41 protein-coding genes and 1 pseudogene (1 of these 42 running past the window's edge) are annotated in these 41,179 nt (G+C 60.5%); 24 read left to right on the forward strand and 18 right to left on the reverse strand.

The genetic code is table 11. The annotated features are described in order from the left end of the window. The 4 genes from xylA to E3O56_RS20645 all read left to right on the forward strand — a co-directional run. On the forward strand, positions 1 to 748 hold the 3' portion of the coding sequence (gene xylA / locus E3O56_RS20630) for a xylose isomerase (RefSeq protein WP_032876547.1). Its footprint begins 569 nt before the window's first position; the window shows 748 of its 1,317 coding nt (coding positions 570–1,317); its start codon lies beyond the left edge, outside the window; it ends in the stop codon at positions 746 to 748. An 88-nt stretch (positions 749 to 836) separates the two neighbouring features. Continuing rightward, a complete protein-coding gene (gene xylF, locus E3O56_RS20635) occupies positions 837 to 1,838 on the forward strand; it encodes a D-xylose ABC transporter substrate-binding protein (RefSeq protein WP_248128920.1) in 1,002 nt (333 codons plus the stop codon). After that, positions 1,835 to 3,391: a D-xylose ABC transporter ATP-binding protein gene (xylG, locus tag E3O56_RS20640; protein ID WP_248128921.1), complete on the forward strand. Its 1,557-nt coding sequence runs from the start codon at positions 1,835 to 1,837 to the stop codon at positions 3,389 to 3,391. The genes xylF and xylG overlap by 4 nt, the downstream gene beginning before the upstream one ends. Then, complete coding sequence (locus E3O56_RS20645) at positions 3,392 to 4,528, forward strand: sugar ABC transporter permease (RefSeq protein ID WP_032876554.1); 1,137 nt, start codon at positions 3,392 to 3,394, stop codon at positions 4,526 to 4,528. Between the two features lie 75 nt (positions 4,529 to 4,603). On the opposite strand, the gene E3O56_RS20650 is transcribed toward E3O56_RS20645, so the two are convergent. Then, positions 4,604 to 7,096: a hypothetical protein gene (locus tag E3O56_RS20650; protein ID WP_248128922.1), complete on the reverse strand. Its 2,493-nt coding sequence runs from the start codon at positions 7,094 to 7,096 to the stop codon at positions 4,604 to 4,606. Between the two features lie 437 nt (positions 7,097 to 7,533). Here E3O56_RS20650 and E3O56_RS20655 point away from each other — a divergent pair, with 437 nt between their 5' ends. The 3 genes from E3O56_RS20655 to E3O56_RS20665 are packed head-to-tail and all read left to right on the forward strand — an operon-like array spanning position 7,534 to position 10,254. Beyond that, entirely contained in the window at positions 7,534 to 8,481 is a 948-nt protein-coding gene (locus E3O56_RS20655) for an ornithine cyclodeaminase family protein (RefSeq protein ID WP_248128923.1), read from the forward strand. A 13-nt stretch (positions 8,482 to 8,494) separates the two neighbouring features. Next, complete coding sequence (locus tag E3O56_RS20660; protein WP_248128924.1) at positions 8,495 to 9,628, forward strand: FAD-binding oxidoreductase; 1,134 nt, start codon at positions 8,495 to 8,497, stop codon at positions 9,626 to 9,628. Beyond that, entirely contained in the window at positions 9,628 to 10,254 is a 627-nt protein-coding gene (locus E3O56_RS20665; RefSeq protein WP_103735313.1) for a PAS domain-containing protein, read from the forward strand. The genes E3O56_RS20660 and E3O56_RS20665 overlap by 1 nt, the downstream gene beginning before the upstream one ends. 73 nt (positions 10,255 to 10,327) lie before the next feature. Here the strand turns inward: E3O56_RS20665 and E3O56_RS20670 are convergent, their stop codons facing one another. Together E3O56_RS20670 and E3O56_RS20675 are read right to left on the reverse strand one after the other, a co-directional pair. Beyond that, positions 10,328 to 11,104, reverse strand: coding sequence for an ABC transporter substrate-binding protein (locus tag E3O56_RS20670; protein ID WP_032876562.1), 777 nt, complete (start codon positions 11,102 to 11,104; stop codon positions 10,328 to 10,330). 245 nt (positions 11,105 to 11,349) lie between these two features. Continuing rightward, entirely contained in the window at positions 11,350 to 12,849 is a 1,500-nt protein-coding gene (locus E3O56_RS20675; protein ID WP_032876565.1) for a CoA-acylating methylmalonate-semialdehyde dehydrogenase, read from the reverse strand. Positions 12,850 to 12,958: 109 nt separating this feature from the next. Between E3O56_RS20675 and E3O56_RS20680 the strand changes: the two genes are divergently transcribed. From E3O56_RS20680 to E3O56_RS20695, 4 genes are all read left to right on the forward strand, one after another. Then, on the forward strand, positions 12,959 to 13,900 hold the full coding sequence (locus E3O56_RS20680; RefSeq protein ID WP_032876567.1) for a LysR family transcriptional regulator: 942 nt from the start codon (positions 12,959 to 12,961) through the stop codon (positions 13,898 to 13,900). A 189-nt stretch (positions 13,901 to 14,089) separates the two neighbouring features. Continuing rightward, positions 14,090 to 14,548 (forward strand): (2Fe-2S)-binding protein, encoded by a 459-nt coding sequence (locus E3O56_RS20685; RefSeq protein WP_032876571.1) that lies wholly within the window; start codon positions 14,090 to 14,092, stop codon positions 14,546 to 14,548. Then, entirely contained in the window at positions 14,548 to 16,782 is a 2,235-nt protein-coding gene (locus E3O56_RS20690) for a xanthine dehydrogenase family protein molybdopterin-binding subunit (RefSeq protein WP_248128925.1), read from the forward strand. Before E3O56_RS20685 ends, E3O56_RS20690 begins: the two co-directional genes overlap by 1 nt. 16 nt (positions 16,783 to 16,798) lie before the next feature. Beyond that, positions 16,799 to 18,139, forward strand: a complete 1,341-nt coding sequence (locus tag E3O56_RS20695; RefSeq protein WP_248128926.1) for a cytochrome c — start codon at positions 16,799 to 16,801, stop codon at positions 18,137 to 18,139. Positions 18,140 to 18,257: 118 nt separating this feature from the next. On the opposite strand, the gene E3O56_RS20700 is transcribed toward E3O56_RS20695, so the two are convergent. Then, entirely contained in the window at positions 18,258 to 18,407 is a 150-nt protein-coding gene (locus E3O56_RS20700) for a hypothetical protein (RefSeq protein ID WP_005787387.1), read from the reverse strand. A 177-nt stretch (positions 18,408 to 18,584) separates the two neighbouring features. Between E3O56_RS20700 and E3O56_RS20705 the strand changes: the two genes are divergently transcribed. The 6 genes from E3O56_RS20705 to E3O56_RS20730 all read left to right on the forward strand — a co-directional run bounded on the left by E3O56_RS20705 (position 18,585) and on the right by E3O56_RS20730 (position 21,113). Beyond that, the gene (locus E3O56_RS20705; protein ID WP_005787385.1) at positions 18,585 to 18,839 is read left to right on the forward strand and encodes a hypothetical protein; all 255 of its coding nucleotides are present in this window, start codon (positions 18,585 to 18,587) and stop codon (positions 18,837 to 18,839) included. 24 nt (positions 18,840 to 18,863) lie between these two features. Next, a complete protein-coding gene (locus tag E3O56_RS20710) occupies positions 18,864 to 19,142 on the forward strand; it encodes a hypothetical protein (RefSeq protein WP_078821013.1) in 279 nt (92 codons plus the stop codon). 233 nt (positions 19,143 to 19,375) lie between these two features. Then, positions 19,376 to 20,140 (forward strand): OBAP family protein, encoded by a 765-nt coding sequence (locus E3O56_RS20715; protein WP_032876582.1) that lies wholly within the window; start codon positions 19,376 to 19,378, stop codon positions 20,138 to 20,140. Between the two features lie 98 nt (positions 20,141 to 20,238). After that, entirely contained in the window at positions 20,239 to 20,520 is a 282-nt protein-coding gene (locus tag E3O56_RS20720; RefSeq protein WP_248128927.1) for a hypothetical protein, read from the forward strand. A gap of 99 nt (positions 20,521 to 20,619) precedes the next feature. Further along, a complete protein-coding gene (locus E3O56_RS20725) occupies positions 20,620 to 20,877 on the forward strand; it encodes a DUF6555 family protein (protein WP_005787382.1) in 258 nt (85 codons plus the stop codon). Beyond that, positions 20,874 to 21,113: a hypothetical protein gene (locus E3O56_RS20730; protein WP_005787380.1), complete on the forward strand. Its 240-nt coding sequence runs from the start codon at positions 20,874 to 20,876 to the stop codon at positions 21,111 to 21,113. The genes E3O56_RS20725 and E3O56_RS20730 overlap by 4 nt, the downstream gene beginning before the upstream one ends. 678 nt (positions 21,114 to 21,791) lie before the next feature. Here the strand turns inward: E3O56_RS20730 and E3O56_RS20735 are convergent. Next, positions 21,792 to 22,649: an SDR family oxidoreductase gene (locus E3O56_RS20735; RefSeq protein ID WP_032876588.1), complete on the reverse strand. Its 858-nt coding sequence runs from the start codon at positions 22,647 to 22,649 to the stop codon at positions 21,792 to 21,794. 305 nt (positions 22,650 to 22,954) lie between these two features. Here E3O56_RS20735 and E3O56_RS20740 point away from each other — a divergent pair, with 305 nt between their 5' ends. Further along, positions 22,955 to 23,407, forward strand: coding sequence for a GNAT family N-acetyltransferase (locus E3O56_RS20740; protein WP_248090100.1), 453 nt, complete (start codon positions 22,955 to 22,957; stop codon positions 23,405 to 23,407). Between the two features lie 6 nt (positions 23,408 to 23,413). Here the strand turns inward: E3O56_RS20740 and E3O56_RS20745 are convergent, their stop codons facing one another. Then, a complete protein-coding gene (locus tag E3O56_RS20745; protein WP_248128928.1) occupies positions 23,414 to 23,908 on the reverse strand; it encodes a DUF2938 domain-containing protein in 495 nt (164 codons plus the stop codon). Positions 23,909 to 23,989: 81 nt separating this feature from the next. On the opposite strand from E3O56_RS20745, the gene E3O56_RS20750 reads away from it, so the two are divergent. From E3O56_RS20750 to E3O56_RS20760, 3 genes are all read left to right on the forward strand, one after another. Then, on the forward strand, positions 23,990 to 24,439 hold the full coding sequence (locus E3O56_RS20750) for a helix-turn-helix domain-containing protein (protein WP_248128929.1): 450 nt from the start codon (positions 23,990 to 23,992) through the stop codon (positions 24,437 to 24,439). Next, positions 24,436 to 24,885: an N-acetyltransferase gene (locus E3O56_RS20755; RefSeq protein ID WP_103735320.1), complete on the forward strand. Its 450-nt coding sequence runs from the start codon at positions 24,436 to 24,438 to the stop codon at positions 24,883 to 24,885. Before E3O56_RS20750 ends, E3O56_RS20755 begins: the two co-directional genes overlap by 4 nt. Before the next feature lie 177 nt (positions 24,886 to 25,062). Continuing rightward, positions 25,063 to 25,212 carry a hypothetical protein gene (locus E3O56_RS20760; RefSeq protein ID WP_177464527.1) on the forward strand — a complete coding sequence of 50 codons (150 nt, stop codon included), beginning with the start codon at positions 25,063 to 25,065 and terminating at the stop codon, positions 25,210 to 25,212. Between the two features lie 15 nt (positions 25,213 to 25,227). On the opposite strand, the gene E3O56_RS20765 is transcribed toward E3O56_RS20760, so the two are convergent. The 7 genes and pseudogenes from E3O56_RS20765 to E3O56_RS20795 all read right to left on the reverse strand — a co-directional run bounded on the left by E3O56_RS20765 (position 25,228) and on the right by E3O56_RS20795 (position 32,256). Then, positions 25,228 to 26,736, reverse strand: a complete 1,509-nt coding sequence (locus tag E3O56_RS20765) for a sensor domain-containing diguanylate cyclase (RefSeq protein ID WP_148854125.1) — start codon at positions 26,734 to 26,736, stop codon at positions 25,228 to 25,230. 347 nt (positions 26,737 to 27,083) lie between these two features. Next, positions 27,084 to 27,292 (reverse strand): annotated as a pseudogene (locus E3O56_RS20770) (SDR family NAD(P)-dependent oxidoreductase); the annotation flags it as partial. A gap of 29 nt (positions 27,293 to 27,321) precedes the next feature. After that, positions 27,322 to 28,149 (reverse strand): DMT family transporter, encoded by an 828-nt coding sequence (locus tag E3O56_RS20775; protein ID WP_032876610.1) that lies wholly within the window; start codon positions 28,147 to 28,149, stop codon positions 27,322 to 27,324. Positions 28,150 to 28,224: 75 nt separating this feature from the next. Further along, entirely contained in the window at positions 28,225 to 29,130 is a 906-nt protein-coding gene (gene gcvA, locus E3O56_RS20780) for a transcriptional regulator GcvA (RefSeq protein ID WP_032876613.1), read from the reverse strand. Positions 29,131 to 29,191: 61 nt separating this feature from the next. After that, positions 29,192 to 31,147: an FUSC family protein gene (locus E3O56_RS20785; RefSeq protein ID WP_248128933.1), complete on the reverse strand. Its 1,956-nt coding sequence runs from the start codon at positions 31,145 to 31,147 to the stop codon at positions 29,192 to 29,194. Further along, on the reverse strand, positions 31,147 to 32,055 hold the full coding sequence (locus E3O56_RS20790) for an HlyD family secretion protein (RefSeq protein WP_032876619.1): 909 nt from the start codon (positions 32,053 to 32,055) through the stop codon (positions 31,147 to 31,149). Before E3O56_RS20790 ends, E3O56_RS20785 begins: the two co-directional genes overlap by 1 nt. A gap of 12 nt (positions 32,056 to 32,067) precedes the next feature. Continuing rightward, positions 32,068 to 32,256, reverse strand: a complete 189-nt coding sequence (locus E3O56_RS20795) for a DUF1656 domain-containing protein (protein ID WP_032876622.1) — start codon at positions 32,254 to 32,256, stop codon at positions 32,068 to 32,070. 147 nt (positions 32,257 to 32,403) lie between these two features. Here E3O56_RS20795 and E3O56_RS20800 point away from each other — a divergent pair, with 147 nt between their 5' ends. Next, entirely contained in the window at positions 32,404 to 33,192 is a 789-nt protein-coding gene (locus E3O56_RS20800) for a helix-turn-helix transcriptional regulator (RefSeq protein WP_248128930.1), read from the forward strand. Here E3O56_RS20800 and E3O56_RS20805 read toward each other — a convergent pair. Further along, positions 33,189 to 33,551, reverse strand: coding sequence for a response regulator (locus tag E3O56_RS20805; RefSeq protein ID WP_248128931.1), 363 nt, complete (start codon positions 33,549 to 33,551; stop codon positions 33,189 to 33,191). The two genes, E3O56_RS20800 and E3O56_RS20805, sit on opposite strands and share 4 nt — an antisense overlap. Beyond that, the gene (locus E3O56_RS20810) at positions 33,548 to 35,731 is read right to left on the reverse strand and encodes a PAS domain S-box protein (RefSeq protein WP_248128932.1); all 2,184 of its coding nucleotides are present in this window, start codon (positions 35,729 to 35,731) and stop codon (positions 33,548 to 33,550) included. Before E3O56_RS20810 ends, E3O56_RS20805 begins: the two co-directional genes overlap by 4 nt. Positions 35,732 to 35,960: 229 nt before the next feature. Between E3O56_RS20810 and E3O56_RS20815 the strand changes: the two genes are divergently transcribed. Continuing rightward, entirely contained in the window at positions 35,961 to 36,983 is a 1,023-nt protein-coding gene (locus tag E3O56_RS20815; protein ID WP_103735327.1) for an alpha/beta hydrolase, read from the forward strand. Here E3O56_RS20815 and E3O56_RS20820 read toward each other — a convergent pair. Beyond that, positions 36,967 to 38,067, reverse strand: coding sequence for a polyamine ABC transporter substrate-binding protein (locus E3O56_RS20820; protein ID WP_103735328.1), 1,101 nt, complete (start codon positions 38,065 to 38,067; stop codon positions 36,967 to 36,969). The two genes, E3O56_RS20815 and E3O56_RS20820, sit on opposite strands and share 17 nt — an antisense overlap. A gap of 63 nt (positions 38,068 to 38,130) precedes the next feature. After that, the gene (locus tag E3O56_RS20825; RefSeq protein WP_103735329.1) at positions 38,131 to 38,946 is read right to left on the reverse strand and encodes a carbon-nitrogen hydrolase family protein; all 816 of its coding nucleotides are present in this window, start codon (positions 38,944 to 38,946) and stop codon (positions 38,131 to 38,133) included. A gap of 103 nt (positions 38,947 to 39,049) precedes the next feature. On the opposite strand from E3O56_RS20825, the gene E3O56_RS20830 reads away from it, so the two are divergent. Continuing rightward, positions 39,050 to 39,850 (forward strand): LuxR family transcriptional regulator, encoded by an 801-nt coding sequence (locus E3O56_RS20830; RefSeq protein ID WP_032876637.1) that lies wholly within the window; start codon positions 39,050 to 39,052, stop codon positions 39,848 to 39,850. Here the strand turns inward: E3O56_RS20830 and E3O56_RS20835 are convergent. Continuing rightward, positions 39,841 to 40,950 (reverse strand): P1 family peptidase, encoded by a 1,110-nt coding sequence (locus E3O56_RS20835; RefSeq protein ID WP_032876639.1) that lies wholly within the window; start codon positions 40,948 to 40,950, stop codon positions 39,841 to 39,843. The two genes, E3O56_RS20830 and E3O56_RS20835, sit on opposite strands and share 10 nt — an antisense overlap. Positions 40,951 to 41,179: the final 229 nt, after the last annotated feature.

A 41,179-nucleotide genomic window follows, 5' to 3' on the forward strand; every position in this document is an offset into this window, starting at 1 on the left:
TGAAGGTTATGAAACCCTGCTCAACACCGACCTCAAGCGTGAGCGTGAGCAGCTCGGCCGGTTTATGCGCATGGTGGTGGAGCACAAGCACAAGATCGGCTTTACGGGTGACCTGTTGATCGAGCCAAAACCCCAGGAGCCTACCAAGCACCAGTACGACTACGACAGTGCCACGGTGTTCGGCTTCCTGCATGAATACGGCCTGGAGAACGAAATCAAGGTGAACATCGAGGCCAACCACGCGACGTTGGCCGGGCACAGTTTTCATCATGAAATTGCCACGGCCGTGTCACTGGGGATATTCGGCAGCATCGACGCCAACCGCGGCGACCCGCAGAACGGCTGGGACACCGACCAGTTCCCCAACAGCGTCGAAGAAATGACCCTGGCCACCTATGAAATCCTCAAGGCCGGAGGCTTCAAGAACGGTGGCTACAATTTCGATTCCAAGGTGCGCCGCCAGAGCCTGGACGAGGTGGACCTGTTCCACGGGCATGTGGCAGCCATGGATGTGCTGGCGCTGGCCCTGGAACGTGCGGCGGCGATGGTGCAGAACGACACGTTGCAGCAATTCAAGGACCAGCGTTACGCCGGGTGGGAGCAGCCATTGGGCCAGGCGGTGCTGGCAGGTCAGTTCAGCCTGGAATCATTGGCTGAACATGCGTTTGCCCACGAACTGAATCCGCAGGCCGTGAGTGGTCGACAGGAGATGCTTGAGGGGGTTGTGAATCGGTTTATCTACACCTGAGTGTCCTGTGGCGAGGGAGCAAGCTTTCTCGCCACAATGAGAGTCTTCACCTAGTGTCTTTCCAACAACAATAAAAGGACGCACCACCATGAAGTCATTCAAACGCACCCTGCTCGCCACTGCCCTGGCCCTGCTCGCCTTGCCGGTGATGGCCGATCCGGCCCATCCGAAAATCGGTTTTTCCATCGATGACTTGCGCCTGGAGCGCTGGTCCCGCGACCGCGATTACTTCGTCGCCGCCGCGGAAAAACTTGATGCCAAGGTCTTCGTGCAGTCCGCTGATGCCAACGAGCAAAAGCAAATCTCGCAAATCGAAAACCTGATCTCCCGTGGCGTCGATGTGATCGTGATCGTGCCGTTCAACGCCACGGTGCTGACCAACGCCGTAGCCGAAGCCAAGAAGGCCGGGATCAAAGTGGTGTCTTACGACCGCCTGATCCTCAACGCAGACATCGACGCGTACATCTCGTTTGATAACGAAAAAGTCGGTGAGATGCAGGCCAACGGCGTGCTGCAAGCGGCGCCCAAGGGCAATTACTTCCTGCTCGGCGGCGCACCGACGGACAACAACGCCAAGGTGCTGCGCGAAGGCCAGATGAAGGTGCTGCAACCGGCTATCGACAAGGGCGACATCAAGATTGTCGGCCAGCAGTGGGTCAAGGAGTGGAACCCTACCGAAGCCTTGAGCATTGTCGAAAACGCCCTGACCCGTAATGACAACAAGATCGATGCCATCGTTGCCTCCAACGACGCCACCGCCGGCGGCGCGATCCAGGCCCTGGCCGCACAGAAGCTGGCGGGCAAGGTGCCGATCTCCGGCCAGGACGCTGACCTCGCGGCGATCAAGCGCGTGATCGACGGCACCCAGACCATGACCGTCTACAAGCCGCTCAAGCTGATCGCCACCGAAGCCGCCAAACTCTCGGTGCAACTGGCGCGCAGCGAAAAGCCGACCTACAGCTCGCAGTACGACAACGGCAGCAAGAAAGTCGACACCATCCTGCTCACCCCAACGCCGCTGACCAAAGCCAATATCGACGTACTGGAGAAGGAGGGGTTCTACACCAAAGAGCAGATCGGCGGGCAATGACCGCCATGGCCGCCGACTATCTGCTGCAAATGAACGGCATCGTCAAAAGCTTTGGCGGTATCAACGCCCTCAATGGCATCGATATCAAGGTACGCCCGGGAGAATGCGTCGGGCTGTGCGGTGAGAACGGTGCCGGTAAATCCACCTTGATGAAGGTGCTGTCGGCGGTCTACCCCTACGGCACCTGGGAGGGCGAAATCCTCTGGGACGGGCAACCGCTCAAGGCCCAGTCCATTCGCGAAACCGAGGCCGCCGGCATCGTCATCATTCACCAGGAGCTGACCCTGGTGCCCGACCTGTCGGTAGCCGAAAACATCTTCATGGGCCACGAGCTGACCCTGCCCGGCGGGCGCATGAACTACCCGGCGATGCTGCAACGGGCCGAAGCCTTGATGCGCGACCTCAAGGTGCCGGACATGAACGTGGCGCTGCCAGTGTCGCAGTACGGCGGCGGCTACCAGCAACTGGTGGAAATCGCCAAGGCCCTCAACAAGCAAGCGCGCCTGTTGATCCTTGACGAGCCGTCCTCAGCCCTGACCCGCTCGGAAATCGAAGTGCTGCTGGACATCATCCAGGGCCTCAAGGCCAAGGGCGTGGCCTGCGTGTATATCTCGCACAAGCTCGATGAAGTGGCGGCGGTGTGCGACACCATCGCAGTGATCCGCGACGGCAAGCACATCGCGACCACCGCCATGGCGGACATGGACATTGCACAGATCATCACCCAAATGGTCGGCCGCGAAATGAGCAACCTCTACCCCACCGAGCCACATGCAGTGGGCGAGGTGATTTTTGAAGCGCGCAACGTCACCTGCTACGACGTCGACAACCCCAAGCGCAAGCGCGTCGACGATATTTCGTTTGTGCTCAAGCGCGGCGAAATCCTCGGCATTGCAGGGCTCGTGGGCGCCGGGCGCACCGAACTGGTGTCGGCGCTGTTCGGCGCCTACCCCGGACGCTACAGCGCGCAGGTGTGGCTGGACGGCCAAATCGTCGATACGCGCACACCGCTCAAATCGATCCGCGCAGGGTTGTGCATGGTGCCCGAAGACCGCAAGCGCCAAGGCATCATTCCCGACCTGGGCGTCGGCCATAACATCACCCTGGCTGTGCTCGACACCTATGCGCACCTGAGCCGCATCGACGCTGAGGCCGAACTGGGCAGCATCGACCAGCAAATCGCACGTATGCACCTCAAGACCGCCAGCCCGTTGCTGCCGATCACCAGCCTGTCCGGCGGCAATCAGCAAAAGGCCGTGCTCGCGAAAATGCTGATGGCCAAGCCCAAGGTGCTGATCCTCGACGAACCCACACGTGGGGTGGATGTGGGCGCCAAGTATGAGATCTACAAACTGATGGGCGCGCTGGCGGCCGAAGGTGTGTCGATCATCATGGTTTCCTCGGAGCTGGCCGAAGTGCTCGGCGTATCCAACCGCGTGCTGGTAATCGGCGACGGCCAACTGCGCGGTGACTTCATCAACGAGGGGCTTACCCAGGAACAGGTGCTCGCCGCTGCGCTCAGCCAACACCCTAATAATCGGAAGACCGCGTAGATGAATCAGGTCAAACAGCTTTTCACCCGCTACAAAATGCTCGCCCTGGTGATCGCCGTGGCGTTCATCTGGCTGTTTTTCAGTTGGCAGACCGAGGGCGGCTTCGTCACGCCGCGCAACTTGTCCAACCTGCTGCGGCAGATGTCGATCACCGGCATATTGGCGTGCGGTATGGTGCTGGTGATTATCAGCGGCGAGATCGATTTGTCGGTAGGTTCGTTGCTCGGACTGTTGGGCGGGCTGGCGGCGATTCTGGACGTGGTCTATCACGTACCGCTGCTGGCCAACCTCAGCCTGGTGGCGCTGTGCGGGTTGATGATCGGCCTGGCCAACGGTTACATGACCGCCTATCTGCGCATCCCCTCGTTTATCGTCGGCCTGGGCGGGATGCTGGCGTTTCGCGGGATTTTGCTGGGGATTACCGGCGGCACCACCATTGCACCGGTGTCGCCGTCGCTGGTGTATGTGGGCCAGGGGTATTTGCCCCACACCGTCGGTATCGGGCTCGGGGTGTTGCTGTTTGCCCTGACGGTATTCCTCACCTGGAAACAACGGCGCAACCGCGCGCTGCATGGTTTGGCCGCGCACTCGCCGGTGCGTGATGGATTGCGCGTGGTGCTGATCGGTGCGGTGCTCGCCGGGTTTGTCACCACGCTGAACCGCTACGACGGCATTCCGGTACCGGTGCTGTTGTTACTGGTGCTGCTCGGCGTTTTCAGCTACGTCACTCGCCAGACCGTGTTCGGCCGCCGCGTCTATGCGGTGGGCAGCAATATGGAAGCCACGCGCCTGTCGGGCATCAATGTGCAAGCGGTGAAACTGTGGATCTTCGGCATCATGGGCGTGATGTGCGCCCTCGCCGGTCTGGTCAACACCGCCCGCCTCGCCGCCGGGTCACCGTCGGCGGGCAACATGGGCGAACTCGACGCCATCGCCGCATGTTTTATTGGCGGCACCTCGATGCGCGGTGGCTCGGGCACGGTGTATGGCGCGTTGCTCGGAGCATTGGTGATTACCAGCCTGGATAACGGCATGTCGATGCTCGACGTGGACAGTTACTGGCAGATGATCGTCAAGGGCAGCATTTTGGTAGTGGCGGTGTGGGTGGATGTGAGTACGCGGGCAGGACGGCGCTGATTCGCCAGTCCCTCAAAACGGCGGCGTGGCGCACATAGTCATGCCGCCATCCAGCCGACTGAGGGGCTCAGGCAATCAGTAAATGATCTTCCCATCAAATAGATTGTAAACATGCTTCGGTATTTTGGAGGGCGAAGCGAGGTACACAAACAACTTTTGGCCCTGCTCTTTGAAAGCCAGCACCTGCAAAACCTTTCCAGCACCTATGGCAACATGGTCCTTCAAAAAGTCCGTCGACATATTCATTTTCGGCACTGACTCATCAAATACATACACCACCTGCTGGGTGGCATGGGTTCGCTGCTTCGCCGCGCCTTTGGCCCATCCTTCCCATTCGGCAGAATTACGCACCGTCGCCGAAGCAGATTGTACCCCCGGGTCCTGGAACACTTTCCCAACACCATCTTTAAGCCTTTTCGCGCCTTCATCCGTAACAAAAGCCGAGCGATAAGCTTTGCCTTCATAAGGATTCAATTGATTGAACTCGCCGAGAAACGCTTCAAGCTCAGGCGTGGTCTTACCCGCTCTCAGTGGTCCGTTGACAAAGTCGGAATCCGCGTGAGTGTAGGTTTCAATCCATTCGAACTCACCCGCATTACTCTCGCCCATAAGTGTAACCAGCGTCTTTGTAAACTGCTCTACCTCGTGTTCTTTGACGGGGAGCGCCATGTCGGCATGTTGTTGAGCAACGGCGTCCAACGTTTCCCGTGCCTGTCTGTATTTACGGGAAAAATATTCTTTCAGCCCCCCACCCGGGACGCCCATTCTTGTCCACACTCCCGCCTCATCCGGCTTGGCGGCAATGCCGCTATATGCCAATTTTGAGGGGTCTTGCGCGTCGGGTACTCGCAACTTGTAATGTTCACCATCTGCCACATCGGGTTTGTCAGCAACAAAATACTTCTTGCCCCTGAACTCCACCTCGCGCATTCCAGCAAAGGTTGGCGCTGGGGTGGACGGCGTAGTGGCCGGCGCATTGGATATTCGCGTCAGTTCAACTTCGTTAGGCTGCGATGCAGGGTGCCATTGGTAACGATCATTGGCGCTGGCGTTAAACGGTATGAGCGGCGGCTCCTGCGCCTCTGGCCCGACTGGCGACAGCTCGTGCGCCAGCTGCAAAGCTGAAATGGCCGCTGCGGCATTGCCTGCCACGCGATCATTAGCCGTCATGCCATAAATGGAGTCGTGCACTCCGAAAACGATCTGGCCCAGATTGCCAACGACGGGCGCATAACCAAAGGTACTGCCCCATACTTCTTTTATTGCCTTCCATCGTTGCTGCGAGGCGCCAAATACCTGTGTCTGGTCATTCCACACCGCATTATTGGCATTTAACCCTTGGTACGCTGCGGCAATACCGGAGCTGAGGCTACCGTGCTTCAAAAAATAATCACTGCCTCGCGACTTCGTATAATTGAATGTTTCCCACACCGGCACAGCCTTGTCTTTGACTATGTTTTGACGCCCCGGATAGGTAGCAAGATTGCCCGCAATGTAATGATCAAGTACCTCGCCAGCTTTGGGCCAATGCGCGTCTTTACCGCCTTGTCTGTCGCTGGCATTGAATCGACTGACGATGCTATGGCGATTTTCTTTGGCCCACTCGGAAAACCCTCTATCGCCCGATATTTCACTGGCCTTGCCGCTCTTCAAATCAATCATCAACCCCTTATTGGGTCGATGCTCGACATTCCCATCAAAGGGCAAGTCAGGAATAAAGGCATAGCCTGCCAATGGGTAACCATAGAGATTGGGAATAATGACTTGGCCGTTCCAATATAACGTTCGATGGATCGCCTCTTGTGTTTCAACGCTTAACTTTTCGAAGCCAGTCTTATCGTTTAACAGGCTTTGCAAGGTGCCGCGCAGCACATAGACATCCGCTTTGCCCGAGCGCTCGGCCAGTGGCCCTGACTCATCGCTCATTGGCTTGGCTACCTCAGCTTCCCAATGGCCCTGGAGTCGCGCTCCCAACGCCTCCAGATCACTGATCCTGCTGCGGTCTTGTGGCTCGATGTGGGTTGTTCGGAAATTGACCAGGCCACCTTCCGATGTCCGGTCGTGCTTTAGCGCGCCAGCTGCTATTTCCCAAGCAAAGTAGGTGCGTGTGTCCGTGTTGGTTTTCACCTCCGGCGTCCATTTCCCTACGTAAGTGTTGAATGTCACGCTGATTTTTTCATGGGGGTCGTACCCAGCGGCCAACAATCCGGCGCTAAAGTAACCTGCAGGTTCCAGGAACTGACGAGTCTGTTGGAACCGGATATTGCGCTCACCTTCGTTCCCCCGTTCTATGCTATCGATCAGCGCGGTAACCCGGAGGGCATACGCATCGATACACTGCAGCTGTTCTTCCAGGGTATTGCGCAAAGAGCTCGTGAAAGGTCCATGGATGATCGTAGTGTAAAGCGCCTCTTGGGACAGAGGTCGGGCCAGAATGCTCGATGTTTCGCTGAGAGGGTCAGCTGTATTGTTGCTGGGGAAATCCAGTGCGCCCGTGATCTCTGAATACGAGGGATCACCGGGCAAATAGCAATCGGGGCTCAGTGAAGAAAAATCATCCAAGAACATTGATGAGGTACCTTTTCCAGACAATTGCGATTACCCCACCTGACTGCATCATAGGGGGCAGGCTGCGCTGGTGGAGTTTGCGTACACAGATCGCGCGCCCCTCGTAACTACATCAGCCGTCAGATGAGTCGCACCTCCAAGCGAATAGGTTCCTCCAATAAGCGTGGCACGTGTTACATGCCGTTTTCGCTATTGCTCACTGTCGATATTGCACATTGGTTAGTGGCGCCTTTGGGCGCGCCATGGTTAAAACTGTGGGAGGGGGCTTGCTCCCGATGAGGGAGTGTCAGAAGCACATCTGTGACTGACCCGCCGCCATCGGGGGCAAGTCGAATCGTCGCACCGCCCCTCCCACATTGATCTGATTTTTTCCATGGGTTATTGCGAACGCAAACTAAAAGTCCATAATGGACAAATAAGTTTATTCAGAGGCGTCCATGTCCAATCCCCCCCTCATCATCGACCAGGCCCAGGCCCGTACCTTGCTGGCTCAAATCGACGTGCCCGCTATCCTGCGCAAGCTGTTTCGCGAGCTCGCCGCCGGGCAGGCGGTGCAGCCGGCGCAGCAGTGGGTGGAGTTTCCCCAAGGCGCGGGAGATTTCATCAATTACCTGGGAGTGCTGGCAGAAGATGGCGTGTATGGCGTCAAGACCTCGCCCTACATCGTGCGTGAACAGGGCCCGCTGGTGACGGCGTGGACCCTGCTGATGTCGATGCACAGCGGCCAGCCGCTGCTGTTGTGCGATGCCGCTGAATTGACCACCGCACGCACGGCCGCCACCACCGCATTGGCAGTCGACGCGCTGGCGCCGCTGTCGGCGCAGCGCCTGGCGATTATCGGCAGCGGCAAGGTCGCCCAGGCACACCTGCGCTATGTGCAAAACCTGCGTGACTGGCAGCACATCCGCCTGTATTCCCCAAGCCTTGGCAGTGCCAGCGCCGAAACGCACGCGCAACTCAACGCGCTGGACCCGCGCCTGAGCCTCGCCGCCAGCTGCGATGCCGCGCTGCAAGATGCCGATGTGATTCTGCTCTGCACCTCATCGGCAGGCCCAGTGATCGACCCGATGCGCCTGAGCAAGCCCGCGTTGATCACCTCCATCAGCACCAACGCACCGCGTGCCCACGAAGTGCCTCCCGTGTGCCTGGAACAGATGCAGGTGTACTGCGATTATCGCCAGACCACCCCGGATGCGGCGGGCGACATGCTGATTGCCAGCGAACAGCACGGCTGGGATAAACGTGCGGTGCTCGGCGACCTGCCCGAACTGCTCAGCGATATGGCGCAGCGCCCGGACCCTCAGCGCCATGTGTTTTTCCGCTCTATCGGCCTGGGCCTGGAAGATATTGCATTGGCCAATGCCCTGTACCAACGCCAGCGCTAATCAGGAGATTCACATGCACCACGCAGACTTCATCATCATCGGCGGCGGCATTGCCGGCGCGTCCACCGGCTTCTGGTTGTCGCAGCACGCCAAGGTGCTGGTGCTGGAGCGCGAAAACCATCCGGCTTATCACTCCACGGGGCGCTCGGCGGCGCTCTACACCGCTGCATACGGCACCCCGCAAGTGCGCGCGCTGACCCTGGCCAGCCGGGCGTTTTTCGACCAGCCGCCAGCAGGTTTCTGCGAACACCCACTGCTCACTCCGCGGGGCGAAATGACCGTCGATTTCACCGGCGACCCGGCCGAACTCGATAGTCAATACCTGAGCGCCAAAGCCACCGTGGCACAGGTACAACGCTTGAGCGCCGACGAGGCCTGTAAACGCTTGCCGATCCTGCGCCGGGAAAAAGTCCACGGCGCAATCTATGACCCAACGGCGTGCGACATCGATACCGACGCCCTGCACCAGGGCTACCTGCGCGGCATCCGTCGCAACAATGGCCAAGTGCGCACCGACAGCCATGTGCTGGGCTTGAGCCGCGACATCGACGGCCTGTGGCACGTGCGTACCCAGGATGGGACCTTCACCGCGCCGGTCATCATCAATGCTGCCGGCGCCTGGGCCGACCATATCGGCGGCCTGGCAGGCGCGGCCTCCATCGGTTTGCAACCCAAACGTCGCTCCGCATTTATCTTCGCCGGCCCGGACGGCGTCGATGCCCATGACTGGCCGATGCTGGTGGCCCTTGACGAAGCCTTCTACATGAAGCCCGACGCGGGCATGTTCCTCGGCTCGCCGGCCAACGCCGACCCGGTCCAGGCCCAGGACGTGCAACCCGAAGAGCTGGATATCGCCATGGGCATCTACCAGATCGAGGAAGCCACCACCCTGACCATCCGTCGCCCGACGCGCACCTGGGCCGGCCTGCGCAGTTTTGTGGCCGATGGGGATTTGCTCAGCGGTTTTGACCCACAGGTACCGGGGCTGTTCTGGGTGGCGGCACAGGGCGGTTACGGCATCCAGACCTCACCGGCCATGGGCCAGGCCAGCGCTGCACTGGTGCGCGGCGAGCCGCTGCCCGAGCACCTCGCACAGTTCGGGCTGGACGCTGGTATGCTCTCCCCCGTCCGCCTGGAGCCCCTTTGATGAACACCGCTGAACACGACAACGTCATGCAGAACTTTCGTGCGATTGCCGATGCGATCGCCACGCTGTTCTTTCCCCATGCGGAGGTGGTCCTGCATGACCTGCGCACGCAAACCGTCGACTACATCGCCAACAATCTGTCCAAACGCAGCCTGGGTGACGACTCGTCGCTGGAGGACATGCTCGACGGCGACGTCAGCGAAGTGAATATCGGCCCTTATGAGAAGCTTAACTGGGACGGTCAGAAAATCCGCAGCCTGAGCACCGTGCTGCACGACCACAACGGACGCCGGCTGGCCGTGCTGTGCATCAACCTGAATATCTCACTGCTGGAAAACGCCAAGGCCGCGCTGGATCTGTTCCTGTCGCCGAGCAAGCTGATCGCCCAGCCGGACGCGCTGTTTCGCGATGATTGGCAGGAGCGCATCAACACCTTTCTGCATGGCTGGCTGCGTGAGCGTCAGTTGAGCCTGAACCTGCTGACCCGCGACCACAAACGTGAACTGGTGTTGGCGTTACACGCCGAAGGCGCGTTCAAGGGCAAGAGCGCGTCCAACTATATCGCCAACGTACTGGGCATGGGGCGGGCGACGGTCTACAAGCATTTGAAGGAACTCAAGGGTTGAGCCCTTTCTGAAGACAGCGCCGCCCCCCTGTGGGAGCTCGACAGCTCCCACATTGACCGCGTATTTCCCTGGATCAGTCGCCGTAGATATCAGCCTTGAAGTACTGCTGTGAAATCTTCTGGTATTCACCACTGGCACGAATGCCGTCGATGGCCGCATTCAATTCGCTGACCAACTCGCCATTGCCCTTGCGCACCGCAATCCCCGCGCCCTCGCCCACGTATTTCGGATCCTTGAGTTCCGGTCCCACAAACGCGTAACCCTGGCCGCGTGGCATCGAGAGGAAGTCACTCAAGGGGATGGTGTCAGCAAAAATCGCGTCCAGGCGCCCTGCGGCCAGGTCCATGTAGATCTCTTCGTTATTGCTGTAGCGCTTGACGTTGATGCCCTTGGGTTCGAACACCTCGGTGGCATAACGGTCGGTGGTGGTGGCGCGCTGTACGCCGACGTTCTTGCCCTTGAGGCTGGCGTACTGGTCATCCACCACTGCGCCGTCCTTCATCACCAGGCGTGAGGAGGTGAAGTAGTATTTGTGGGTGAAATCCACCGACTTCTTGCGGTCCTCGTTGATGGTCATGGACGACAGCGCCAGGTCGATTTTCTTGACCTTGAGGGACGGGATCAAACCATCGAACTCACCTTCAACCCACACGCACTTGACCTTCATTTGCGCGCACAGGGCGTTGCCGATGTCGTAGTCGAAGCCGACGATCTTGCCGTCGCCGGTCTTGGACGCAAACGGTGGGTAAGCGGCCTCGATGCCGATGCGCAGGGTTTTCTCGGCGGCCAGCAGGTGGCTGGCAGCGAACAGACTCAGGGCCAGGGCGGGAATAAGGTGGCGTTTCTTCATGATCGGGTTCTCGCGGGTTGTTGTTGGTTTGGCAAGAGTGAAGAAAAACGGACAGCAGCTGTTTTGTACTTATAATTCCATACTGGACTTTTATGCTCATCGCGTCAATTCAGAACAAACGCGTACGAAATGTGGGAGGGGGCTTGCTCCCGATAGAGGTGTTTCAGTCACATAGAGACTGACTGACACTCTGCTATCGGGAGCAAGCCCCCTCCCACACTTGGACTTACAGTGCTCGTGAGACCTTACTTCGACACCGGCATCGCAAACTCCGCACCCTGTTCAATACTCTCCGACCAACGCTGCATGATCGACTTCTGCTTGGTGTAGAAACGCACCCCCTCAGTGCCGTAGGCATGCATGTCGCCAAACAGGCTCTTCTTCCAGCCGCCAAAACCATGCCAGGCCATCGGTACAGGGATCGGCACGTTGATGCCAACCATGCCCACTTCAATGCGCCGGGCGAATTCGCGGGCGATGTTGCCGTCGCGGGTGAAGCAGCTGACGCCGTTGCCAAACTCGTGGTCGTTGACCAGCTTCACCGCTTCGGCGAAATCGTTGACGCGCACGCAGGCCAGCACCGGGCCGAAGATTTCTTCGCGGTAGATGCTCATGTCTTGGGTCACGTGGTCGAACAGCGTGGCGCCAAGCCAGAAGCCGTTTTCCAGGCCGGGTTCGGTTGGCACGTAGTCACGACCGTCGAGCAACAATTGCGCGCCGGCCTGTACGCCCTGCTCGATATAGCCGCTGATGCGCTCCAGGGCGGCCCGCGAAACGATCGGGCCCATCTCGGCTTTCAAGTCGCGGCCGTCGGTAATGCGCAGCGTCTTGGCGCGCTCGCTCAAGGCAGCGATGACCTTATCCCCCACATCCCCCACCAGCACCGCCACCGAAATGGCCATGCAGCGCTCGCCGGCGCTACCGTAGGCAGCGCCCATCAGTGCATCGACGGTGCGCTCGATATCGGCGTCGGGCATCACCACCATGTGGTTTTTCGCCCCGCCCAGGCCTTGTACGCGCTTGCCGTTGCGGGCGCCGCTCTCATAGATGTACTGGGCAATCGGCGTAGAACCGACAAAGCTCACGGCCTTGACGTCCGGGTGTTCGATCAGCGCATCCACCGATTCCTTGTCGCCCTGCACCACGTTGAACACGCCTTTGGGCAAGCCCGCTTCACGCAGCAGCTCGGCCATGAACAACGAAGCGCTCGGGTCGGTGGGGCTTGGCTTGAGGATGAAGGTGTTGCCCGCCGCGATGGCGATCGGGTACATCCACATCGGCACCATCACCGGGAAGTTGAATGGCGTCACGCCGGCCACCACGCCCAGCGGCTGGCGCATGGTCCAGTTGTCCATGCCACGGGAGACCTGGTCGGAATGCTCGCCCTTGAGCAGGTTGGGAATGCCGCAGGCAAATTCGAGAATGTCGATGCCACGGTCGACTTCGCCCTGGGCGTCAGTGAAGACCTTGCCGTGCTCGGCGACAATGATGCGCGCCAAGTCATCCTTGCGCTCACGCAGCAGGTGCAGGTATTCAAACAACACGCGGGCGCGGCGGATCGGCGGGGTGTCGGCCCAGCCGGCGAATGCAGCCTGGGCGGCAGCGACGGCTTCGCCTACGGTCTGGCGGCTGGCCAGGGCCACGCGCGCGGTGACGTCACCGGTGGCCGGGTTATAGACGTCCTGATAGCGATCATCGCGGCTCACGCGCTGGTCGTTGATGTAGTGCTCAATGGTCGTGGTCATGGCAATGGATCCCAGGTAGGTAGCGTTGGGACACACGATAGGCTTTCGATTTGTTCCAAACCAGAGCAGAATCCAGAACTTATTGTCCTTTTATGCGAACAATACACTCATGGAAAAGGCTGAGATCGAAGGGCTGTGGACCCATATCCACTGGCTGTCGGTGCTGGAAGAACAAGGCACCTACACCGCCGCCGCGGCACGGTTGGGGGTGAGCAAATCGGCGGTCAGCCAGCGCATCTCCGATCTGGAGAAAGCCACCGGTACGCGCCTGGTGACCCGCACCACCCGCAGCGTGCGATTGACCGAAGCCGGGCTGTCTTTGACCCGCGAAGTGCGCAGCGCCTATGCGCAGATTGCCCGCAGCTTCTCGTCGGTGCGCGACTCCGTCGGCGAAATTCGCGGCCTGGTGCGCCTGACCGCCCCCGTGGCGTTTGCCCGGCAACAACTGGTGCCGCACCTTTCCGGTTTTTTGCAGCAGTACCCGCAAGTGCGCATCCAGCTAGACGTGTCCGACGCCTTGAGCTCACTGGCGGCCGAAGGCTACGACCTGGCGGTGCGCCACGGTTTCCAGGTGCCGGAGACGCATGTGGCGTGGAAGCTGTGCGATACCACCTCAGTGCTGGTGGCTACCCAGGACTACCTGCAACGCCACGGTGAACCGCGAACCCCGGCAGACCTGGGCGCCCACAACTGCCTTTACTACCCACGGGGCAGCGACCAACCGGCCTGGACCTTCGAGCGCGGCAGCAAAAATATCGAGCGCACCACCGTGCCCATCGCCGGCAGCTTTTCGACCAACAACAGCGAGGCCTTGCGCGACGCGGCGCTCAATCACTTGGGCGTTGCCTTGCTGCCGGACTTCAGCGCCCATGCCGCCCTGGCCAGCGGCAAGCTGGTGCAGGTGTTGAAGGGCTGGACGCTCAAGGGCGCGTTTGCCGATGAAATTTATCTGATTCGGCCCTACTCGCCCCATGTGCCCAGGTCCGTGACGGTGCTGGTGGGGTATTTGAAGGAAAAACTGTCAGGCGGGTTTCAATTCACTGGCAGCTGATGAAGGCTCGCTCCTACAGAGGACAGTGACCCAATCCTGTTGAATTCTTGCCTGATCCTCTGAACTTGAAGTCGATTGCATAGATAGCTGTTGCGCGGTGGTCTAGAGTTCGACGATGGGCGACGTACAGTCGCACCGTTCCTATAAGAATTTTGCAGCACCAACCGATGATCAGCAGGTGAGCCAGCCATGGAATTACGTATTAACCAAAAGGCCTATCAAGTCGAGGCCGAGGCAGACACGCCGTTGTTGTGGGTGATCCGCGACAACCTGGGCCTGACCGGCACCAAGTACGGCTGCGGCCTGGCCCAGTGCGGCGCCTGTTCGGTGCTGGTGGACGGCAATGTGGTGCGCTCGTGCGTGACGCCCGTAGCCGGGGTAGTCGGTCGCGAGATCACCACCATCGAAGCCATCGAGGCCGACGAGGTGGGCAAACGCGTGGTCTCTGCCTGGGTCGAGCACCAGGTGGCGCAGTGCGGCTACTGCCAGTCCGGGCAAGTGATGGCGGCCACCGCGCTGCTCAAGCACACCCCCGCTCCGTCGAAAGCGCAGATCGATGCGGCAATGGTCAACCTGTGCCGCTGCGGCACTTACAACGCCATCCATGCTGCCATGGATGGCTTGGCCGCCGGGAAGGAGACCGCCTGATGAATATGTCCGAGATCCTGCCCGGCGTTAAATTGGACGAGCCGATCAACCTGTCGCGTCGGCGCTTTCTCGCCAGTACCGCCGTAGGTGCGCTGGTCATCGGCTTTGGCTTGCCCCTGGGCTCGTCGCGGGTGCTGGCCGCCACCGGCGCTGCTGAACGCGGCACCCAAGTGCCGGCGTTCCTGGAAATTCGCCCGGACGGTAGCGTGCGCCTGCTCAGCCCCTTCATGGAAGGCGGCCAGGGCACCCATACCGCCATGGCACAGATCATCGGCGAGGAACTGGATGCCGACCCCGCTACCTTCATCGTCGAAGCCGCCCCACCGGGTGAAGCCTACGTGGTAATGGAAAACGGCCTGCGCATCACCGGCGGCAGCATGTCGGTGCGCATGAGCTACCCGACCATGCGCCGCCTCGGCGCCCTCGCCCGCGCCATGCTGATGCAGGCCGGCGCCGAGCAACTGCGCGTGCCGCTCAGCGAGCTGACCACCCAGCCTGGCCGCGTGGTACACGCCGCTTCCGGCCGCTCCGTGGGCTACGGTGAACTGGCCGGTCGTGCCCTCGATATGCAGGTGCCCGACCCCGCTACCATCACCCTGCGCGACCCTAGCCAGTTCCGTTGGATCGGCAAGCCGGTCAAACGCCTGGATGCCTATGACAAATCCACCGGCAAGGCGCTTTACACCATCGACCTTAAACTCGACAACATGCTCCACGCCGCCGTCCAGCACGCGCCGCGCCTGGGCATGAGCGTGGGCAGCCTGCGCAACCAGGCCCAGGTCGAGGCCATGCCGGGGGTGCATTCGGTTCATACCTTGCCAGGCGCCGTGGCGGTGGTGGCCGAACGCTGGTGGCACGCCAAGCGTGCGGTGGAGGCCATCCAGGTTGAATGGCAGGAAGCCTCTGCCGACTCGACCGTACGGGCGATGCCGGCGGATTTTTCCAGCGACAAATACCTCGACTTCCTCGCCGCCCAGCAGGGCCCGGCCCGCGATGACGAAAACCAGGGCGATGTCGCCGGCGCCCTGGCTGGCGCCAAGACTCGGGTCGAAGCCACCTACCATAACCAATACCTCAACCACGCCCAACTGGAACCGCCTTCAGCCTTGGCGCGCTTCAACCCCGACGGCACGCTTGAGGTGTGGCTGCCCAACCAGGCGCCGGACATGTTCCGCGCCGACATTGCCAAGCGCACCGGCCTCGCCACCGAGCAAATCACCCTGCACTCCCCGCTGCTGGGGGGCTTTTTTGGTCGGCATTTCCTGTATGACTCGGCTAATCCGTACCCGCAGGCTATCGCGCTGGCCAAGGCCGTCGGCCGCCCGATCAAGCTGATCTGGAGCCGTGAAGAAGAGTTCCTGCGCGATGTGTTGCGCCCGCTCGCCGTGGTGAAGTTTCGTGCCGCCCTGGACGACAAGGGCCTGCCGGTGGCCATCGAAGCGGTGAGTGCCACCGAAGGCCCTACCGAAGCCCTCAGTGGCAAACAGGGCGAGCAGATCGACCCCACTGCCCTGGAAGGCCTGTCGGGCAAGAGTTATGCGATCCCCAACAAGCGCATCGCGCAGATCTACGTCAAGGGCGCGCCCATGCTCGGCTACTGGCGTTCAGTGGGTAATTCCCTTAACGATTTTTTCTACGAATCATTCCTGGATGAGCTGGCGGACAAGGGCGGCCACGACCCGTATGAGTTGCGCCTGCACCTGCTGCGCGACAACCCGCGGCTGACCACCTTGCTGCAAGCGGTGGGCGAGCTGTCCGGTGGCTGGAAGCGTGGCCCCTACACCGCCGAAGACGGCACGCGCCGTGCACGCGGGGTGGCCATGGCTTCGCCCTTTGGCTCTCACGCGGCGGTAGTCGCCGAAGTGTCGATCGAGAACGGCCAGGTCAAGGTTCACCATATCTGGGAGGCCATCGACCCGGGCAGCATCGTCAACCCGGCGATCATTCAAGCCCAGGTCAGCGGCGCGGTAGCCCTGGGGCTCTCGCAAACGTTGCTGGAGGAAGCGGTGTACGTGGACGGTATGCCACGGGCGCGTAACTACGACCTGTATCCGATCCTGCCGCCCTCGCGTATGGCGCAGGTCCACGTGAAGATCGTCGAGAGCGGCGAAAAGATGGGAGGCATCGGTGAACCGCCATTGCCCGCCGTGGCACCAGCGGTAATCAATGCGGTGGCACAGTTGACCGGCCAGCGCATCCGCAGCTTGCCGTTGAGCCGCCACACCTTCAGTTAACCCACAGGGAACGCCCATGAACAACCGCCGATTCGCAAGAACCGCAGGCTGGCTGGCGCTGCCCTGCCTGGTCGCCGCAGGCCTGCTGGCCTGGTACGTCACCCGCGAGCCCGCCTCGCCGTTTGAACAACAACAGGCCACCAGTTTCGACCCTGCATTGGTCAGTCGCGGCGAATACGTCGCGCGGGTGAGTGACTGTGTGGCTTGCCACAGCCTGGCCGGCAAGCAGCCCTTCGCCGGTGGCCTGGAAATGGCCACGCCCCTGGGGGCGATCCACGCCACCAACATCACCCCCGACCGCGAGCATGGCATCGGCGCCTATAGCCTGGCCGACTTTGATCGCGCCGTACGCCAGGGTGTCGCACCGGGCGGCCGTCGGCTGTACCCGGCCATGCCCTACCCGTCTTACGTCAAGCTCAGCGACGACGATGTGAAGGCGCTGTATGCGTTTTTCATGAAGGGCGTGCAACCGGCCAACCAGCCGAATATCCCCAGCGATATTCCCTGGCCGCTCAACCTGCGCTGGCCCATCGCCCTGTGGAATGGCGTGTTTGCGCCCACCGCCACTTACGCCGCCAAGCCCGACCAGGACGCGCTGTGGAACCGTGGCGCCTACATTGTCCAGGGCCCCGGCCACTGCGGCAGTTGCCACACACCGCGTGGCCTGGCCTTCAACGAGAAAGCCCTGGACGAATCCGGCGCGCCGTTCCTCGCTGGAGCGCTGCTTGACGGCTGGTACGCACCCAGCCTGCGCCAGGATCCCAACACCGGGCTGGGCCGCTGGAGCGAAGCGCAGATCGTGCAGTTCCTCAAGACGGGGCGCAATGCCCATGCCGTGGTCTACGGCTCGATGACCGAAGCCTTCAACAACTCCACGCAGTTCATGCAGGACGAGGACCTGGCCGCTATCGCCCGCTATCTCAAATCACTGCCCGGTGACCCGCAGCGTGATGGCAGCCCCTGGCAGTATCAGGCGGTGACAGCAAACCAGGATGTGCCCGGCGCCCACACTTATGCGACCCGCTGCGCCTCCTGCCACGGCCTCGACGGCAAAGGCCAGCCCGAATGGATGCCGCCCCTGGCCGGCGCCACGTCGGCACTGGCCAAGGAAAGCGCCTCGGCGATCAACATCACCCTCAACGGCTCGCAGCGCGTGGTGGCGGCCGGGATGCCGGACGCCTACCGGATGCCGGCGTTTCGTGAGCAGCTGTCCGATCAGGAAATCGCCGACGTGCTGAGCTACGTGCGCAGCACCTGGGGCAACAGCGGTGGCGCGGTCGAGGCGAAGGCGGTGAGCAAGTTGCGCGGGCATACTGACCCGGCGAGCAGCAGCCCGATCATCCTGCATATGCGCTGAGTGATGTATGAACCGTGGGAGGGGACTTGCTCCCGATTGCGGTGGTTCAGTCACAGTTGCATAGACTGACACACCTATATCGGCAGCAGGCCCCCTCTCACATTTGGCCCGGGGACCTCTATTTGCTTTCGTCCGCCTTGCCTTCCTGCATCTGCACCGAAGACTTGCTGCCGCTGGTGTTGTCTTTGGTGGTGTTATCGGAACTGTCAAAACAACCGTGCAGCATGAACACACTGCACAAGCCCAGGCACATATATAACTTCTTCATGAGATTCCCCTAGCGATGTTTGGGTGATCCTATGCTGTATCAGGCTGGCGCAACCGCCCATATGTTCAACGCGCAGCCTCAGCGACTGACGAGTGGCTTGCCATCAACTCGCTAGCCTTTACGCACGACCAATTTGAGCTACCCTTGATCCGTTAAGGCCTGCTATCCGGTGACCCCGTGGACACATTGACCAAAGCGCAAATCCAGCGCGCGCTTGCGAGGCGGCTGTGCAACTGCCGTGTCTCCTGCACGATCAATCCGGATAACAGCCTGTCGGTGACGGTGCTCGCGCCCGATGCCAACCAGTTCACCATCGCCAACATCAACCGTGCCCAGTATCACGGCGAGCCAGGGATCAATCGGCTCGTTCGGGAAATCCTGGAAGACATGGTGGTTTCGCGACAATCGTCCCGCCTCTCCTCCGTGGAGTAAACGCAAAAAACAACGAGGCTTGCCATGCACGCTGGTGCTGCTACCCCCTTGCAACGCGTCAAAATCGACTACCTTCAAGACACGCTGCTCGGCGTGAACCCCCTGTCTTGCGAGTGCATGGCGAAGGTCATGGAAGCGGGTGCGGGCGTGTCGCTGCAAATCCTGCCGCCGTGGCCGGAACAACTATTGAAGGCCCATACGGTTCAGATCAAAACCGAAGGCCGCACCTATCACGGCGTTGTCGTTGATGCCGGCAAGAACAACGCCAATGAACTGCTGGTGACCATCAAACTCCAGGGCTAGGGACTCGCTACAGATGGTCCCGGCCGGAATGCCGCCCTTGCCGTCAGGCCCCAGCAAACCGGTGGTGGCGACTGCTATTTGCACCGAACTGCACGCTTGTGAAAAAGGACCCGGTACGCTGAACGCTTGTTCCACAAATCTTCGCAAACCATGCGCCCCCCCTATCCGGTTGAACACCCTCCTCGGCAGGCTTTCTAGATGTTCTCGACAACTGCCCATGGAGGGAATCCCCGATGAACATTCACCGCCTGCAACCTGCACTGCCATCGCTGTGCCTGGCAATTTGCGTCGCCTCGTTGACAGCGTGCGCGGGCAACGACTCAGCCTCAAACGTGGTGGCGCCGGGTGATGCCAAATCGCCAGGCACGCGAGCACTCGATACCGGTGCCGCCCTGCTGCAGTCACGTCCGCCCATCGACGCGCTCAATGCCTACCTGGACGGCTTTCACTTCTACAACGGCCACCCCGACGTGCAGATGGAAGCGCACCACTACTGCGCCATCCTCAATGAGGAGGTGATCCAGTGCGTGATTTACGACGGCAACCGCAAGGACGCCAAGTTGATGGGCGTGGAATACATCATCAGCGAGCAGTTGTTCAACAGCCTGCCGGCACCGGAGAAAGCCTTGTGGCACAGCCATGTGCATGAGGTGAAGTCCGGCCAGCTGGTCGCGCCCGGCATTCCCGCGGTGGCCGAGCACGCGCTGATGGAAAAGCTGGTGCACACCTACGGCAAGACCTGGCATACCTGGCATACCGACCTGCACAAGCGCCTGCCATTGGGTGTGCCTCAACTGATGATGGGGTTTACCGCTGACGGCCAGGCCGATCCGAGGATGGTCGCCGAGCGCGATCAACGCCTGGGTATCGACAGCACCGAGAAGAAGCGCTCTCGCGCCGATATAGCCCCACCGGCCATTGCACCCGGGGCGGATGCCTGGCGCCACGGCACGATCATCCAGATCGACGACCCTACCGCAACGCCCCACCGGCACTGACGGCGACGCCGGGTCATCTGGATTGAACAATCATTGACCCGCGCTTGCCACACAAGAACACGGCTGCATCCGCCGCCCTTTGCATGAGGTATTGCAACATGTCTTACGATTATCAAGGCTCCGCCAGCATCATCACGGCTTCGCGTCACCTCGGAACCCAAGCAGATGAACGCCTCAACGAACACGTTGACGTAAATCTGACAGGTAGCGGTAAACCTACCCTGATTCGCCTGGTCTTTGACACTCCACTGCAGTGGCCCGGCCATCCCAATTTCGTCATGGTGAACTTGCCAGACGGTACCTCCGTCGGCGGTGTAATCGCCCAGATAGAGCGGCCCGCTGACAAAGCCGGGTGGGTAGAATTTACCGTGGATGACTGACTGCCGCAGCGCTGACAGCCCCCCATCGAATTGCCCGACAAGTTCTTTGAATTTTTTTTGACGTCAATTATCTGTAGTTCATGAGCATAGGGAGGCCTCATGAAAACCAACGAGCTATTTACCATCAAGTATCAACTTCACGGCGAGCCGAGGTCCTTTATCGTGCGTACGGCACGCATGAACAATGCTGAAGCATGGCACTGGGCCAGTTGCGATGCCGGCGTGGCGGTCATCCCCAGGTTCGGTCAAAACAACCTCAAGCGCGTGTCCAAGCCGATGGCGGAAAAATACGGCATTACCGATGTGCGCTGGTGCGGGGCGGAAGAAATTCAGTGGGCGGAGGGTGTCACACAATGAACAGTCAGGTGCTGGATTACACAATCAGTCAAAGGTGGGATGAGGAGATTGCGCAGAACACCCAGATGTTTTTCGAAGCGGATCGACTGGATGCGCAGGCGTATAACATCATCGAACACTACAGCGGCGATGCAACGACCTGGGCGCGCTTCACGGAGGCGAAGAAGCTTGCGGATGCGCAGCGGACTGCGGCTTATCGAGAGTGGATGCGTATACGGCGGGCTATGAGAACGTAGGAGCGAGCTTGCTCGCGAAAAATGTCAACGATAATGCGTAAACCTGAAGGGACGCGGCGCTTGTGAGCCTTTCGCGAGCAAGCTTGCTCCTACAAAAAAGACACGCCCCGTCCGGGGCGTGTCAGTCAACAAAGCGTGGACTGGTTTGTCGCTATCGGGGCATGGGTGTCTACACACCTTTGGTGTGACGCCGGACCTGTGGGAGGGGGCTTGCCCCCGATGGCGGCCTAAGAGCCGACCAGGATGCTGGACTTTGACCGAGTACATATCCGTTATTTGAGTCACGGCTGCTATTGGTTCCGCTTTTACAGCGGGTCACTTTCGAAAAGCGCGAAAGTAACCAAAGCGCTCTTGCCCCACCACTCGGCACCTCGCTTAGGCTCGGTGTGCCCGTAATCCGCCATGGATTTGGGGGGCCGCCGCCACGCGCCATCCATGGCGCGGGGCGGCTAAACCGGCATCCCTGCCGGTTTACCCCCCAAATCCCTGGCGAATTCCGGCCAGCGTGGTTTAACGGGGCGCCTAAGATCAAGATCAAAAGCAGATCAAGATCAAGAGCGGCTCGCTTCGCATCGTGGTTACTGGTGGCTGCTACGAAGTTGTGTAGATACCCATGGCTATCGGGGGCAAGCCCCCTCCCACATTTTAGAGCTGCTTGAATCAGGGTTATGTGCCTGTTCAAAGAATCGGCTTGCCCCCCGTCACGCCATAGCGCTCGCCAGAGATGTAACTGCCTTCATCCGACGCCAGCAACACATAGATGGGCGCCACTTCCACCGGCTGGCCTGGGCGGCCCAGTGGCGTGTTGCCACCGAAATGCTTCACCGACTCCTCAGGCATGGTCGACACGATCAACGGCGTCCAGATCGGCCCCGGCGCTACGCTGTTCACCCGAATGCCACGCTCGCCCAGCATCTGCGCCAGGCCGGCGGTGAAGTTGGCAATGGCACCCTTGGTGGCCGCATAGGGCAACAGGGTCGGGTTGGGCATATCGGAATTGACCGACGAGGTGTTGATGATCGAACTGCCTTGCGCCATATGCGGCAACGCCGCCTTGCAGATGCGAAACATCGCCGTGATATTGACGTTGAAGGTTTTCACCCAATCCTCGTCGGGAATGTCCTCCAGAGACTTATAGGTCATCTGGAATGCAGCGTTATTGACCAGCACATCGATACGGCCGAATTTCTCGACGGTGTCATTGACGATCGCCGTGCACTGCGCCGCGTCGCCCAGGTCGCCGGGCAGCAACAGGCACTGGCGCCCTGCCGCTTCGACCCAGCGAGCGGTCTCCTTGGCGTCCTCATGCTCGTCCAGATACGACACCGCGACGTCCGCGCCTTCGCGAGCAAAGGCAATCGCCACCGCACGCCCGATACCGCTGTCGGCGCCGGTGATCAACGCAATCTTGTTGGCCAGGCGCCCCGAGCCTTTGTAGCTTTGCTCACCGCAATCCGGCACCGGGTCCATCTTGCGCTGGTCGCCCGGAACGGGCTGCTGCTGGGGATTGAAGGGTGGTGTTGGGTAGTGGTTCATCGGATTCCCTCCTGTGTATGGATACTGTTGCGAGGGCGTGCCGAGCGCGATAGTTCAGAGCAATTTTCATAAAATCGGATAACCGTTGCCGACAGATTTCCCTTTTTGTTGTAGGAGCGAGCTTGTTCGCGAAAATCATCAACGCTGACGTGTACTTTCTGAATGAACACGGCGCCTGAGAGTTTTTCACGAGCAAGCTCGCGCCTACCGTTGCGTAATAAAAATGTGCTATCCCTATGCGCTAGGGACTCATACATGAACGTGAAGCCGGCACTCGCCACGTGGAAGAAAAAACCAGAACGCCCATGACTGAACACCGCTCCCCCACCGCCGCAGAGTGGCTGATCCGCCAGGCCCAACCCGACGACGTACACGCCCTGGTTGAACTGGACGCCTACGCGGCTGCCCATGCCCACCGCCGCGTGTTTATCCACGATGCCGTGGTTAACCAGCAATGCCTGGTGGCAGTCAGCGACCACACGTGCGCCGGGTACCTGGTGCTCACCCACGACTTTTTCGATCACGGCTTTATTGCCCTTGTGGTGGTATCACCGACCTGCCAGCGCCAGGGTGTGGCCCTGCGCCTGCTGGCGGCGGCCGAGGCGGCCTGCAAGACGCCGAAGTTGTTCGCCTCCACCAACGCCTCCAATCGCGCGTCCCAGGCATTGATGACAAAGGCCGGATTCATACCCAGCGGGCAGATCGAGAACCTCGACGAAGACGACCCCGAGTGTGTGTACGTCAAATTCCTGCGCTGATCTGCATCAGGCCCAGGCCCAGGCGATCACCCACGCCGCCAGGTAAAGGCCCACACCAAACACGCCGTGGTTGATCAGGCTGCGCAGTCGGTTCTTGCCTGGCGTCGGCGTCCTGGACGATGCAAACCCGGCCCCCATGGCCGGCTGTATCACAAACAGCGGAACGGCCACTGTCACAACACCCCACGCCAGTGCAGGTACAAAGGTCGGCGCCAGCAACCAGGCATCGCCTTCAATCCACACCAGCACCCACGCGAACACCACTCCGGTGACGTAATGCGCGATCCAACCCAGGGCTACTTCACCTCGAACGGGAAGCGCTTGCCCAATGCTTGAATGCGCAAATCGCCCCCGGCACGCATGGCCGACCCAACGCCCAACGAACGCAAAATTCAGGGTCGGAACGCCAAGCACCTTCATCAGCAGCATCCACATATCCATCACCACGGTAGCCCCTGCCCCCAACAACACCACCTGTGCACCCCCTTCCAGCGCTGTCATACCTACCTCTTAGTCATGGACCCATTCGACCTGCGCAGGCATCATAGAAGTTGAAGTCAACTTCAAGTCAATGGTCTGCCAATGGATATCACCGAGGTCGTCAAACGCACGGGCATTCCTGCCCATACGCTGCGTTTTTATGAAAAGAAGGGGTTGATTACATCGACCAGCCCGCCCGGTGCTCGCCGTCATTTCGCAGCAGCGGTCGTTGAGCAGTTGGCGGTCATCGCCCTCGGGCAGGCGGGTGGCCTGTCGCTGGACGAGATACACGCCATGCTGTCACCCAATGGCCAGGCCAATGTGGATAGAGCGGTACTGCTGGCCAAGGCCGACGAGATTGATGCCACGGTCAAACACCTGCAGGCGATGAGCCGGGGCTTGCGCCATGCGGCCGCCTGCCCTACCCCCAACCACGCACAATGCCCGACTTTTCGCCGCCTACTCACCATCGCAGCAGCAGGAACCTTCAAGCGCGGCAGCGCCGGTCTCGCCAGGGTTCGGCCTGCTCACTCAAACACTGAGGCACTATGATTCGCCACTTTCAACCTGCCGACCTGGAACCCGTCCTGGATATTTGGCTGCACGCGTCCATCCTGGCCCACCACTTTATCGACCCCGCCTTCTGGCATGACCAACTGGGCGCCATGCGCGAGGTCTACCTGCCCAGCGCCGTGACCCGTGTGTTTGAAGCCGACGGGAAAGTGCTGGGCTTCAGTTGCGTATATGAAGACACCCTGGCGGCGCTGTTTGTCGCGCCTGAGCATCAGGGCAGTGGTATCGGTACACAATTGCTCAAGGACGCGCAGGCAGCCAGAACCTCACTTCAACTGAGCGTGTATTCGCAGAATGTTCCCAGCCTTCACTTCTACAAGAAGCACGGTTTTACCGTATTCAGAGAGCAACGGGACGAACACACAGGTCACCTTGAAACAGTGATGGGCTGGGCGCCTGATGGATTATTTGACCCACTGCCCTGATTACTCCAACCCGGCGCATCGGCGAGGAGTTGAAATGCCCTTGCGGCGGCCACCGGCATGCGTGTTCGGCGCTTGCCTATTGGCGATCAGCTAACGGTGTGACGCCTTGTTCAGGAACCTTTTCTTGAATACACAATCTGTGCATCTCCCTTGCGACCTAATTTGAGAACTACGCGCATGATTCTGAGAAAAGCCTGCCTGTGCCTTTTACTGCTAAGCGCCGGCTTCATCGCTGGCTATGCGGCCAAGCCCACTGCGCAGTTGGAAGTGACGGCGGGCCAACTCATGGAGTGTGGTGAAGTGATGATTCCGACGCTGGGGATGTGAGGTTAGAGCAGACAATCAATGCCCCGTGGCGTGCAGGGAAAATCCATTGCGTCCCGCAGCCTTCGCCGAGTAAAGCGCCTGATCAGCCGCCTCGATCAATCCGAGCGGCGGTTCCAGACGCGAACCCGTGCCCGTGGCAATGCCGATACTCACACTGACGTAACCGAACGGGCTGCCTGGGTGCGTGATGTTTTCGTGCTGCAGCGAGTCAAGGATCCGTTGCGCGACCACCGCCGCGCCTTGGCTGTCGGTGCCGGGCATGATGATCGCCATTTCCTCACCGCCATAACGCGCCACCAGGTCTGACGGTCGTCGCGCGCATCGTTCCAATAGCCTGCTGACCCTCTGCAAGCAAGTGTCGCCGACCACGTGACCGAAGGCATCGTTGTAGCGTTTGAAATGGTCGATATCGATCATCAACAACGCCAGCGACGTACCTTCACGCTGCGCCCGGCGTGCTTCCAGGGCCAGTGTTTCATCGAAACAACGGCGGTTCGCCAAACCGGTCAACGCGTCCTTCATCGCCAGGAACGCCAATTGACGATTGGAATCGAGCAACTGTTGCTGGGCGACGCGCAGCGCCTCTTCCGCCGCGGTTCGCCGGCGAATATCCAGAATCAGGAACCAGCCGATCAGCCCGGTCAGCCCCAACAAGCCCGCCACCACGACTGCCGACAGTGCCGCCTCGATGCGCCACGCCGCGAGGGCTTCATGCTTGCCCAGCGCGACGGTGGTAATCAGCGGCAGCGTTTCGCTTTTGCGAAAGGCATACAACCGCTCCACACCATCCAGGCTGGAGGTATGCGCGGTGGTGCCGAAAGGCTGATCGAAATACTTGGCGTAAATAGGCGACTTGGAAAAATTGCGCCCCATGTCCTGTTCACGGAAGGGATAGCGCACCAGCAACGTGCCGTCGGTGTAGGACAAGCCGATGGCACCCTCCTGGCCAACGTCAAGCTTGCCGAACACGCGCAGAAAGTTTTCCACCCCCAGCGTCACCGCGACCACCCCGGCAAAATTGCCCGATGCATCATTGAATCGGCGGCTGACGGTAACCACCCATTCCTGATTGGCACGGCTCTGAACCGGTGGGCCAATGAACGGCTCGGGGCTCGGATCGTCACGATGATGAATGAAATAGGCGCGATCGCTGCTATTGGCCCCCTCTGGAATCCGCCGGTTGGAGGACATCAACCAGCCGCCCTGACGGTCATACACCGTGATGCCACTGAGCTGCGGCATCAGCGGCTGCTGGCGGTTGATCAACGCATGGATACGCTCGATTTGCGCCGGGCCACTGCCTTCGGTTTCGAGGCGCTCGACCAGGCCCAGCAACAACAGCGCGCTTTGCCGGACGATACCTTCGGTATAGGTATTGAGTGCCTGGGTCAGGTTCAAACCATGCACATCCACTTCCGCCAGCGCGCGCTCACGCGAAGACAGAACCTTCCAGATCGTCAACGAGGTCAGGGAGCAACCAATCACCAACAGCAAAAGCATCACAAGGCGGGTATCGCGCTTCACGTCGGCACCTTAAGGAAGTCCGGTTTCCAGTCCAGCCATCATTCGAACGTCGGCACTTACAGAGGCCACCGGTTTATGGGCGCAAGCATACAAGCACTCTGCTTGCACTGCAGCAATAGCACCCACAGAAATTTCCTACACCAACAGCCTCGCCTCGGCTTGAACCGGACCATACGGCTCACGCCCCACCCTGCTGAAAACTCAACAGCGCCTGCTCAAGATCATCTATCGCGCCTTCAACCTCTGCCACACTCGCCTCAAGTGAAACAACCGATGCTTCAGGGCCAGTGCAAGCAACCTCCAGGGCCCGGCACCGTTCTACCAGTGCTCACCTTTAACCACACGGGCATCGGGCCGATGGCGTTGACCGCGAAGATGCGCTGCATGCGCTCCAGGCTCAGGTCCTCCAGACGCGACTGAGTCGTCAGCACGCCGGTATTATTGACCAGTACGTCGAGGCGCCCGAACCTGCGGTCGATGGCCGGGCGGTCGCGGCACCCACTCCGCGACTGCCACCGGTGATCAGGATCAGCGGTGCCTGCGAGACGTCAACCATTGAAAATACCTCCTTGGATGATGGCTGTATCAGCCGATGATGAGGGTGCCGCCGGCGATCACCACGCACGCCAGGACCCTGCGCGCGGTAAGGGTTTCGCCAAGAAAAAAGTAGCCAATCAACATCGCGAACAACACGCTGGTTTCGCGCAATGCCGATACCGCGCCCAACGGCGCTTCGTTCATCGCGTAGATCACAATTGCATAGGCCAGCAAAGACACCAGCCCGCCGACCACTGCGGCCAAGGTACCGGGGCGCAGGCTTAATAAACTGCGGGCATCGCGCAGGCCGATGTACACCGCTGGCATCATCACGCCCCACAACGCGCACATCCATACGGTATAGGCCAGCGGCGCGCCGGAGAGCCTGGCGCCGATACCGTCGACAACGCTGTAGGCCGCGATGAAACAGCCCGTTCCCAGCGCATAAGGCAGGCTGGGAACCGACAACCGACGCCCGCTGAAAGCCAGGGAAATAATCGCCCCTGACACCAGTGCAATCCCCAGCAACTCGACGGGCGCAATGCGTTCCCCGGCAAATACCGCAGCCCCCAGGGTGATCAGCGCCGGCGACGAGCCCCGGGAAATCGGATAGATCTGCCCCAGGTCGCCCACCCGGTAGCTGCGCACCAGGAACAGGTTGTAACCAACATGCAGCAACGCCGAAAGCACCCCATAGCCCCAGCTCTCAATCGCCGGCGTCACCATGAACGTAGCGGCGATGAGACTGGTGAAGGCAATGGCCATGCACATGACAGTCATTGACCACAGCCGGTCGGCACCACCACGCAATAGCGCGTTCCAGCTGGCATGAAGCAGGGCGGCGAACAGCACCAGGAAGATGATATGAGTAGGCATGCGCCATCTTAGGCAAGCCAAGGCCCCGCCTTACAGCGAAGTCTGCTCATCACAGCATGAACAGATACTCATACCTCATTGATCCGCCCGTTGTACTTTCAGCGCCTCGCTCATCAGCCATTGACGAAAGCTGAAGATATGCGGCTGGGTTTCGATGCCCTTGGGGCACACAAAATAGTAGGCAAGCGGTGACGGGAACGGCACATCGAACAGGCGCACCAGGCGACCGTCACTTATTTCCTGCTCCACATGCCCGCTGCGCACCAACGCGATGCCATGGCCGAGCAGGGCCGCCTCGACGGTCATGTTGGTATCGCCAAACCTGACGCTTTCCCTGAGCGGCGTAAAAGCCAGCCCCACCGCTTGAAACCAGACCTCCCATTTCGGTGCCAGCTCGGCGCCATCGCGGGCCAGCAGCGGGAAGTCCAATAAATGGGCGGGGCTGCCCGGGGTGCCAAGGCGCCGCAACAGTTCGGGGCTGGCCACGGGAAACACCTGCTCGCCGAACAAAAACTCCGAATACAGGCCCGGGTAATTCCCCTTGCCCAGCCGGACCGCGACATCCGCTTGGGCGTCGGAAAAGTGGATGACGTCGTCCGTGGTGTCCAGCGCAACCAGCAGCTCGGGGTGCTGGCGAGCGAGGTTCGGCAAGCGTGGCAGCAGCCATTTCAAGGCAAAGGAATAAGTGGTGCTGACCTTGAGCCGTACCCTGCCCTTTTGCTCGCGCAGGTCGGCCAGGGTCGCCTCCAGGCTCATGAAGAATTCGCGCACGATGGGCGCCAGGGTAGCCCCCGCCGGGGTCAGGCGTAACGACTGGCCACGCTCGAACAACGCCAGGCCCCAAAGCGCTTCCAGGTGTTTGAGCTGGTGGCTGACCGCGCTCTGAGTAACATGCAACTCCTGCGCGGCCGCGGTAAAGGTCGGGTGGCGAGTGGCGGCTTCGAAGGCGCGCAAGGTCGCGGTGGGCGGCAGATCTCTCATAGATAGGGTGTCCGGCGAGTTAGCAGTAAGCGCTGAGCATGAGCATTGACTCATGTTAGCCCTAAAGCACCAGGTTCGCGTATTGCTCCAGCAGCCGCGCCAAGTGCTGATATCCGCTCGCCAGATGAGGCGCACCAAGCCTGCTCAACGACCGGGATGTGCGCCGCGCCTGTGCGGCGCCGATCGCGGGATGATGGGCATATCGTGCAACCCGCCGCGCACCGCTTTGCACGCATCGGGCCACGGGAGATGCCGGATCAACACCGCTGGCTTTGCGCTGTAGCCGATTCAATTGCTTGCTCAGTTGCAGCGACAAGTAGCCCGCCGGGTCAGCGTGCGGGTGATCAGCGCCAAGCAAACTCTTCAACGTAACTAACCGGTGTTGTTGCTCCGCTTGCCATTGAGCATGATCGATTGTATTTGCCTGGCGTAGCAGCAGGCGTGTGTGCCGGTGCAGCGCACGTGTCAATGCGCGTACCTGCCTGGCTGGATCTTTGGGCAGGATCTGAAACGCCAAGAGGCACACAATCATCGCTACGATCCAGGCCAGCGCCTGGTTGGCGAAACCGACGAAATCGTAGGTGGCGGTCATACCGGTGCTCACCAGGGTGTTGAAGCCGATCAGGTAGGCAACCCCTTGCAGGGCATGGCGCGGCTGGCTCGTGGCATGGATGCCGAACGACCAGAAGCCTGCCATGACCAGCAACAACAGAGGGAAGCCGTTGATCTGTGGCATCAACAGGAATTTGCACAGCGCCGCCGCCACAATCGCGTAGAGCGTGCCGCGGATAAAACCGTTGATACCTTGGGCTGGCGCGGCAGCTGTCGCCACCAGGGTGCAGTACGGCCCCAGCACCGCCAGTAATGTGGGCCCTTGATCCCAGCCGCTGAAATACCAGATCGCACCCACACTCAGTATGGCGAGCAGTGCCCGGATGCCGTTTCGCGCCGCATCCGCGTAATGGCGGTGATACCCCACGGCGCGTACCGGTGCGCGGCGAGCCTGGTCGAGGCTGGCGAAGTTCAACAGGGCCTCGCCCAAGTCCGCCAGTTGGTCGTCCAAGCGTTCGCTGCGCAACCGCAGGTGTGGGCTTGAGTGGGCGCAATCATCCACCCAGCGACGCAGTTGCTCCAGTGTCGCGGCCGCGGCGCGAAAGTCGCAGCGAGACTGCGCCAGGCATTCACTCAGTTGCTGCAAGCCTGTGCTTATGCGGGCGCGCAACGCGGGGTCGATTGCGGGGTCGGGGTCGTCCGGGTGCACGTCGAGCACAGCCGACTGCAGATGCGCCAGGCCGGCCTGAATCGCCAGCTGCCGCGAGCGGATCAGCGACGATTCGCCACGGCCGAGCCCAAGCTGGTCGTCCACCTTGCTGATATCGATCGCGAGCTGGTGCCGTTGCATCGCCAGCTGCGCAGGCTCTTCACCCACAAGGCTTGCCGCGAGCAGCCGGGCGCTGCGCGCACAGGCGTCGATCAGCGAGCTTCGAACTTTATGCGCCATGGTCTTGGCGCTGAACAGCGTCGCTACCAGGCTCAAGCTGAGCACGCCGAGCGCTACCGCCGTGCCACGAGTGATGATGTGGTCGAAGCCCTGTTCCGGGGCGACGATGGCAGGGCCCAGCGCCAAACACACCGTATAGCCCGCCACCACTGCCGCGGTGGCCTGGTAATGACGCAAAACCGTCATTGCACCGACGCACAGGCCCAGCCATATACCGACGCCCAGTATGAACAACAGCATCTGTTGCGCGAACAGCCCCATCAGCACAAAGGCTGCGACCATGCCGACCAGGGTGCCCAGCATCCGGTACACACCCTTGCCTCGCACTGCCCCTTGGATGGGCTGCACCAGCAACAACACCGTGGACGCACCCGAGAATGGCGAATCCAGATGCAGTTGGAAACCAAGCCAGAGTGCCAGGCTTGCCGCCAATAGACTACGCAGCACGTAGGCAAGCGTGGCGGATGTCCAGGGCCGAGGGATCGCCGCGAACAAGCGTGTCGCCAGGCCAGTCATCACATGAACGCCTGCAGCCATTGGGTGAGTCGCCAGCGCGCTGCGGCGCCCGGCTGCGTCACTTCGACACTGGCGGTCATGCCCGCCGCCAACTCCACCCCATCCGGCACCTTGTCCAACTCGATGCGCACGGGCACTCGCTGGGCCAGACGAATCCAACTGAAGGTCGGGCTCACCTGGGGCAAGCCGCTGTCGTTGCGCAACTCATTGGTGTCGGCAATGCCTCTGCCCAGGCTTGCCACGTGGCCTTCCAGCAGCGGGTCAAAGCCCATCAGCTTGATCGACACCGGTGCGCCGATGAGTACACCCGGCAGCTTGGTCTCTTCAAAATAGCCCGTGATCCAGAAACTATGAGCGTCGACCACGAACAGGTTGGTAGCACCCGCCTGCGCATAGTCACCGGGCTGCAACCGCAGTTGCGTGACGTAGCCGTCCACTGGCGAACGCACAGTCGTGCGGTCAAGGTCGAGCTGGGCCTGGGCCAACTGGCTGCGTGCCGCGTCCAAACGTGCTTGGGCCACGGCCAAGTCACGCGCCGCGTTGTCGATCTCTTCCCGGGCGATGGCGCCGCCCAGTTGCGCGCGCCGCTTGAACTGCGCACTGCGCTGCTCGAACACACTCCGCGCTTCTGCGAATTGCGCTGCGCGCTGCTGCTGGGTCAATCGATAAGCACGCGTATCAATCCGATAGAGCAAAGCCCCCTTTGCCACCCATTGGTTGTCACTGACCCATAACTGATCGATTTGGCCGGACACCTCGGGCGCAATGCGGATCACCTGCGCACTCACCCGCCCATCCCGCGTCCAGGGCGCCAGCACGTAAGCCCGCCAGAGTTGCAGGCAAAACACCAGGGCCAGCACGCCAAGCCCCACGGTGGCGGCAGTTTTAAGCAGTTTGACGATAGACATGCGCGGCCTCGCTCAGCAATGGACGACCATCGTCGACACGACGATGAGCGAGACAAAAAAACGCGCCAGCGCCGGGTGCCACGCTCGGTCCAGCCAGCGACCGGCCAGACGTTCGATCAGCCGGTAGGCCAGGAGGGACGCACCGAGGTAGATCAACAAGGGCGGAAAGTAGAGGTTGGCAATCGAGATTTCGCTAAGCATGGCAAGCACCGGGATTCGGAAGGTTCTAGCAGTCGCCCGCCCAAGGAAGGCAAGGCTTGTAGGTGATGCTAGGGAATTACTGCCACTGCCGATATTGAGTACACTGCCAAAATATAATCAAATCCGGACAACCCTGGATGACCTTGCATGACACAGATCCAAGTCGATCAGTTTGAGTACGACACCCTTTCCCAGCCCGCCGTAGCGCTGATGCTGGAACCCCAGCGCAACGACAGCGAGTCTGCCGTACACAAGCACCGCAAGGGGCAACTGGTGGTGGCGTGTTGCGGTGGCATTGTGTGTACGGTGGAATATGGCGTGTGGATGGTGCCGTCAGGGTTCGGCGTGTGGATCCCGGGGGGCGTCGCCCATAGCAACCGCGTGACAGCCAACGGGCAGGTGTGTTTTCTGTTCGTGGAGCCCGGCGCTGCATCGCTGCCGGATCGCTGCTGTACCTTGGCGCTGTCGCCATTGATCCTTGAGCTGATCCTGCACCTGAGCGGCCAGGCTCAGGATTACCCGGCCGATTCACGCACTGCTCGATTGGCCCACGTACTGCTCGAAGCGCTTGAACTGGCCCCCACCGAACAACTCTACCTGCCTCTACCCGCCTCGAACCCGTTGCGTACCATCGCCCGGGCCCTGGCGCAAGATCCCGCCAACCGCGCCACCATGGCAAACTGGGCACGCCACGTGGCCATGAGCGAACGCTCGCTGGCCCGCCTGGTAAAAGCCGAAACCGGCCTGACCTTCGGACAATGGCGCAAGCAATGGCAGATCATCGTCGCCCTGCAAAGCCTGGCCGAAGGGCAATCAGTGCAGAGAACCGCTGAAGCGCTCGGCTATGAGTCAGTCAGCTCGTTCATCACGATGTTTCGTAAAACCCTGGGCACCTCACCGGCCCGTTACCTGCGCAACACCGTGGGTCTTACCTAAGACTCCAGCGTCAGCGCAATTTTCAACCGCAGATCCTTTTCCGCAAATGGCTTATGCAAGACCGGACAGCCCCTGAACTCTTCCGGCAGGCCACTGCCGCCGTAGCCCGTACTGAACAAAAACGGAATGTGGCGTGCGCGCAGAATCCGCGCCACTGGGAAGACGTATTCTCCAGCCAGGTTCACGTCGAGGATCGCCAAGTCGACATCCACCACCCCTGCCACGTGTATCGCCTTGGCGAGTTGGGCCACGGAGGCGACTACGGTGCACTCCAGCTCTTCGAGCATTTCCTCGATCAACATGGCGATGGTGCCCTCGTCTTCAACCAGAAGCACTCTGGTGCCTGGGAACGTGGTCATGTCTGGTTCTCAGCGAGCATAAACGAGAAGCGGCAGTGAACGCCCTCAGGGGCGAAGTCGAGTTCGAACGAACCGCCTAGATCACGCTCGATACAGCGCTTCATCAACCGCGACCCCAAGCCTTCGCGCTCCGGCGTGGATACCGAAGGCCCGCCTTGTTCGCGCCAGTCCACGGTGAGCAGCGCGCCGCTGGGCTGGGGTCGCACGCTCCAGCTCACCGAGAGTGTCCCGGTGTCGGTGGACATCGCTCCGTATTTGAGGGCGTTGATCGCCAGTTCGTTAAGTGTCATGGTCAGGTTCAGGGCGACGCGGGTGTCGACCTCGATGGCATCACCGGCAATCACCACGCGACCGGAATCATGGCCAAACACCGGCACCAACACTTCCTGGGCCAGCACTCCCAGCGGCGTAAGGCCCCAATGCCGCTTCGTCAGCAGGTCATGGGCACGCGACAAGGCGAGCAATCGGGCTTCGAACCGGGTGTAGCCGTCCTTGGCATCCTGCGCGTTACGCGCGGTCTGGGACGCCAGGGACTGGACCGTGGCCAGAGTGTTCTTGACCCGATGATTGAGTTCATCGATCAAGTTCTTTTGTCGGTCTTCGGCCTGCTTTCGCTCGGTGATATCCACAAGCATGTTGATCGCGCCGATCAGATTGCCATCGGCGTCGTGCAGCGGGGTTGGATACGGCGTGAAAGACACGCGGGTGCCATCCGGGCGCTCGGCGACGGCCTCGACGCCGCGTATGGCGCGGTTTTCCTTGAGTGCCACGGCCATCGGGCATTGGTCGTGAGGCAGAAAAGAGCCGTCAGTGTTGAACAGTTTCCAGGTGACACACCACAGGTCGCCCAGTTGCGGCGTGCGCCCCGACAACTCGACGGCCGCACGATTATAAAAAGTGATACGCCCTTCGGCGTCGGTGGTGTAGACCGCTGCCGGCAGCGCCTCGAGCAGATCGCGCATGTGCCGCTCGCTTTCACGCACCCGGTTTTCCATTTTTCGGGCCAGCGTGACGTCCTGAATGACCCGCACACCATAGCGGAACCGGCCATCCGGCGCCCTGACCGACGAGCTATGAACATCCAGATAAAGCGCCTGGCCATCGAGCTTGAACGCGCGTTTGCGCAACACGTAGTTGTCCAGTTCACCCGCCACCTGTCGTGCGTATAACGCCGCGTCCTGCTCGACAGTGTCTGGGTGGGTGTAGTCCAGGAAGGTCATCGCCAGCAATTGCTCACGAGGGCGCCCGAGCATGGTGCAAAGGGCATCGTTGACCCGCAGCAGGCGACCGTCCTCGCCAGCCTCGGCAATGCCGATGGTCGCCGCCTCGTAGGTCGCCGCCAGCCGGTCATCGCTCTCCTGGCGCCCGGTTTCGGCGTCGTGCACGCGGGTCACGTCAATCGTGAAGCAACGTGTGTTGAAGAACTTGCCGTCTTCGAATCGCCCATTCGAGGTAATCGCTACGTGCCTGATGCTGCCGTCCTTGGCCCGCAGGCGCGCCGGGTAACTGTTCAGGCAATCGCCGCTGCCGAGTTTATGGAGGATGTCGCCGATGACCGGTTCATCCACATGAAATTCAGTGATGTGACGGCCGATGTATTCGTCCGCGCAATAGCCCAGCAGCGATAACTCGGCTTTATTGGCGCGCAGGATAATGCCTTCGCCGCTGACAATATGCAGGCCCACGGCGCTGTTTTCGAAAAAGTCTTCGAGGTCGGAACTTTTGCGTCGCAGCTCCTCGGCTATTGCGTGGTGCGCCGAGACGTCCTGAAAGCAATTGATCGCGCCCTGGATTCGTCCATGGCGATCGCTAAGCGTGCGGACATTCATGAGCGCTACGAAGCGAGATCCGTCAGGGCGCTCGATCAAGACTTCCTGATTACGCGCACACAGGCCAGCGTTGAGCGTGGAAGCCATCGGACATTCGTCGACCGCCAATGGCGCGCCGTCCGTCGTATAAAGTCGATATGAGCCGCAATAGCGGTCGCCATGCTTACCGAGGGCTGGTGTTCGTCCCCACAAACTAACCGCTTCGCTGTTGAACCTGACGAGCCACCCGTGGCGGTCACAGAGGTAAATTGCCCCCGGAATCACATCGAGCAAGTGAGTCCCCATCGCGACCAGGCTCTCGTATTCACTGGGTTCGCGTGTGGTTGTGGGGGGCTGGTCAACATTCAACATACTTGATCCTCAATGCACCTGTGTTGAAAAACGCGACTGCTATTGCCGCCTTTCGCTCTTCCCTGAGTGTATGTACCGAGAAAGCATTCCACCTTGGATAAATTTCATTCACACGCAAGACTTTGCCTCGGGCGCTGGAAGCGCCGAATGGGAACGAAACATGAAGCCTACCGCTCAGTATAGTGTTGCCGCTTCGAGTTTATCAGCCGACGTAGCATGAGGAGAGACTGTGTCCACTTCCAAGCTGACCTCGCGTGTCCTCAATACCCCGCGCCATACGACGCACTATGTAGAGATGGGACCGGCCGATGGGCCATTGATGCTGTTCCTGCACGGTTGGCCGGAGCTCAGCCTGATCTGGCGCGCACAGATCCAAGCATTCGCGGCACAAGGCTGGCACTGCGTTGCACCCGACATGCGCGGTTATGGTCGTTCTTCTGCACCCGCGCCCACGCAGGCGTACACCCTTGAAAACATCGTGGCCGACATGGCAGAGCTTCACGACCATCTCGGTGGCAGGCCCGCCATTTGGGTAGGCCACGATTGGGGCAGCGTCGTGGCGGGTGAACTGGTCGCTCATGAGCCTCAGCGCAGTTGCGGTGTTGTATTGATTTCGGTCCCGTACTTCCCCACCACTAACGCGCTGCCAACGCTCGTCCCACTGGTTGATCGCTCGATCTACCCGGCGGACACGTATCCGGACGGTCAATGGGATTATTACCGCTACTACAACACACACTTTGCGTGCGCTGTCGCTGACCTTGATGCGGATAAAGCCGCATCGCTGGCGTCGATTTATCGCCGAGGCGACCCGGCGAATATCGGCAAGATTGCAGCGAATGCCGAAGTGACCCGCAAGGGCGGGCGGTTCGGCCAAGCGCACCGGGCCCCCCTCACCCAGCCAGACCTTGCGCTCTGGCCGCAGGCAGACTTCGCGCAATTGGTGCGCAGTTTCCAGGCGCATGGTTTCCGCGCTCCCTGCGCCTGGTATTTAAACGACGATGCCAACATTGAATATGCGCACCGGGCGTTAAATGGCGGCCTCTTGTCATTGCCCGTACTGTTTGTGAACGGCGACTACGATCAAATGAACACCATCAAAGGTAATCAGCTGGGCGATCCAATGCGGGCGGCCTGCGTAGATCTCACCGTGGCAAGCCTACCCGGCGGGCATTGGTTGCCGGTGGAATGCAAGGTCGAACTCGTTGAAGCCATAAGCACCTGGCTACGCAAGCTCAGGTCCCACTCTTGACCTTGCTCCAGACCCGCGTACGCACCCGCTCCAGTTTCAACGGCAGCGGCTCCAGCGCAAACAGCGTATCCAGCACTGCCTTGGAAGGATAAACCCCAGGATTATCGCGCACCTTCGCATCAACCAGCCCTTTGGCGTCCTTGTTGGCATTGGCATAGCTGAGGTAATTGGACGACGCGGCAATCACCGGCGGGCGCAGCATGTAGTCGATGAACGCCAGGCCCTGCTGGGGATTCGGTGCATCGTTGAGCAGCACCAGGTTTTCCACCCAGATCGGCGCGCCTTCCTTGGGAATGCTGTACTGGATCCGGCGACCATTGCCGGCGGCATCGGCAGCTTTGCGAGCGTCCATCACGCCGCCCGCCCAGCCGACGACGGCGCAGATATCACCGTTGGCCAGATCGGTGATAAAGCGCGAGGAGTCGAAGTAGCGAATGTGCGGGCGCAGTTTCAACAACAGGGCCTGGGCCTTGAGGTAGTCTTCCGGGTTCTGGCTGTTATAGGGCAACCCCAGATAGTGCAAGGCGATCGGGATGATTTCAGCGGGCGCATCCAGCATCGCCACGCCGCACTCGCCCAGCCTGGCGAGGTTTTCTTCTTTGAAAATCAGGTCCCAGGAATCTACCGGTGCGTTGTCACCCAGGAGCGCGTGGACTTTGGCGACGTCGTAACCAATGCCGGTGGTGCCCCACAGATAAGGCACGGCAAAACGATTACCGGGGTCGTTGCTGCTGACCTTGGCCAGGATATCCGGATCCAGATGTGACAGGTTGGTCAGTTGCGAGCGATCCAGTTCCTTGAGTACACCGGCCTTGATCAGGTTCGGCAACAGGTCGCCGGTAGCGACTACCACGTCATAGCCGCTACGCCCGGCCATAAGTTTGCTTTGCATGACCTCGCTGTTGTCGAACACGTCGTAGGCCGATTGAATGCCGGTCTGCGCCTGGAAATCCTTCAGCGTAGTGGGCGCGATGAAGTCATACCAGTTATAGATATTGACCTTCGGCTCCGCCGCCTGAGCGCAAGCCATTACGCCGCTGATCACGGCAGCCAGTCCCCATTGCATACATCGAATAGCGATCATCACGAACTCCTGGGCCGGCACCTGCGCGCCAGCTGATTATTGTTATGGAGGGTACAAACGCGGTCAGCGAATCAGCAGTTCACGGCGGCCATTGGGATGCTCGACAGCCTCGCCTTGCAGCAGCAACCGACGATCATTGAGGTAGTGATAATCCCTGCGAGCCGCCTTGATTTGAGCAAGGTCCAGACTGATCGCATGACGGGTTTCTTCGCGCCCGGCTTCGTACAACAGGCGACCAAACGGGTCGACCACGGCGCTTCCGCCAGCAAACACCAAGCCGTCATCGCCCTGCCCTGCGCGGTTGACCATCACGCTGAACAGCTGGTTTTCCTGGGCCCTGGCCATGATCGCGGTGCGATGCACCGGGCCGTAGGGGTCCATGTTGCCGTTGGTGACGATGATCAATTCAGCACCCAGTTGCGCCAGCGCCCGCGCCGTTTCCGGCAGCTCGATGTCGTAGCAGATCAGCAGGCCGACACGCACGCCGTTCCACAGCGTAGTGACGAAGCGATCGCCTGGCGTGATGTCGGCGCGCTCGGAGGGCCACAGATGGGTTTTGCGATAGCGCAGGGCAATACCCTCGGGTGTGATCAATACCGAGGTGTTGTAATAGGCGTCCGCATCACGTTCGACCAAGCCAATCACAACCGACACATTGCGTTGGCGCACCGCCTGCTGCACGGTTTGCAGCGTCGGGCCGTCCAGAGGCTCGGCGACCTTGGCCAGTTGTTCGCCACCGACGAAGCCCATCAAATGGGTTTCCGGAAATACCAGCAAGTCGGTATCCGCGTTGCAGTTGGCGATGGTCTCCAAGGTGCGTCCCAGGTTATAAGCGGTATCACCGTCGCGGCCGGCTAACTGCAAGAGTTCGATGTTCATGGCAGGTCCTTGGGCAAAGTGGAAACCCGAATTTACCCGGGCCTTCAAATGAGTATGGGGTGCAGCGCAATGGGAAAAAATTACTTCAATGGGGTACCCCGCAATGGGTAGTCAAACCAATCTGACCTTGCAGGATGTGGCCTGGCATGACGCGGTCGGGCGGCTGATCGAAAACCTCGACCAACCGCACTTCTGGGTATCCATGACGCGTTTGCTCGGGCGCTATGTGCCGGTGGACAGCTGGGTGGTACTGATCTTCAACCCTGGCAGGCCACTGGTACTGGCTGAATCGCCTACGGAGGAAGGCGGCACCGACTCGCTGTTCCAGGACTACCTCAAGGGGCTTTACCTGCTCGATCCGTTTTACCTGGCCAATCGCGAATCACCGCGAAGTGGGCTGTTTCAACTGGACGACGTTGCCCCCGAGTGTTTTGAGCAGACCGATTATTACCAGCGCTACTTCCGCCTGAACGTGGTCGCCGATGAGATACATCTCAATGTGCAACTCGATCCCCAGCGCACTCTGAGCCTGTCGTTGGGCAGCCGTTGCCGCTTCAGCCAGGAGCAACTGGCACTGCTGCGGTTGATCCAGCCCTGGGTGGCCGGCCTGATGCGTCAGCGCTGCGTGTTTGAACAGGCTTCGAACAGCGCGCCGTCAGCAGAGCCGTCAACGGACTGGCAAGAGCGCCTGCTGTCACCGACGCTGCAGATCAGCTCGGCGTTGTCGAGCCGTGAAGCCGAGGTAGCGCAGTTGATGCTCAGTGGCTGCTCGAACAAAGAGATCGCCCGCAAGCTGGCGATCTCTGCCGAAACGGTCAAGGTGCATCGCAAGCACATGTACAACAAGCTGGGGATCAAATCCCAGTCCGAGCTGTTCCTATTGTTCCTTCAGGCTCAGGAGTGAACAGCAGCCGTCCAACCCACCTTCGTCATCGCCGCCAGCAATTGTTCAGGTTTGAGCGCCAGTGCTTGTCGGCCACGGCCCTGCAGGTCGTTGGCGGCCAACAGAGCATTGAGAATTGCTTCCTCGACGGCGTCCGCAGCGGCCACAAACAACGCGGAGATGTAGTCGTTATTGACCATCTGTAAGGCCGTGGTCGGCGGGCCGGGTTGCCCGAGATTAGCAACCGGCAAGCCAGTATTGCCTACAGAGAACGCGATGAAGATGTCGCCGCTGTCGTCTTCGGTGCCGCCACCGACCCGCGCCAAGCCGATACTCGCGCGCTGTGCCAGGCGTGTGCATTGATGGGGCAGCAAGGGCGCGTCGGTGGCGATGGTGATCACGATAGACCCCATGCCAGGCACGCCGACGTTCACCGGCCCGTCATAAGGCGAAGGCGTGTCCTGCAATACGCTGCCCACCGGGTAACCCGCCACGCGCAAGGCGCTGCGTACGCCGTAGTTGGCCTGCACCAGTGCGCCCACGGTCCAGCCGCCCTCTTCGGCGCTCAGCACGCGAGACGACGTACCAATCCCACCTTTGAATTCATGGCAGATCATCCCGTTACCGCCGCCCACGCAGCCTTCCTGCACCGGGCCGCTGTGTGCATCCGCCAATGCGGCGTGCACATGCTCGGCGGTGACGTGCTGGTCCCAGATATCGCTCAAAATGCCATCGTAGGTTTCCAGCACCACCGGCATGCACCAATAGGTGTGTTGCTTGCCCATTTCACGTTCGGCGGCCACCAGTGCATCACGTACCACGCCGACGCTGTGGGTATTGGTGTAGGCAATGGGTGTGGTCAGCAAGCCTGCTTCGCGAATCCACTCCAGACCGGTGGCGTCGCCGTTGCCGTTGAGCACGTGAACGCCGGCGAAACACGGCGCCAGATGAGCTGCGACCGGCCGCGGCTCGATGATGGTCACACCGGTATGCATCGAGCCGTCGGTGCTTTCGGCATTGAGGGTGTGATGGCCGACGCGAACGCCGGGCACGTCGGTGATGGCGTTGAACGCCCCGGGTGTGCCCGTGCCAATGGTGATGCCCAGGTCTCGTAAGCGCATGTTTTTACTCTCGATAAGCCCGTGAAGAATTGGCTCAAGTCTAGGTAGTCGGCCAGCCGTTGACGATAACCCACGGTTGTTACCCCCGATGAGTTAGGTCGGCCCCGCTTTGGACGATGGCAAATGAAGCCTGGGGTTTCGGGCATGGTGCCAATCGCACCGGTACGTATCATTTGCCAATGGGCAAAGCCCTCTAAACCGCATTCACATCCCGCTTGCAAACATTCAC

The sequence above is a fragment of the Pseudomonas sp. W2Aug9 genome (assembly GCF_023127755.1).
GTDB lineage: Bacteria > Pseudomonadota > Gammaproteobacteria > Pseudomonadales > Pseudomonadaceae > Aquipseudomonas > Aquipseudomonas synxantha_A.

Coding starts and splice junctions, on each gene's coding strand:
- xylF (WP_248128920.1), top strand. CDS start 837: ATGAAGTCATTCAAACGCACCCTGCTCGCCACTGCCCTGGCCCTGCTC.
- xylG (WP_248128921.1), top strand. CDS start 1,835: ATGACCGCCATGGCCGCCGACTATCTGCTGCAAATGAACGGCATCGTC.
- E3O56_RS20645 (WP_032876554.1), top strand. CDS start 3,392: ATGAATCAGGTCAAACAGCTTTTCACCCGCTACAAAATGCTCGCCCTG.
- E3O56_RS20650 (WP_248128922.1), bottom strand. CDS start 7,096: ATGTTCTTGGATGATTTTTCTTCACTGAGCCCCGATTGCTATTTGCCC.
- E3O56_RS20655 (WP_248128923.1), top strand. CDS start 7,534: ATGTCCAATCCCCCCCTCATCATCGACCAGGCCCAGGCCCGTACCTTG.
- E3O56_RS20660 (WP_248128924.1), top strand. CDS start 8,495: ATGCACCACGCAGACTTCATCATCATCGGCGGCGGCATTGCCGGCGCG.
- E3O56_RS20665 (WP_103735313.1), top strand. CDS start 9,628: ATGAACACCGCTGAACACGACAACGTCATGCAGAACTTTCGTGCGATT.
- E3O56_RS20670 (WP_032876562.1), bottom strand. CDS start 11,104: ATGAAGAAACGCCACCTTATTCCCGCCCTGGCCCTGAGTCTGTTCGCT.
- E3O56_RS20675 (WP_032876565.1), bottom strand. CDS start 12,849: ATGACCACGACCATTGAGCACTACATCAACGACCAGCGCGTGAGCCGC.
- E3O56_RS20680 (WP_032876567.1), top strand. CDS start 12,959: ATGGAAAAGGCTGAGATCGAAGGGCTGTGGACCCATATCCACTGGCTG.
- E3O56_RS20685 (WP_032876571.1), top strand. CDS start 14,090: ATGGAATTACGTATTAACCAAAAGGCCTATCAAGTCGAGGCCGAGGCA.
- E3O56_RS20690 (WP_248128925.1), top strand. CDS start 14,548: ATGAATATGTCCGAGATCCTGCCCGGCGTTAAATTGGACGAGCCGATC.
- E3O56_RS20695 (WP_248128926.1), top strand. CDS start 16,799: ATGAACAACCGCCGATTCGCAAGAACCGCAGGCTGGCTGGCGCTGCCC.
- E3O56_RS20700 (WP_005787387.1), bottom strand. CDS start 18,407: ATGAAGAAGTTATATATGTGCCTGGGCTTGTGCAGTGTGTTCATGCTG.
- E3O56_RS20710 (WP_078821013.1), top strand. CDS start 18,864: ATGCACGCTGGTGCTGCTACCCCCTTGCAACGCGTCAAAATCGACTAC.
- E3O56_RS20715 (WP_032876582.1), top strand. CDS start 19,376: ATGAACATTCACCGCCTGCAACCTGCACTGCCATCGCTGTGCCTGGCA.
- E3O56_RS20720 (WP_248128927.1), top strand. CDS start 20,239: ATGTCTTACGATTATCAAGGCTCCGCCAGCATCATCACGGCTTCGCGT.
- E3O56_RS20725 (WP_005787382.1), top strand. CDS start 20,620: ATGAAAACCAACGAGCTATTTACCATCAAGTATCAACTTCACGGCGAG.
- E3O56_RS20730 (WP_005787380.1), top strand. CDS start 20,874: ATGAACAGTCAGGTGCTGGATTACACAATCAGTCAAAGGTGGGATGAG.
- E3O56_RS20735 (WP_032876588.1), bottom strand. CDS start 22,649: ATGAACCACTACCCAACACCACCCTTCAATCCCCAGCAGCAGCCCGTT.
- E3O56_RS20740 (WP_248090100.1), top strand. CDS start 22,955: ATGACTGAACACCGCTCCCCCACCGCCGCAGAGTGGCTGATCCGCCAG.
- E3O56_RS20745 (WP_248128928.1), bottom strand. CDS start 23,908: ATGACAGCGCTGGAAGGGGGTGCACAGGTGGTGTTGTTGGGGGCAGGG.
- E3O56_RS20750 (WP_248128929.1), top strand. CDS start 23,990: ATGGATATCACCGAGGTCGTCAAACGCACGGGCATTCCTGCCCATACG.
- E3O56_RS20755 (WP_103735320.1), top strand. CDS start 24,436: ATGATTCGCCACTTTCAACCTGCCGACCTGGAACCCGTCCTGGATATT.
- E3O56_RS20760 (WP_177464527.1), top strand. CDS start 25,063: ATGATTCTGAGAAAAGCCTGCCTGTGCCTTTTACTGCTAAGCGCCGGC.
- E3O56_RS20775 (WP_032876610.1), bottom strand. CDS start 28,149: ATGCCTACTCATATCATCTTCCTGGTGCTGTTCGCCGCCCTGCTTCAT.
- gcvA (WP_032876613.1), bottom strand. CDS start 29,130: ATGAGAGATCTGCCGCCCACCGCGACCTTGCGCGCCTTCGAAGCCGCC.
- E3O56_RS20785 (WP_248128933.1), bottom strand. CDS start 31,147: ATGACTGGCCTGGCGACACGCTTGTTCGCGGCGATCCCTCGGCCCTGG.
- E3O56_RS20790 (WP_032876619.1), bottom strand. CDS start 32,055: ATGTCTATCGTCAAACTGCTTAAAACTGCCGCCACCGTGGGGCTTGGC.
- E3O56_RS20795 (WP_032876622.1), bottom strand. CDS start 32,256: ATGCTTAGCGAAATCTCGATTGCCAACCTCTACTTTCCGCCCTTGTTG.
- E3O56_RS20800 (WP_248128930.1), top strand. CDS start 32,404: ATGACACAGATCCAAGTCGATCAGTTTGAGTACGACACCCTTTCCCAG.
- E3O56_RS20805 (WP_248128931.1), bottom strand. CDS start 33,551: ATGACCACGTTCCCAGGCACCAGAGTGCTTCTGGTTGAAGACGAGGGC.
- E3O56_RS20810 (WP_248128932.1), bottom strand. CDS start 35,731: ATGTTGAATGTTGACCAGCCCCCCACAACCACACGCGAACCCAGTGAA.
- E3O56_RS20820 (WP_103735328.1), bottom strand. CDS start 38,067: ATGATCGCTATTCGATGTATGCAATGGGGACTGGCTGCCGTGATCAGC.
- E3O56_RS20825 (WP_103735329.1), bottom strand. CDS start 38,946: ATGAACATCGAACTCTTGCAGTTAGCCGGCCGCGACGGTGATACCGCT.
- E3O56_RS20830 (WP_032876637.1), top strand. CDS start 39,050: ATGGGTAGTCAAACCAATCTGACCTTGCAGGATGTGGCCTGGCATGAC.
- E3O56_RS20835 (WP_032876639.1), bottom strand. CDS start 40,950: ATGCGCTTACGAGACCTGGGCATCACCATTGGCACGGGCACACCCGGG.